Annotated in this window: 52 protein-coding genes and 1 pseudogene (2 of these 53 cut by a window edge); 9 read left to right on the top strand and 44 right to left on the bottom strand. The window is 47.9% G+C overall.

The window, feature by feature from the left end; genetic code table 11:
- The 15 genes and pseudogenes from LOR49_RS09000 to prfA all read right to left on the bottom strand — a co-directional run.
- On the bottom strand, nucleotides 1-207 hold the beginning of the coding sequence (locus LOR49_RS09000; RefSeq protein ID WP_275899592.1) for a S8 family serine peptidase. It extends 2,079 nt beyond the left edge of the window; 207 of the gene's 2,286 nt are visible here — the first part of the coding sequence; its start codon is at nucleotides 205-207; the stop codon falls past the left edge of the window.
- A 142-nt stretch (nucleotides 208-349) separates the two neighbouring features.
- Entirely contained in the window at nucleotides 350-979 is a 630-nt protein-coding gene (gene upp, locus LOR49_RS09005) for a uracil phosphoribosyltransferase (RefSeq protein ID WP_240376165.1), read from the bottom strand.
- 1,375 nt (nucleotides 980-2,354) lie between these two features.
- Complete coding sequence (locus LOR49_RS09010) at nucleotides 2,355-3,596, bottom strand: serine hydroxymethyltransferase (protein WP_240376166.1); 1,242 nt, start codon at nucleotides 3,594-3,596, stop codon at nucleotides 2,355-2,357.
- Between the two features lie 261 nt (nucleotides 3,597-3,857).
- A complete protein-coding gene (locus LOR49_RS09015; RefSeq protein ID WP_240376167.1) occupies nucleotides 3,858-4,415 on the bottom strand; it encodes a TIGR01440 family protein in 558 nt (185 codons plus the stop codon).
- A 448-nt stretch (nucleotides 4,416-4,863) separates the two neighbouring features.
- Nucleotides 4,864-5,304: a ribose 5-phosphate isomerase B gene (gene rpiB, locus LOR49_RS09020; protein WP_240376169.1), complete on the bottom strand. Its 441-nt coding sequence runs from the start codon at nucleotides 5,302-5,304 to the stop codon at nucleotides 4,864-4,866.
- A 56-nt stretch (nucleotides 5,305-5,360) separates the two neighbouring features.
- Nucleotides 5,361-6,308, bottom strand: coding sequence for a methyl-accepting chemotaxis protein (locus LOR49_RS09025; protein WP_420830425.1), 948 nt, complete (start codon nucleotides 6,306-6,308; stop codon nucleotides 5,361-5,363).
- Nucleotides 6,300-6,662 (bottom strand): annotated as a pseudogene (locus LOR49_RS17705) (HAMP domain-containing protein); the annotation flags it as partial. The pseudogene LOR49_RS17705 and the gene LOR49_RS09025, both read right to left, overlap by 9 nt.
- A gap of 21 nt (nucleotides 6,663-6,683) precedes the next feature.
- The gene (locus LOR49_RS09030) at nucleotides 6,684-7,133 is read right to left on the bottom strand and encodes a low molecular weight protein arginine phosphatase (protein WP_240376173.1); all 450 of its coding nucleotides are present in this window, start codon (nucleotides 7,131-7,133) and stop codon (nucleotides 6,684-6,686) included.
- 53 nt (nucleotides 7,134-7,186) lie between these two features.
- A complete protein-coding gene (locus LOR49_RS09035) occupies nucleotides 7,187-7,729 on the bottom strand; it encodes a manganese efflux pump MntP (RefSeq protein ID WP_240376174.1) in 543 nt (180 codons plus the stop codon).
- 61 nt (nucleotides 7,730-7,790) lie between these two features.
- Nucleotides 7,791-8,843: an L-threonylcarbamoyladenylate synthase gene (locus tag LOR49_RS09040; RefSeq protein WP_240376175.1), complete on the bottom strand. Its 1,053-nt coding sequence runs from the start codon at nucleotides 8,841-8,843 to the stop codon at nucleotides 7,791-7,793.
- Nucleotides 8,844-9,000: 157 nt separating this feature from the next.
- Entirely contained in the window at nucleotides 9,001-9,624 is a 624-nt protein-coding gene (gene spoIIR / locus LOR49_RS09045) for a stage II sporulation protein R (protein ID WP_240376176.1), read from the bottom strand.
- Between the two features lie 173 nt (nucleotides 9,625-9,797).
- The gene (locus LOR49_RS17480) at nucleotides 9,798-9,944 is read right to left on the bottom strand and encodes a HepT-like ribonuclease domain-containing protein (protein WP_275899593.1); all 147 of its coding nucleotides are present in this window, start codon (nucleotides 9,942-9,944) and stop codon (nucleotides 9,798-9,800) included.
- A 181-nt stretch (nucleotides 9,945-10,125) separates the two neighbouring features.
- Complete coding sequence (locus tag LOR49_RS09050) at nucleotides 10,126-10,521, bottom strand: GyrI-like domain-containing protein (RefSeq protein ID WP_240376181.1); 396 nt, start codon at nucleotides 10,519-10,521, stop codon at nucleotides 10,126-10,128.
- 673 nt (nucleotides 10,522-11,194) lie between these two features.
- Nucleotides 11,195-12,052, bottom strand: coding sequence for a peptide chain release factor N(5)-glutamine methyltransferase (gene prmC, locus LOR49_RS09055; protein WP_240376364.1), 858 nt, complete (start codon nucleotides 12,050-12,052; stop codon nucleotides 11,195-11,197).
- Nucleotides 12,053-12,063: 11 nt separating this feature from the next.
- On the bottom strand, nucleotides 12,064-13,137 hold the full coding sequence (prfA, locus tag LOR49_RS09060; RefSeq protein WP_240376183.1) for a peptide chain release factor 1: 1,074 nt from the start codon (nucleotides 13,135-13,137) through the stop codon (nucleotides 12,064-12,066).
- Nucleotides 13,138-13,333: 196 nt separating this feature from the next.
- Here prfA and LOR49_RS09065 point away from each other — a divergent pair, with 196 nt between their 5' ends.
- Entirely contained in the window at nucleotides 13,334-14,662 is a 1,329-nt protein-coding gene (locus tag LOR49_RS09065) for a CoA-disulfide reductase (protein ID WP_240376185.1), read from the top strand.
- Between the two features lie 55 nt (nucleotides 14,663-14,717).
- Here the strand turns inward: LOR49_RS09065 and LOR49_RS09070 are convergent, their stop codons facing one another.
- From LOR49_RS09070 to LOR49_RS09080, 3 genes are all read right to left on the bottom strand, one after another.
- Nucleotides 14,718-15,989, bottom strand: coding sequence for an RNA polymerase sigma factor (locus LOR49_RS09070; protein WP_240376186.1), 1,272 nt, complete (start codon nucleotides 15,987-15,989; stop codon nucleotides 14,718-14,720).
- 908 nt (nucleotides 15,990-16,897) lie between these two features.
- Nucleotides 16,898-17,428, bottom strand: coding sequence for a chromate transporter (locus LOR49_RS09075; RefSeq protein ID WP_240376187.1), 531 nt, complete (start codon nucleotides 17,426-17,428; stop codon nucleotides 16,898-16,900).
- A complete protein-coding gene (locus tag LOR49_RS09080; RefSeq protein WP_275899594.1) occupies nucleotides 17,428-18,003 on the bottom strand; it encodes a chromate transporter in 576 nt (191 codons plus the stop codon). Before LOR49_RS09080 ends, LOR49_RS09075 begins: the two co-directional genes overlap by 1 nt.
- Before the next feature lie 142 nt (nucleotides 18,004-18,145).
- On the opposite strand from LOR49_RS09080, the gene LOR49_RS09085 reads away from it, so the two are divergent.
- Nucleotides 18,146-18,595 (top strand): Lrp/AsnC family transcriptional regulator, encoded by a 450-nt coding sequence (locus tag LOR49_RS09085; protein WP_240376188.1) that lies wholly within the window; start codon nucleotides 18,146-18,148, stop codon nucleotides 18,593-18,595.
- 119 nt (nucleotides 18,596-18,714) lie between these two features.
- Here LOR49_RS09085 and LOR49_RS09090 read toward each other — a convergent pair whose 3' ends face one another.
- Nucleotides 18,715-20,475, bottom strand: coding sequence for a methyl-accepting chemotaxis protein (locus LOR49_RS09090; protein ID WP_240376189.1), 1,761 nt, complete (start codon nucleotides 20,473-20,475; stop codon nucleotides 18,715-18,717).
- 268 nt (nucleotides 20,476-20,743) lie between these two features.
- Between LOR49_RS09090 and LOR49_RS09095 the strand changes: the two genes are divergently transcribed.
- Nucleotides 20,744-21,958 carry a SulP family inorganic anion transporter gene (locus LOR49_RS09095; protein WP_240376190.1) on the top strand — a complete coding sequence of 405 codons (1,215 nt, stop codon included), beginning with the start codon at nucleotides 20,744-20,746 and terminating at the stop codon, nucleotides 21,956-21,958.
- Between the two features lie 941 nt (nucleotides 21,959-22,899).
- Here the strand turns inward: LOR49_RS09095 and LOR49_RS09100 are convergent.
- The 6 genes from LOR49_RS09100 to LOR49_RS09125 all read right to left on the bottom strand — a co-directional run bounded on the left by LOR49_RS09100 (nucleotide 22,900) and on the right by LOR49_RS09125 (nucleotide 28,778).
- Nucleotides 22,900-23,145 carry a type B 50S ribosomal protein L31 gene (locus LOR49_RS09100; protein ID WP_240376194.1) on the bottom strand — a complete coding sequence of 82 codons (246 nt, stop codon included), beginning with the start codon at nucleotides 23,143-23,145 and terminating at the stop codon, nucleotides 22,900-22,902.
- 205 nt (nucleotides 23,146-23,350) lie between these two features.
- A complete protein-coding gene (rho, locus tag LOR49_RS09105; RefSeq protein ID WP_240376368.1) occupies nucleotides 23,351-24,628 on the bottom strand; it encodes a transcription termination factor Rho in 1,278 nt (425 codons plus the stop codon).
- A 308-nt stretch (nucleotides 24,629-24,936) separates the two neighbouring features.
- On the bottom strand, nucleotides 24,937-25,905 hold the full coding sequence (glpX, locus tag LOR49_RS09110) for a class II fructose-bisphosphatase (RefSeq protein WP_240376370.1): 969 nt from the start codon (nucleotides 25,903-25,905) through the stop codon (nucleotides 24,937-24,939).
- Nucleotides 25,906-25,937: 32 nt separating this feature from the next.
- Complete coding sequence (locus LOR49_RS09115; protein WP_240376195.1) at nucleotides 25,938-27,224, bottom strand: UDP-N-acetylglucosamine 1-carboxyvinyltransferase; 1,287 nt, start codon at nucleotides 27,222-27,224, stop codon at nucleotides 25,938-25,940.
- A 265-nt stretch (nucleotides 27,225-27,489) separates the two neighbouring features.
- The gene (fsa, locus tag LOR49_RS09120) at nucleotides 27,490-28,128 is read right to left on the bottom strand and encodes a fructose-6-phosphate aldolase (protein WP_240376196.1); all 639 of its coding nucleotides are present in this window, start codon (nucleotides 28,126-28,128) and stop codon (nucleotides 27,490-27,492) included.
- Between the two features lie 272 nt (nucleotides 28,129-28,400).
- Nucleotides 28,401-28,778, bottom strand: coding sequence for a response regulator (locus LOR49_RS09125; RefSeq protein ID WP_240376197.1), 378 nt, complete (start codon nucleotides 28,776-28,778; stop codon nucleotides 28,401-28,403).
- Nucleotides 28,779-29,062: 284 nt separating this feature from the next.
- On the opposite strand from LOR49_RS09125, the gene LOR49_RS09130 reads away from it, so the two are divergent.
- Nucleotides 29,063-29,593: a DUF2529 family protein gene (locus LOR49_RS09130; RefSeq protein WP_240376199.1), complete on the top strand. Its 531-nt coding sequence runs from the start codon at nucleotides 29,063-29,065 to the stop codon at nucleotides 29,591-29,593.
- Between the two features lie 263 nt (nucleotides 29,594-29,856).
- Here LOR49_RS09130 and LOR49_RS09135 read toward each other — a convergent pair whose 3' ends face one another.
- The 7 genes from LOR49_RS09135 to LOR49_RS09165 form a co-directional block, all read right to left on the bottom strand.
- Entirely contained in the window at nucleotides 29,857-31,464 is a 1,608-nt protein-coding gene (locus LOR49_RS09135) for a CTP synthase (RefSeq protein ID WP_240376201.1), read from the bottom strand.
- Between the two features lie 235 nt (nucleotides 31,465-31,699).
- Entirely contained in the window at nucleotides 31,700-32,182 is a 483-nt protein-coding gene (rpoE, locus tag LOR49_RS09140) for a DNA-directed RNA polymerase subunit delta (protein WP_240376203.1), read from the bottom strand.
- A 217-nt stretch (nucleotides 32,183-32,399) separates the two neighbouring features.
- Nucleotides 32,400-33,548, bottom strand: a complete 1,149-nt coding sequence (locus LOR49_RS09145) for an acyl-CoA dehydrogenase (protein WP_240376205.1) — start codon at nucleotides 33,546-33,548, stop codon at nucleotides 32,400-32,402.
- 14 nt (nucleotides 33,549-33,562) lie between these two features.
- The gene (locus LOR49_RS09150; protein ID WP_240376207.1) at nucleotides 33,563-34,696 is read right to left on the bottom strand and encodes an acyl-CoA dehydrogenase family protein; all 1,134 of its coding nucleotides are present in this window, start codon (nucleotides 34,694-34,696) and stop codon (nucleotides 33,563-33,565) included.
- 44 nt (nucleotides 34,697-34,740) lie between these two features.
- Nucleotides 34,741-35,595 (bottom strand): 3-hydroxybutyryl-CoA dehydrogenase, encoded by an 855-nt coding sequence (locus tag LOR49_RS09155; RefSeq protein ID WP_240376209.1) that lies wholly within the window; start codon nucleotides 35,593-35,595, stop codon nucleotides 34,741-34,743.
- 35 nt (nucleotides 35,596-35,630) lie between these two features.
- The gene (locus LOR49_RS09160) at nucleotides 35,631-36,812 is read right to left on the bottom strand and encodes an acetyl-CoA C-acetyltransferase (protein WP_240376211.1); all 1,182 of its coding nucleotides are present in this window, start codon (nucleotides 36,810-36,812) and stop codon (nucleotides 35,631-35,633) included.
- Complete coding sequence (locus LOR49_RS09165) at nucleotides 36,809-38,929, bottom strand: (Fe-S)-binding protein (protein WP_240376213.1); 2,121 nt, start codon at nucleotides 38,927-38,929, stop codon at nucleotides 36,809-36,811. The genes LOR49_RS09160 and LOR49_RS09165 overlap by 4 nt, the downstream gene beginning before the upstream one ends.
- Before the next feature lie 215 nt (nucleotides 38,930-39,144).
- Between LOR49_RS09165 and LOR49_RS09170 the strand changes: the two genes are divergently transcribed.
- The gene (locus LOR49_RS09170; RefSeq protein WP_240376214.1) at nucleotides 39,145-40,338 is read left to right on the top strand and encodes a phospholipase D-like domain-containing protein; all 1,194 of its coding nucleotides are present in this window, start codon (nucleotides 39,145-39,147) and stop codon (nucleotides 40,336-40,338) included.
- 529 nt (nucleotides 40,339-40,867) lie between these two features.
- Here LOR49_RS09170 and LOR49_RS09175 read toward each other — a convergent pair.
- The 7 genes from LOR49_RS09175 to LOR49_RS09205 all read right to left on the bottom strand — a co-directional run bounded on the left by LOR49_RS09175 (nucleotide 40,868) and on the right by LOR49_RS09205 (nucleotide 47,499).
- Nucleotides 40,868-41,647 (bottom strand): alpha/beta fold hydrolase, encoded by a 780-nt coding sequence (locus LOR49_RS09175; RefSeq protein WP_240376215.1) that lies wholly within the window; start codon nucleotides 41,645-41,647, stop codon nucleotides 40,868-40,870.
- A gap of 72 nt (nucleotides 41,648-41,719) precedes the next feature.
- A complete protein-coding gene (locus LOR49_RS09180) occupies nucleotides 41,720-41,848 on the bottom strand; it encodes a XapX domain-containing protein (RefSeq protein ID WP_338021134.1) in 129 nt (42 codons plus the stop codon).
- A gap of 255 nt (nucleotides 41,849-42,103) precedes the next feature.
- Complete coding sequence (gene argS, locus LOR49_RS09185) at nucleotides 42,104-43,774, bottom strand: arginine--tRNA ligase (RefSeq protein WP_240376216.1); 1,671 nt, start codon at nucleotides 43,772-43,774, stop codon at nucleotides 42,104-42,106.
- Nucleotides 43,771-44,211, bottom strand: coding sequence for a YwiB family protein (locus LOR49_RS09190; protein WP_240376217.1), 441 nt, complete (start codon nucleotides 44,209-44,211; stop codon nucleotides 43,771-43,773). The genes argS and LOR49_RS09190 overlap by 4 nt, the downstream gene beginning before the upstream one ends.
- Before the next feature lie 68 nt (nucleotides 44,212-44,279).
- Entirely contained in the window at nucleotides 44,280-44,867 is a 588-nt protein-coding gene (locus LOR49_RS09195) for a hypothetical protein (RefSeq protein ID WP_240376218.1), read from the bottom strand.
- 36 nt (nucleotides 44,868-44,903) lie between these two features.
- The gene (locus LOR49_RS09200) at nucleotides 44,904-46,208 is read right to left on the bottom strand and encodes a ParM/StbA family protein (protein ID WP_240376219.1); all 1,305 of its coding nucleotides are present in this window, start codon (nucleotides 46,206-46,208) and stop codon (nucleotides 44,904-44,906) included.
- Nucleotides 46,209-46,509: 301 nt separating this feature from the next.
- On the bottom strand, nucleotides 46,510-47,499 hold the full coding sequence (locus LOR49_RS09205) for a cyclodeaminase (protein WP_240376220.1): 990 nt from the start codon (nucleotides 47,497-47,499) through the stop codon (nucleotides 46,510-46,512).
- Nucleotides 47,500-48,108: 609 nt separating this feature from the next.
- On the opposite strand from LOR49_RS09205, the gene LOR49_RS09210 reads away from it, so the two are divergent.
- Together LOR49_RS09210 and LOR49_RS09215 are read left to right on the top strand one after the other, a co-directional pair.
- Entirely contained in the window at nucleotides 48,109-49,182 is a 1,074-nt protein-coding gene (locus LOR49_RS09210) for a M20/M25/M40 family metallo-hydrolase (RefSeq protein WP_240376224.1), read from the top strand.
- A gap of 122 nt (nucleotides 49,183-49,304) precedes the next feature.
- Complete coding sequence (locus tag LOR49_RS09215) at nucleotides 49,305-50,528, top strand: multidrug effflux MFS transporter (RefSeq protein ID WP_240376225.1); 1,224 nt, start codon at nucleotides 49,305-49,307, stop codon at nucleotides 50,526-50,528.
- Nucleotides 50,529-50,700: 172 nt separating this feature from the next.
- On the opposite strand, the gene LOR49_RS09220 is transcribed toward LOR49_RS09215, so the two are convergent.
- From LOR49_RS09220 to LOR49_RS09230, 3 genes are all read right to left on the bottom strand, one after another.
- A complete protein-coding gene (locus LOR49_RS09220) occupies nucleotides 50,701-53,109 on the bottom strand; it encodes a heavy metal translocating P-type ATPase (RefSeq protein ID WP_240376226.1) in 2,409 nt (802 codons plus the stop codon).
- Nucleotides 53,110-53,204: 95 nt separating this feature from the next.
- Nucleotides 53,205-53,411, bottom strand: a complete 207-nt coding sequence (gene copZ, locus LOR49_RS09225; RefSeq protein WP_240376228.1) for a copper chaperone CopZ — start codon at nucleotides 53,409-53,411, stop codon at nucleotides 53,205-53,207.
- Between the two features lie 84 nt (nucleotides 53,412-53,495).
- Nucleotides 53,496-53,792, bottom strand: a complete 297-nt coding sequence (locus tag LOR49_RS09230) for a metal-sensitive transcriptional regulator (protein WP_240376230.1) — start codon at nucleotides 53,790-53,792, stop codon at nucleotides 53,496-53,498.
- Between the two features lie 180 nt (nucleotides 53,793-53,972).
- On the opposite strand from LOR49_RS09230, the gene LOR49_RS09235 reads away from it, so the two are divergent.
- Both LOR49_RS09235 and LOR49_RS09240 read left to right on the top strand, forming a co-directional pair.
- Nucleotides 53,973-55,136: an FtsW/RodA/SpoVE family cell cycle protein gene (locus LOR49_RS09235; protein WP_240376231.1), complete on the top strand. Its 1,164-nt coding sequence runs from the start codon at nucleotides 53,973-53,975 to the stop codon at nucleotides 55,134-55,136.
- 168 nt (nucleotides 55,137-55,304) lie between these two features.
- Entirely contained in the window at nucleotides 55,305-55,814 is a 510-nt protein-coding gene (locus tag LOR49_RS09240) for a hypothetical protein (protein ID WP_240376232.1), read from the top strand.
- A gap of 80 nt (nucleotides 55,815-55,894) precedes the next feature.
- Here the strand turns inward: LOR49_RS09240 and LOR49_RS09245 are convergent, their stop codons facing one another.
- Both LOR49_RS09245 and LOR49_RS09250 read right to left on the bottom strand, forming a co-directional pair.
- Nucleotides 55,895-57,346 (bottom strand): CoA-acylating methylmalonate-semialdehyde dehydrogenase, encoded by a 1,452-nt coding sequence (locus LOR49_RS09245; protein WP_240376233.1) that lies wholly within the window; start codon nucleotides 57,344-57,346, stop codon nucleotides 55,895-55,897.
- A gap of 33 nt (nucleotides 57,347-57,379) precedes the next feature.
- Nucleotides 57,380-57,671, bottom strand: the final stretch of a protein-coding gene (locus LOR49_RS09250; RefSeq protein ID WP_240376234.1) for an iron-containing alcohol dehydrogenase. It continues 896 nt past the right edge of the window; the window shows 292 of its 1,188 coding nt (coding positions 897-1,188); the start codon falls outside the window, past its right edge; its stop codon occupies nucleotides 57,380-57,382.

A 57,671-nucleotide genomic window follows, 5' to 3' on the forward strand; every position in this document is an offset into this window, starting at 1 on the left:
TATTTCCCGTAAGCGGCTGCGGACGGTATTCAGATCGCTCCCGTCCTCCAACGTGAGAATCGCCGTGTCCCCGGCACCGTCAGCACGCGCCGTTTGTGTAGTCAAACCGGTATAAAGATTAGCCATACATATCACGATACAAAGGAGGATTTGCCAAACTTGTTGTTGTCGCTTCTTATGAGTAGACATGACGCTCGTTCTTTTCATTTATTTTCCTCCTGCTGAAAGTTCTTCGCTTTCATTTAGATTGCAGCAAAAAGGAAAATGTATGAGTGAGAAATGATGGAATGCGGCTTTGCGAACAAAAAAAGCATGGAAAGTGTTTCTCTCCATGCCATGAATGTACTGCTTATTTGGTGCCGAACAACCGGTCTCCGGCATCGCCAAGCCCAGGGATGATATAGCCTTTTTCATTTAACTTCTCATCAAGAGCAGCCAAATAAATATCGACATCCGGGTGAAAGTCTTGCATCATTTTCACGCCTTCGGGAGCGGCAATTAAGCACATTAACTTAATGTTCGAAGCCCCGCGCTTTTTCAAACTGTTGATCGCTTCTACGGCCGATCCTCCTGTCGCAAGCATCGGGTCAACGACGATAAATTCACGTTCTTCGACATCACTCGGGAGTTTTGCGTAGTATTCGACCGGTTTCAGCGTTTCCGGGTCCCGGTATAATCCGATGTGACCGACTTTTGCGGCTGGAATTAAATTTAATACCCCATCTGACATGCCAAGCCCAGCACGCAAAATCGGCACAATCCCTAACTTTTTCCCGGCTAGTGCGTGGGACTTTGACGGTCCGACCGGCGTTTCTACCGTTACTTCTTCGAGAGGTAAATGACGGGTAATTTCAAACGCCATCAGTGTGGCAACTTCATTTACGAGCTCGCGAAACTCCTTCGTACCTGTCGAGATGTCGCGAATAAAGGTAAGTTTATGCTGAATTAATGGATGATCTAACACGTGCACTTTTCCCATAAAAAAAATCGGCTCCTTCGCTCCGCTGTTTTACGTTCATTTTTCACTTCATTGCCTGCAAGTAAGTTTGTCTTTTTGAATTCTATCGAAAAATGGGGGATCCTTCAAGGTGCTTGATGAAAAGGTTTTTCTCATAGGTGCGCAAATAGCTACGTTATCGCCGGTAAACGATGCCTTTTTTAGATATGTGGTAAATAACAGCAGCATAGAGGGTGGATGGCATGGTGAAATAGCGTGGCTTGGAAAATAGTGGCTCCACAGCTGGTGGATGGCGTCATGAAAAGGTGCCTGCTCAATTATAACGGCTTCAAAGCACTTGTTTGATGCTCTCAAAACGTCCATGTTGAAAAATGACGACATCATTGAGGTTCGTTGACGCCCTGAAGTAGCACAAGCAGAAAAATAGCGGCTTCATAGCGCATGGATGATGTCATGAAAAGGTGTCGGCTCGATTATAACGACGTCATAGCGTACCAATGACGTTGTGAAACGGCGCCGGCTCGATAATAGCGACCACATCGCGTGACAGTGACGACGCAAAACTGCGCGAACCTATGAATAACGACCTCATACGGGATGATGACGTCATGAAATAGCACGATTCGAGAAATAGAGACCCCATAGCAGGCGGATGACGTCGCGAAAATGAGGGGGCTTGATAATAATGACTTCATAACATACCAATGAGGTCATGAAAAAGTGCGGGCTCGATTATAACGACGTCATAGCGTACCAATGACGTCGTGAAATGGCGCGAACCCAATAATAGCGACCACATAGCATGCCAATGACGTCGCGAAATGGTGCGAACCCAATAATAACGACCACATAGCATGCCAATGACGTCGTGAAATGGTGCGAACCCAATAATAACGACCACATAGCGTACCAATGACGTCGTGAAATGGCGCGAACCCAATAATAGCGGCCACATCGCGTGCCGATGACGTCGTGAAATGGCGCGAACCCAATAATAGCGACCACATAGCATGCCAATGACGTCGCGAAATGGCGCGAACCCAATAATAGCGACCACATAGCATGCCAATGACGTCGTGAAATGGCGCGAACCCAATAATAGCGACCACATAGCATGCCAATGACGTCGTGAAATGGCGCGAACCCAATAATAGCGACCACATAGCATGCCAATGACGTCGTGAAATGGTGCGAACCCAATAATAGCGACCACATAGCATGCCAATGACGTCGCGAAATGGTGCGAACCCAATAATAACGACTACATAGCATGCCAATGACGTCGTGAAACAGCATGATCCCGAAAATAACAGCATCATCACTCCGGCGACTGGTCTGTTGGGGATAACAAAAAACCTGGTGCACCGTGGGGCGCAGCCAGGTTTTTCGAATCCATTTAGAGTCCGGTGTACATCGGAAACTGCTTCGTGAGGGTGGTCACACGTTCTGCAGCTTCTTTCAGTTTTTCTTCATCTTCGTGGTTTTTTAATACAAGGGCCATGATTGCACCGATTTCATCCATTTCTTTTTCCCCGAATCCTCTAGATGTGACGGCTGCGGTTCCAATGCGGATGCCGCTCGTGACGAATGGTTTCTCTGGATCGAATGGGATCGCGTTTTTGTTCGTAGTCAGACCTGCTTCGTCGAGTGCTTTTTCTGCAACTTTACCGGTAACATTCAAGCTTTGCAGATCCAGAAGCAAGAGATGGTTGTCGGTGCCGCCGGATACGAGGTCAATGCCTTCTTTTTGCAAGGCTTCCCCTAAGCGTTTTGCATTTTTAATGATGTTTTCGGCGTATGTCTTAAAGTCATCTTGAAGGGCTTCTCCGAATGCTACTGCTTTTGCCGCGATGACGTGCATGAGTGGGCCGCCTTGCAAACCTGGGAAGACCGACTTATCGATTTGTTTCGCGAATTCTTCCTTGCAAAAGATCATACCGCCCCGTGGTCCTCGCAATGTTTTGTGCGTGGTGGTCGTTACAAAATGAGCGTGCGGCACTGGGTTCGGGTGAAGGCCTGCCGCGACAAGACCGGCAATATGCGCCATGTCCACCAACAAGTAAGCATCCACTTCATCTGCAATCTCGCGGAATTTTTTAAAATTAATCTCGCGAGGGTACGCGCTTGCACCGGCGATGATCATTTTGGGCTTATGCTCGTGTGCAGCCTGACGGACTTCCTCGTAATCAATCGTCTGGTCCGCTTTTGTCACTCCGTATTCGACAAAATTGTACTGCGCCCCGCTGAAATTCACAGGACTTCCGTGCGTCAAGTGACCGCCGTGTGATAGGTTCATGCCGAGAACCGTATCTCCGTGTTCGAGTACGGTGAAAAATACGGCCATGTTCGCTTGTGCGCCGGAATGCGGCTGAACATTCACGTGCTCCGCATCGAAGATTTTTTTCGCACGGTCCCGAGCTAAATCTTCCGCCACATCGACGTATTCACATCCGCCATAATAACGGCGTCCGGGATATCCCTCTGCGTATTTGTTTGTCAGTACGGATCCTTGGGCTTCCATAACAGCCTCGCTGACGAAGTTTTCAGAGGCGATTAATTCAATTTTGTTTCGTTGGCGTTGCAGCTCATCTTGAATGGCTGCATATACACTTGGATCTTGATTTTTAAGCGTGTCCATTCCGTGTTTGCTCCTTTCGCTTGTCCCTGTTGTTAGTTTCGGGGAATTCCTTTGAACGCCCGCCTGCAGCCGAGAGTCCTTATACTTCCGGCCCCTATTATTCGTGTTTTGCATGTTTTGTTAATGTATGGGGTTATTGTAACATGAATAATTAATGAAAATCCGTATTTTTAATAAAAAAAATAGAAAAATGTTAAGAAAAGATAATCCATTGCGGCAGATTTTTCAACGGCCATAGCGGACAGTACGCCAACGGCCTTATCAGGTGGTTGGATACTTCGCTCGTACGCCGCCGATAAGCTTTGGCCGCGTTCTTGCCATGGAAACGTGGGCGCTGCCGATCGTCTTTTGTTCACTGCGCAGCGGAATAGCTACGTGTTTTAAGTGCATCCCGATCATCGTGTCACCGATATCAATACCGGCATCCGCCCGTACGTGTTCGACTAAAACAGGATCTGTCATATGTTCGTATACGTACTCAGCCATAGCACCGCCTGCTTTCCGATGCGGAATCGCCGTTACTTCTTCCAAACCGAACTGCTGGGCTGTTTTCCGCTCCACCACGAGGGCCCGGTTTAGATGTTCGCAACATTGAAAAGCCATGTGCACTCCAGTTTTTCGTTGAAAGTCGGCAAACTCTTCATATAACGCTGCGGCTGCTTCCTCCGACCCAGCAGAACCGATACGCTCGCCGACCACTTCACTCGTGCTCGTACCGGCGACAAACAGATGCTCAGACGTCAACGCGATCGAGGATGAAATCGTGTCCAGGCAGTTCCTTAAAGAAGTCCGCAACTGTTGTTTATTATCTTCAGCCATCGTGCTCACCTTCTTTTTCTTTTAATGTACCACAAAATGCCGAATTGGGAAAAAAGGAATGTCAAGGAGTATGCGTCAAGTTTTTCTCGACATGGTTATCAGGACAATATTTTCAGCACTCTGCTTTTCACATCTACATCCGGCTTCCAATCGCTCTGGGCGGATGCTTTCCGCGGGCAACGCTTCAGCTTCCTCGTGAGCAAAGAGCGCTCACTGCGGGATCTTCAGCTGTTGCTTTTCCCGCTGGAGTCACCGCCCGACGCTCTTTTCAGTCTGCAAATGTGTCCATTTTCTTTTTTCGTTAACGAGTAAAAATTTACACATACTGTCAAGGAGGGATGGGGGCGTGTGACTCTCTACTGCTAAACGCATAGGTTTGTATGTGAACAACCCCTGCGCCATATGTATGGAAGCAGGGGTCGTGAAAAAAATAACATTCCTTAAGCCTTTATTGCTCTTCGATGGCCATCATTTTCTCTACGCGCCTGGCATGACGGCCGCCTTCGTATTCGGTGCCGAGCCATGCTTTTACAATTTCAGCGGCGAGGCCAGGACCGACGATGCGCTCACCCATTGCCAGAATGTTGCTGTCGTTATGGGCCCGCGTGGCTTTTGCGCTGAATACGTCATGAACGAGGGCACAGCGGATTCCTTTGATTTTGTTTGCCGATATCGACATGCCGATGCCGGTACCGCATATTAAGATGCCTTTATCCGCTTCCCCAGATGCCACTTTATTTGCGACCGGGATCGCGTAGTCAGGATAATCAACGGAATCGTCGCAGTGGCAGCCGACATCATCGATTTCCAGATCCATTTCGTTCAACACCTGAAGGATCTCTTCTTTGAGCCGCAGCCCGGCGTGATCCGATCCTATAGCCAATTTCATCAAGGGTACCCCTTTCCTTTATTTAAGTAGTTTTGTTATATGTTCTCACGTTTTTGCTAGGTTGTAAATTTTTCAATCGTTACTTTTAATCGTTCGGCCTGTTTGGAAAGGTCGTGGGCTGTTTCGGCGCAAGCCTGGATCACGTCGGATTGGGTTTTCGCGGCTGATGTTACCTCCATCGCGCCTGCTGACGTTTCCTGGGCGATGGCTGCGACTTCCTGCGAGTCATTGGACGTTTTCTCAAAAGCTTCCATTTGCCGGTCAATTAACATGCTGATGTCGTTGACCGCGTTCGCTACGGTTTGCACGGATGTTTCCATGGCGGATAGAGCGGAGCTTGTTTCCGTTCCTTTTACAGACTCACGGCTTGCAGCTTCGGCCTGGTTTTCAATTTTTTGCACCGCATTTTGCACTTCGGATTGAATGGTCTGGATGAGTTTGCGGACTTCCTCGACCGCTTTCGAACTTTCATCGGCGAGTTTTCTTACCTCTTGAGCAACGACTTCAAAGCCTCTTCCCTGCTCTCCGGCGCGCGCCGCTTCAATCGAGGCATTCAGTGCAAGCAAGTTCGTCTGCTCGGCAATATCTCCGACCATGCTAATAATCTCGCCGATTTTCTTCGCTTGCATATCGAGTGATTCAATGGCGGACAGGGATTCCTGGTTGTCCCTCTCCATTTGTTTCATCCCGTCAACAAGTGACTGTATGACATTCTTGCTTTCGTCGAGGGTGCTGACCATTTCACCGGCAGAGCTTTTGGAATCGTTCGCTTTTGTCTGAACCTCCGTTGCTATTCGAGTGACATCTTCCATCGACTCGGCCGTATTTTGAATGGCGATCGCGGATTGTTCGGCTCCTGAGGCGATTTCATCCACGGTTGCGGAAATGCTCGCCGCATGATCTGCTGCTTCATCTGAAGAGGTGGTGATCGCCGCTACTTTACTGCTCGTTTCCTGAAAATTGTTTTCGATATCCTTTACCATGGCACGAAGGTTCTCCAGCATACCGTTGTAAGCAAGGCCAAGCCCTCTTAACTCATCATCGGACGCGGTCATTTTCACATCTTCATGAATATCCCCGCCAGCCGCTTGACGGGCCGCCGCCTCTAACCGTCTCAGCGGCTTCGTAATAAGTGGGGCCGACACAAAGGCTAAAATACCACTCCAAATCCAGCCGAGAAGCAACGTCGCAATGATAAAGACATCGCTTGAGATTCCCCAAGATTCTGGAATCATATCTGCCAATACGAAAATGAAAAAGGCACTCGTTCCGTAAGTAATGATCGTAACCGCACTGATTCCAAGCACAAGTTTTTTCCGAATGCTGAATCGATATGTCTGCTTTTCTTTTTCCCGCATTGCCGGCCTCCTGCTATCTGCCTATAAGTAGTGAATCTTTTCGAGTACCGCGTCGATTAACTGTTCCAGCTCATGAGCGGTGGCTCGATACGTATCAACAGTCCCGCCAAACGGGTCCATGACGTCGCCGTCCGGACTGTCTAAGGCAAATTCTTTAATGGTAAACATTTTATCGGCTGCTTCCGGGAATTGTTGAGCCGTCATTTCAAGATGATTTTTTGTCATCGTTAAGACGACGTCTGCCCAATGGACTAACTCTTTTGTCAGGGTGGAAGACGTATGGTTCAATTCTAGCTCTCTCTCACGAAGGACCTCGATTGTCCCTTGAGATGCCGGCATCCCGTCCGTTGTAAACAGCCCAGCCGACTTTGCTTTAATATCCGTTTTCCCTTTTGCTTTCGCCAGCAGCAAAGCCTCCGCCAGCGGGCTTCTGCACGTGTTGCCCGTACAGACAAATAGTATATGAGCCACAGAAATTCACCTTCCTTTTTACATCTTTTGAATCCTTTTACATCTGCTTAGGCTCAAAAAATTAATTTGAGACCGAAGCCGCATAATATGACGCCTCCGATTATTTCTCCGTAGCGGCCGAAGGTGTATTGCAAGTGCCCTCCGAGGGTAAGGCCTCCCCAAGTGAAGAAGGCGCTAAATAAACCGAAAACGAGAAGTACTGATAAAAGCGGGGCGTTCAAGATACCAAGTGAAATGCCGATCGAAAAACTGTCTAAGCTGACTAATAAAGCAAAGGCAAACAGGCCGAAACCATGCGGCACAATAACAGACTGAACATTCTCGTCACTACTCCAGCCCGCCTTAATCATCTGCAGGCCGATAATAGCAAGGAGCGCTCCCGCCGCAATTAATGCAATCTGTTCAAACGTAGACGCGATCCAGCGCCCGCTCGTTAAACCGATATAAGGCATGACCATATGAAACAATCCTACAACCACGGCAACCCGCAGCTTGTTCACATGCTGGTTGTTTTGCATCGCAACCGCCAGTGACATCGAAAAAGCATCCATACTTAAGGCAAACCCCATCGTAAACAAAATGATCCAACCACTCATTCCCCTAACCCTCCCGGACATGCTGTGCTCTTACAACGTATGCATGTCCGGAGGAGTTTATTCAGGTTCTGGCAGCTGCTTTTTCCAGTCTGTTCATAATCGCGAGACCAAGACCTTCGCGCGAAAACGTTTCACAGAAAATAATATCTACGCCGCTTTCATCGGCACGCCGCAACGTATCATAGAGACTGGCACTGACTTCTTCCAGACGGCTTCCGGAACCGAGTGATAAAAAAACGTCAGCACACCGGCTAAATTCGTCGCGGCGCTCTTCGGAAGCAAGAACGGCAATGGTGCTGCCTTGCCGTTTCGCTTCGTTCATCTGCCTCTCGTTCTCCGTGGAATTATCAGTTAGTAAGTACACAGGCGCATCAGGAGCGTAATGGCGGTATTTCATGCCTGGTGCTTTCGGTGTTACTTTGGCATCTGCGGGTGCGCCACCGGGTAGGCGAACCTTTTCTTTTCCTAGTATGTCCTCGATTTCTTCTTTCGTAATACCGCCGGGCCGTAAAATCCAAGCCTCATCCCCCGTACAGTCGACAACCGTAGACTCAAGCCCGTACCCCGAAGCACCTCCGTCCACGATGCCGGCAATTCTGCCATCTAAATCACGTCGGACGTGTTCCGCCTTTGTCGGACTCGGCCGCCCTGATCGATTGGCGCTCGGGGCGGCAACCGGGACACCGGCCGCTGTGATGAGGGCGCGAGCGACGGGGTGGTCGGGCATCCTCACAGCAACGCTATCGAGTCCCGCCGTCACGAGATTCGAAACGGATGGTTTTTTCGGTACGATGAGCGTAAGAGCACCCGGCCAGAATGCATCCGCCAGCTGTCTCGCCATTTCAGGAATGTCCGCGGCTAAATCATGCCACTGCGCCCTTTCCCCAATATGAACAATGAGAGGATTATCCGCCGGCCTTCCTTTCGCTTGAAAAATTTTTTTTACCGCTTCTTCGTTGGTGGCGTCTCCTCCAAGCCCGTAAACTGTTTCAGTTGGAAACGCAATAACCTCTCCTTTTTTTATCCACAGTCCTGCTTGCTGTATGTCCGGGTGTGAGGTCAGTTGGTTATCTTCTTTATCCACACACCATACTTCCGTCTGTTGATAACTCATGTTTGTCTCCTTCCGCTTCCGCGCCTTTCACCCTACCATTATAAGGATGTATGTTAACTTTGCGCAAATGAAAAAAGATACCCACATGTTGTTTTTGATCTGTGGATATCTTACAAAAACCCCATGATTATAGGGTTTGTATGTATAAAAGTATCTATCAACCAAACCAATCCTTCCACTTTTCCACAATGAAGAAAGAGTGCTTAGGAGTATCATCCACAGATGCGGCATTCTTTTCCACATTTTCAGCCTTATCCACTTGGTTATCCACAGCCTGCGCCTCGTTGTCCGCAGGAATGAAACAAAGCGGCGGGAAAAGAACACACCACCAATTCGCTCCCTCTCCTTCTCCAATCGTAATAACGAGTGCTTCATAGGATCCAGCCGGATAAATAAGCGGCCCATAAATTCGCGTCGGAAACTCAACGTCTGTTGCAAGTTTTAGGGAAAAATCATGCCCGCTGTCCAAACGATCGAGCGTCTCCTGGACAATCGTCTCAAGCGTCGGCCCCGCTTCCGAAATAGCTGTCCGTGCTTCTTTTTTATTATCGAGTTCTGCGACGAGACCACGGATTTCCTCGTTCACCGCATCGCGAACTTCCCGCTTCAACAGCTGTTCACCCGGTGAATCATCGTGAGCCAGGATTCGCAGCCTGATTGCTTCATCCGGGATAACGTTATTTTGGGAAATGGATGCGGACGCCTCTTGCTGCTGTTCCATTTGAATAAATACCAAAACCATTAAAAATATAATATAAAAAAGTGCTTTCTTATTACGCATGCCAACGACACCGCCCTTTCTTTTCACCACTCAGTGTGGGCAGTGCCGATGATTCATAAACGGGGGAATCGTTCGACAATTTAAACAGCTTCATTATTTTCCAGTTGCAAGATGATCTTCGCAAAAACCTTAAAATCACCGATATGCTTTTCTAAAATACCGAGGTTCCGCTCCTAATAGTCATGAACAGCAATATTTCGGAATCCGACCATATTTATCAAAGACGTTGCCAGATTCTCTTTAATAATTTCTGCTTCTTGCAAGAATCTGAATGCGTCGCGACTAGCCTTAGGCACACCTAACACAACACTAAGCTTCATTAACAAAACGCTTGTTAAACAAAAATCAAACTTTTTGATTATATATGTAAGTCAAATACAGTTTGTCATTCTTTCATAATGGTATGGCATGTAGATGGAACCCTTTGATCCGCTTCTTAATTCTGAACCTCAAACAGCTCTCCCTTATGCCGTTACAGCGCCCTTTTCTGGAATAACCTTATCACTTAACAGCAATATAAATATCTATACTCCCATTTGGATAATACTTTTCAAAATCATATGTATAAGCGCGTTCCAATTGTCCTTCTTTTTCCTTATTCCAAATTTTATTCCAGGTATTCAAAATTCCTTGCTCTGAATCAGTGTCGACTTTAAATACCTCATATTCTATATCCTCTGGGATTGTTATTGACGATTCACTTTTCCCTTCGATAGCAACACTCAATGTATAATCACCTTTATAATCAGACTCATATTCATGATACAAACCGTATGTATTGCCTTCATGTTGCGATAAGTCAACCGATGCACCTTTCCACATATCCGTAATCTTTTGCATTACCTGTTCATCATTGAAATTATTTGTTCTGATAGTGTTTATAAGCGTTAAATCCATAATTTCCACCCTTTCAATTTATTTTTAATTTAATAAGCATTTTTCAACAATCTGGCCCGATTCAGGCACAATCCTTATTCCAGAATGTGGCCCGTTAATGGAGTAGTTTAAAGCCGCTTGTCACAATGAGATAGCTTGATAATGTACAGCTCAATCACCATATCAAAATCAGCTCTCTTGCCTGCTAGGGTTCTGATGCTGTTATTTCAGTGTTTTGTTGATTTGATATCATCATACGAGCGCTATGACGCCGTTATTATGACGGGTTGCAAAGTTTATGACATCACATAAACTCTATACTGCTTCTATTTTTTCGATTCTCCGATTTCGGGACGTCATTTGTGTGTGTGACGCTGTTATTTTGGCGTTGCGATGATTTCACGACATCATATGGATGCTGTGATGTCTCTATTTTGATGCATCGCTGTTTTCATAGCTTCATACATGCCCTATGGTGTTCCTATTTCGTCCATTCCTTATTTTCATGGCTCCATACGAACGCTATGATGCGCTTATTTCGCCTGTTCTCCGTTTTCATGACTTCATTGGCGACATATGGCGTTGCTATTTCTGCGGTTGTTTCTTTTCATGACACCACACAACCCCTATGACGTTGTTCTTGCAAACCTTCCAACATACCATATTACCCTTCTACCTTAAGGCGGAAGGCAGGCTACCGCCCATGGGGACGCTCGCAAAATACCATTCGGTCTTTCCCGTTTATGTCGTATCGTACATCTACAACTGCGTCCGGAAGAGCCTGTTTCATGATGCGGGCGACTTCATGACCTTGGCCTACCCCCACTTCAAAGGCAGCGAGCCCCGGCTTCGTTAAGAGACCCGGCAGGGATACGGCGATTTTCCGGTAACAAAACAGTCCATCTTCATCACGGCCGACGAGAGCTATTTCCGGCTCATGGTCTCTGACTAACGGGTCGAGTTCCTGCCAGTCAGCCACCGGGATGTAGGGTGGATTGGACGCGATGACGTTCCAGCTTTTTTGCGTCTCAATAAGCGGTGCCGTTAAGTCTCCTCGTTTAAACGTGACCTTCGCCTGGAGAGCCTCTGCATTTTTCCTCGCGACGGCAAGCGCTGCTTCGTTAATATCAACCGCCGTTACGTCACGACCGGGCATCTCAAGCGCGAGGGTGATCGCAATCGCGCCGCTCCCCGTTCCAATATCCGCCACAGCTGTGGCCTCTGGATGCTTTTTCATCCAGGACAGCACTCCAAGAACGAGTTCCTCTGTTTCCGGGCGGGGAATCAACACCTGGTCATTCACCGTGAATCGTCTTCCAAAAAATTCTTCATACCCGGTCAGGTGCTGAATCGGAATCCCTTCGCTGTGAGCAAGCACCCCGGTCTGGAACTTCTGCCAGGCTTCCACAGACAGCGGCTCTCGCCTGGCCAGGTGAAAATCCGTCCAGCTTAAGCCGAGCTGTTCTTTCATCAACACGTCAGCGGCACGCCGTTCCCGTCCCTTTTTTTCCAAAAAAGAAGAAGCCCACTGTAAGGCTTCATACACATACATTTGTTTTGTCACTACTGCTCGCCCGCTTTCTCCATCATTTCCGCTTGTTCCTCGACGATAAGCGAATCAATGATTTCGTCCAGTTCCCCTTGCAAAATGTGATCGAGCTTCTGGATCGTCAGGCCGATGCGATGGTCGGTCACGCGGCTTTGCGGGAAGTTATACGTGCGGATCCGTTCGGAACGGTCCCCCGTACCGACAGCTGATTTGCGGCTTTCGGCGTATTCTGCCTGCGCTTCTTGCTGGTACTTATCATAGATACGTGCTCGCAATACTTTCATCGCTTTGTCTTTGTTTTTGATTTGGGATTTTTCATCCTGGCAGGACACGACAGTTCCGGTCGGTTCATGGGTCAGCCGGACTGCTGACATCGTCGTATTTACGCTTTGCCCGCCTGGCCCGCTTGAAGCAAAGGTGTCCACGCGGATATCTTTTTCGTGAATGTCAATTTCGACTTCTTCCGCTTCCGGTAGTACCGCAACCGTTGCGGTTGACGTATGGATACGGCCGCCTGACTCTGTGCTTGGTACGCGCTGCACCCGGTGAGCGCCGTTTTCATACTTCATTTTCGAGTAGGCACCGCTTCCGTTAATCATGAAGACAATTTCCTTGTACCCGCCAAGCTCCGTCGGATGCGCTTCAATGACTTCCGGTTTCCAGCCATTTTTCTCGGCGAAACGGGAATACATTTTATAAAGGTCACCGGCAAAAAGAGCGGCTTCATCCCCGCCGGCGGCCCCGCGAATTTCGACGATAACGTTTTTGTCGTCATTGGGATCTTTCGGCAGAAGCAGAACTCGTAACTGTTCTTCCAGCTCTTCCTTTTTTTCCGTTAGTTCTTCAATCTCCATTTTGACCATTTCTTCCATCTCGCTGTCCAGCTGATCCTGAAGCATCGATTTGGCATCGTCAAGCTGGGACGTTGTCTCTTTATACGCACGATATGCCTGGACAGTTTCAGATATATCGGACTGTTCTTTCGAATATTCACGAAGCTTTTTCGCGTCGCTAATCACTTCCGGGTCGCTTAACAGCTCATTCAATTCTTCGTAGCGATCCTCGACAGCTTGTAGACGATCTAACACAAGCGTTCACCTCTTTATTTTTGCATAACACTACAATTATAGTATATTCAGGGAAAGCCGTCAAAATTGCTTGACAGATGGTGGGGTATGTTTTTTTATTTTTCGGAGGGGGAATGATATAGGGGAATCTCATAGGTTGTCTGGATGGCAGGGCAGGAATGTTACATAACATGAGACTGAAAGGGGTTTGGTGTTTATGGATTTCGTTATTATTGGTGGAGATGCGGCGGGGATGAGTGCGGCGATGCAGATTGTCCGCAGTGACATTGAGGCGACTGTCACGACGCTTGAGATGGGGAATTTCTATTCGTATGCGCAGTGCGGCCTGCCCTATATTATTGGCGGGGCCGTAAAAAATACCGAGAGCCTGATCGCGCGGGAAGTGAGCACGTTTCGTGAAAAATACGGCATCGACGCCCGTGTTTTTCATCAAGTGACGGCGGTTGATACCGGTGAGAAGAAAGTGATTGGGACGAATCTCGAGCGGGATGAACCATTTGAAATTCATTACGATAAACTCTTGATCGCAACCGGCGGCTCCCCTGTTATTCCAAACTGGCCCGGCCGTAACCGTGAAGGGGTCCATGCGTTAAAGACCATCCCTGATATTGAGAAAATTACTGCTGACTTGAAGCGCGTGAACGATGTCACGATCATCGGCGGCGGTTATATTGGCCTGGAGCTTGCAGAAAATCTTGTCGAATCCGGACGCCATGTTCGGATGATCGAACGTAATAATCGCATTGCCAAGATGTTTGATGAAGATATGACCGACCTGATCCATGAAGAAGCACAGAAAAACGGCGTTGAACTTTGTTTAGAAGAGTCCGTGCAGTCGCTCAATGGCGGGACCCGTGTCGAAACTGTCGTCACGGACAATCATTTTTACGATACAGATATGGTCCTCGTCGCGACCGGCATCAAGCCGAACACCGATTTCCTTGAAAACACCGGGATTATCCGGCAAAACAACGGTGCGATTCAAGTGAACCGCTACATGGAGACAAACGTGCAGGATGTGTATGCAGCCGGCGACTGTGCTACCCAGTACCACCGCATCAAAGAGAAGGATGACTATATTCCGCTCGGCACCCATGCGAACAAACAAGGGCGGGCCGCAGGGCTCAACATGGCGGGCAAGCCGAAAGCGTTTCAAGGTATGGTCGGCACTTCGATTTTACGCTTTTTCGATCTAACGCTTGCGAAAACAGGCTTGTCCGAACAAGAAGCGTCTGCCATGCGATTCCCTTATAAAACAGTTACCCACAACGGTTCGAATATTGCGGGTTATTTTGAAAACAAGAAAAACCTGCGAATGAAAATTGTGTACCGCACGGATACCAACGTGGTGATTGGCGGCCAGGTCATCGGCGAAGAAGGTGCTGATAAGCGAATTGACGTTCTTGCAACCGCGCTTTTTCACCGCATGACAATCGATGACTTCGAAGACTTGGACCTCTCGTACGCACCGCCGTTCAACAGCGTGTGGGATCCACTGCAACAAACAATCCGTCGTGCTAAATAAACGGGAATCACGCCTGTGCGTGCCTAGAAGGTGATGGGGCCGTACAGGCTTTTTGTTAATTCTCCCACTCCCACTCCTCCGCGACAACCTTCTCCCTTGCGGCTAATCCATCCGCCATTTCGACTGGATAGCTTTTCTCCCACTTTACGAGAGTGGAGCTGTTTTCCATTAAGATAATGGTGACTGTTTTGTTGTCCGAATCCTGGAAGGTCACCGCATAATCTCCGTATGCCAGCTCACTTCCCGTTTCTTCTTTTATCTCTTCAAACCCCGCATCTTTGTATTGTTCCTTGGTTTCTTCAATGAGCTTCTCACGTTGATCCCCGTCATTTTCGTACTCTTGGAAAATCCAGACCGGCTCGGTTGTCGGCGAATGGTCTTCGGTGAAGGCAGCGTGCACGTATAACAATCGATCACCGGTCTCGGCTACGTCTACTTGAAAAGGAGCAGGAATATAAGTAGTAAATGAAAACCCTGGCTCATCGAGAAGCTGAAACGTGTCCGTCTCCTCCATCCCCTCGATCTGATAGGAAATTTCTTTTTCCGAAGCACGATCTGTTGTTGAATCGCTATGTTCTGTTGGCGACCCTTCTTCTGCGTCTTCCGGTGGAGGTGACTCCATCTCCTTCTCCTCAGGCAAAAGCACCGATTGACTTAACAGTAAAAACACCCCGAGCGAAAGGGCAGACAACGTTCCACCAATGGCAATCAGCCAGCCGATTCGTTTTTTTCGATCATTTCTCGATTTGTGCAAGTGCTCCCCTATTTCCTCTGCCGAAATCACAACCGGCAGTTTCTCCAAGTTGTTACGCAGATGGGCGAGCTCATCATCGAGTCCTTCCTTGTTGGCGGCTTGCTGTAGCTTGTTTCTTGCTTCCGCCACCGCCTCCTCGGCTGTTTTTTCATCAGTGCCAAGAATTTCTTTCATTTCTACGTACGATTGATGATGGAAAGCATAAAGCAGAAAAGGAACGTGATACTTTTCAGGCAGCTTGTCCACAAACGCCTGCATGCTCTCTGCTTGCTCATCCATATTTTTCTTTAAAAAAGCAGTTGCGGCTTCTTTGTCCGTGCCATTTTTTTTGCAGGCTTGTATGTCATTCCAGGCAAGCCGGTACAGCCAAGCCGCAACAGATTTTCCAGAAAAAGCAGCAATGGAACGGTGGGCCTGTACAAATACCGATGCTGTTGCTTTTTCAGCATCCTCAGGAGATACACCTGCTTGCAGTATAAAGAGCTGGACCGTTCGGTGGTATTTTTCGATCAGCTCTTGAAAAGCCGTGTCATCCCCAAACTGCGTCCGCTCGATTAAATCAAAATCCGCCATTTCCTATCCCCCCTATTGCCTCTCTATCATACCTTAATTTTTATAATCATGCTTTGCGCCTCGCTGAACATTTCGAGAAGAAGCTGTACCTCCGACTTCACTGGGGGCTTATGACACTGTGAAAGTAGAGTGTCTTGAATATAACGACTTCATTGCCAGCCAATGGCGTCGTGTATTCGTCGGGGTATAGGTTTCATGGCGCCATTGAAACGCTATGACGTTGCGAAATGGAAATAAACAGATTTTCACAGCGCCATCGCAGTGCTAGGATGCTGCGAAACCAGAGAGCTGCGAGGATAACGACTCCATTGCGGCTCTACGGTGTCGCGAAAAGGGAGGCTAGCAAAAATAACATCTTCATAGAGGTCGTATGAGACTGTATAAATCTTGGTTGAGCAACATAACGACGTCATAGGGGTGGTATGAAGTTATGAAAAATACTTTTGGATAAAATAGCAACGTCGCACAGTTGTATGAAGCTATGAAAAGGTTCTATTGCGGAAATAACGACACCATAGCAGGTGATTGAAGTCGTGAAAACGGCATGTTATGAAAATAAGGACGCCAAAGGAAGCGGATGAAGTCATGAAAATCATGGACTACCATAATAGCAACGCCATTGGAGGTGGATGCTGCTGCGAAACCCGCAAGCCGCGAAAATAACAGCGTCATAGACAGCGGATGACGTCTCCAAAATCACAACATCCAAAAACGATGACGTCATACGCGCCTTATAAAGGTGTGAAACCCGCCGCAGCGAAAAATAAAGGCTCGAACAGCGCCGAATTAGAATGAGGCATGATATTTGCTCTCGATGGCGTCGTTATTTTTGTCACCCATTCTTTTTACTACTTCATCGTCTTGATAAGGCCATGGTAGATGACACAGCGTTTTTTTTGTGTGACTTGTCAGCCGAGAAAGACGGCCCCGTATCCAATGGCGAGAACGATAACGAGGGCTGGATGAATTTTCCATCTCTCCAGCATGAGAAAACTAACGACGATTAAGAGAACCGTTTGCAGGGTGCCGGCTCCGTCCAGTGAATTTCCGAGAAACTGAAACGTGATGATACCTAGCAAAATAGCAATCACCGGTCTGACATACATCGTGAGCCGCTTAATTTTCGGAGAGTCGCGATATTTGAGAAGAAGACTGACTAAGACAATCATCAAGATCAGGGAAGGTGCCACCGTAGCAAAAACGGCAACCACCGCCCCAAACACCCCGCCGACTTCATAGCCGATGTAGCCGGCCATTTTTGTGGCAATCGGGCCGGGAAGTGCATTTGCGATGGCCACCACTTCACTAAACTCACCCATTGTCATCCAGCCGTATCTATTCACTACTTCATATTGAACGAGCGGAATCGCAGCCGGACCGCCGCCGTACCCCAAGATGCCAGGAAGCAAGAACGCAACAAATATATACAGATATGTCATCACTTACCTTCCTTTCCGGTATCTGATTCGTTTTCCTTCTCTGTCGTCTTATCTTTCTGTAACAGGGCTGCTGCCAGTAACAACACGATGATAATTGCCGGATGGACGTTTAGATAGCCAATAATGACCCCCCCGGCCACAAGGGCTGGCAACACAATTTTCCAGCCAAAATCGCTTTTCGATTTTTTGATAAAGCTCCACGTCAGGACTGCCATCATCACGGTTACGACCGGCAGCACCCCATTCGTAATTCCATTGACCCACGGTGTATCACGGAAAGCCGATAATACCGCAAACAAGCTGATCATTAACAGAATAGTCGGCATCATGACGGCGAATACTCCATTAATGGCCCCGAGAATCCCGCCTTTCGCGTACCCGATATAGCCTGCCAACTTTGTCACAATCGGTCCCGGCAGTGTGTTGCCGAGCGCCAGAATATCCCCGAACTCTTCAGCCGACACCCATTTATAATGTTCGACCGCTTCTCTATGTACGAGCGGAATCGAGGCAGGACCGCCCCCATAGCCGAGCATACCGACCCGGAAAAAAGCAAGAAATATCTTCAGCTGCAAGGTCACTCAGCTCCTTTTCAGGTGTTTGTTTTATCATTTTGTATATAATATAGCACATATGGTTTCATTATGATATTATTAAAGAAAAATAACTTTCTTTTAGTTGAAAAAGTTGCTACTGAGGGCGAAAGGATGTAAAACGATGAAAGTAGATGATACAGACCGGCAGATTTTGAATTTGTTAACGGAAAATGGACGTATGTCTTACGTGGACATTGGAAAAGAGCTGGGGATATCCCGTGTCGCGGTGCGTGATCGGGTGCAGCAGATGATGAATGAAGGGGTCATTGAGCGCTTCAGCGTTGTCATTAACTCGGAGCTTGTCGGCAAAGGGGTCTCCGCTTTTTTTGAAGTCGACTGTGAGCCTAATCACCTTGTCGACGTAGCGGAAAAACTAAGCAACAATCCAAATGTTGCCAGTTGTTATCAAATGACAGGGCCGAGTACCTTACATATGCACGTGCTCGTGGAGGATTTTAAGAGTTTGGAGCATTTTATTAATGAAGAACTGTACGCCTTCGAGGGGATTTCCCGAGTCGAAAGCCATATTTTACTAAGACGGTTCAAAAGCCGCTCCGGTTTAAAATTGTAAACGCCGCAACTCTTTCTTTTTCGGTGTGAAAAAAACAAAAGGATGGCACCCTGCCCGATGCAGAGGCCATCCTCTTTGTCATTGCCTTTTTATCTTTTCATCTAGTTGAAATCGCTGGTTTAGAGCTTAAAACGCTGAGTCTGGTCTTGCAGGTCTTGTGCTGCAGTACTTAAGCTTTCGGAGGATCCGGTGATCTCTTCCATCGCAGCGAGCTGTTCTTTCGTAACCGAGGCGACGTTTTCCGAATTGGCTGCCGCTTGCTGGGCAATACCTGTCGCTTCTCCGATTAACGTCTTCACCTGCTCCGATCCGGCTGCCATTTCCTCCGAGAGAGCCGATACTTCCTGCACTTTTTCCGTCACGTTTGCGATGTTATCTAAGATGCGCGCAAAGGCTTGTCCCGCATCCTTCACAACAGCTGATCCTGCCTTTACTTCTGCTTGGCCGGTTTCCATCGCCTGCAGAGCCTCGGTCATATCTTCCTGGATATTCGTAACGATTTTCGTAATCTGTTCGACAGACTGCCTCGATTCATCTGCCAATTGCCGAACTTCATTGGACACGACCGTAAAACTTTTCCCGTGTTCTCCCGCACGAGCTGCCTCGATGGCTGCGTTTAAAGCCAATAAGTTGGTTTGGTCGGCAATATCCCGAATGACGTCTAATATTTTCACGATGGCATTCGAATGATTGTCCAGTCGTTGAATGACCGTAGCGTTATCATCGGAGGATTGAATGATATTGTTCATTTGCTTCTGTGCTTCTTCAATTGTTTCTTGACCGCGCTGGGCTTCTTCCAGGGTATAAAGGGCATTCTCAGAGACAGAGGTGGCCGATTCCGCAATCTGCTGGACGCCGGTTGACATTTCGTCCATCGCGCGGGCGCTGTCCTCTGATCCCTCCAGCTGTGTGCGCGAGCCGGCTGCCACTTCTTGAATGGCCTCTTCAATTTGGCGATTTGTCGCCGCTGACTGTTCGGCGCTCGCATATAGCTGTTCGGAAGAGGCGGCGACGTGTTCTGTGGTTGTTGCCACCCGCTCGATAAGCTCCGTCAGCTGGGTAACCATGTGTTGGAAAGAGACACTCAGTTGGCCGACCTCATCGTTGCGGTTTTCCGGCAGATGTTCGATACTCTTGCTCGCTTTCCCGAGTTCGCCGTCCGCCAGCTGTTCGGCTGTTTCACGAATACGCTGAAGCGGCTTCAACGTTTTTGTTATGTATACCCACAGCACAACCGCTATGATGACCAGTAATACGCCCATCGTCACGAGGAAAATCGGCAGCGTGGAGGAAAGGACATTACTCGTAATCACACCGACGCGTTCAGCACTAATGTCGACACCCATCACACCCAATACCTCTCCCGTTTCATCTTTTATCGGCACAAAGGCGGACAGATAATTGCCGTATTCCGGATCTTCGACAATCTCGCTAGTAGACTCTTCTCCCTTTACAGCTGGTTGAATGTCTTCGTAAGCCGTAGCCTCGATCACTTCTCCAATCGCGGAGGCATATTCCGACCCTTTTGGCTGACCATCTACGAGCAGGGTCACACCGCCCCCCTCTGGTTTAGCGGTATCAATGGTATAGACATAGAGAGCACCCGTATTTTCGCGCAGGTCATCGAGCTGGCTGCGTAGTTCCCAATAGGTATCGTTCTCTTGCGGATTTTTCAAAAACTCCTTGTATTCCTCAACAGGGACACTTCCGGCAATATTCTCGGCGGTATCGATACTGAAATTCGCAACAGAGAGTTCTGTCGTATCCTTCACCGTTTTGTACAAAAGCAGCGAGCTGAGTACGGTTATTACGATAATACTGACAATGGCGATGCTGGAAATCTTGAAACTGAGGCTACGTCTGGATGTTTTAGATTTCATTATCTTTGCTCCTCCCATTAAAAAATAAAATACACGGACAGGGACGTAGGAAAAATGAATTATTCTTTTTTTAAACTACTTATTTATGCAACTTTCGTGCCGTTATCTTTTTTTCTGGAATTATGATGGCGGAGTTATAACCACGCACATTTAGAAATATGTTGATAAAATGACAAGGTTTTGGAATATCCTTCCACCATGCAAAATTGCATACCCTTATGCATATTGTCAACTTTGTTTCAGCCATTACACAGAAAGGGGAATAAATGTGCTAGCGTATCATACCTTCCGTCAGGACAGCTATGCAGGATTCATGGTGGCCCTTTTGCTCATTCCCCAAGCGATCGCCTATGCCATGGCGGCTGGTGTTCCGCCTGCTTACGGATTGTATGCGTCTATTTTTCCGCTGATCGTGTATAGCTTAGCCGGTTCTTCCCCGTTGCTTTCCGTCGGTCCCGTCGCTGTTATTTCGATTATGGTATTTACCGGGCTGTCCCCAATCGCGGCACCGGGTTCCGCCCTTTTTCTCTCACTAGTAGCGATGTTGACCTTAATGACCGGGCTTTTACAGATGGCGTTTGCCGTAATGAGATTAGGCCGTCTCTTTCAATCTATACCACCCTCGGTCCTGCGCGGTTTTATGAACGCCCTTGCCTTAACGATCATTCTCAACCAAATAGGACCGTTTCTCGGCATTTCTTTTCAAAAAGAACTGCCATTCGTGCCGGCGTTAGGAGATTTAGTACATAAGCTTCCTCACGCCGAATGGCCTGTACTCTTATTCAGTTTTGTACTGTTAGGACTTTATTATTTTCTGCGCGCTGTCCGTGTGCCATCCCCCTCGCTTGTTGTCGTACTTGTCAGTGGACTTGCTGTTTACTTTTTTCATTTGGAAAACGTCGGTGTTCAACTAGCCGGTCCCGTTACATCTGGACTGCCAACGTGGGAGATTCCGACTCTTCTTCTTCCTTATGTACCTACCTTGCTGCCACTCGCTTTTTTTATTGCGGTGATCGGCTTTTTAGAATCGTTTACGATGGCAACACACCTACCGCAACAGCAAGAAAAAAAAGTGGACCCCAATCAGGAACTGTTTGCTCTTGGGCTTGCTAATTGCACAGGAAGCTTTGTTAACGCGATCCCCGTTGCCGGCGCCTTTTCCCGATCTGCTGTGAATAAAGATGCCGGTGCGAAAACGAGAGTGTCCTCCTTGTTTTCGGCCAGTTGCGTTCTCTTCTTAAGTATGTTTTTTGCCGAACCGCTTGCCTATTTACCGCGTGCGGTGTTGGCGATTATCATTATGGTCGCTGCCGCTAAGCTGATAGACTGGCCATCCATCGGAAAAAAACCACTCGTTTTCATTACGACCGCCGCTTCCTTGCTTCTTGGGCTGCAATCTGGATTTATAATCGGCCTCGGAGCCGCTTTACTCAGCTATATTCTCGTTATGCTAGGAAACAGCAAGCCGACCTTTCGCCGCTAGATAAGCAGACTTTGAGCTATTTTCGGATATAGAGCGCTGCTATGCCGTCGCTGTTGTCACTGGGGACGGTTTTCGCGACTCCATACACTCCCTTTGACGTTGTTATTTTCGTTAGTACTAATTTTCACGTCACCATATGCTCTCTTTGATGTCATTATTTGGACGGATCCTGAATTTCACAACTTCATACAACCTCTTGGACGTCGTTATTTTCATTGATGCCAGTTTTCGCAACCTCATGCACGCCCTGCGACGTCGCTATTTACGCTGATAACAAATTTCATGACCCCATGCACGATCGCTGATGTCGGTATTTTCGCTGGCACCAGTTTTCACGACACCATACGCGCTCGCTGACGTCGGTATTTTCGTTAGTACTAATTTTCACGACACCATACGCGCTCTTGGACGTCATTATTTGCACGGATTCCAAATTTCACGACCTCATACACGTTCTTGGACGTCGCTATTTTCACGGATCCTGTATTTCACAACATCATACAACCTCTTGGACGTCGTTATTTTCATTGATGCCAGTTTTCGCAACCTCATGCACGCCCTGCGACGTCGGTATTTTCGGGGATCCTGTATTTCACAACATCATACAACCTCTTGGACGTCGTTATTTTCATTGATGCCAGTTTTCGCAACCTCATGCACGCCCTGCGACGTCGGTATTTTCGGGGATCCTGTATTTCACAACTCCATACAGCTTCTTTGACGTCGTTATTTTCACTAGTACCAGTTTTTACAACCTTATACATCCTCTCTGACGTCGCTATTTGCGCCGGCACTAGTTTTCATGACCCCATGTGTTCTTTCATTTTTGCGTGCTTCTCTGTTCTTGGTACGTTTCGTGCTTCCTCGACTGGGGGCTTAGAAAGCAAAAAAAAACAGGCAGGAGACTCGGGTCTCGCTTGCCTGTTGACATTGGTGCGTTTTTATTTGAGGTTGTATTTCTTTTTGAAACGGTCGATACGGCCGCCTGCATCTGCAAGCTTTTGCTTACCAGTGTAAAACGGATGAGAATCAGAGCTGATCTCTACCTTGATAAGCGGATATGTGTTGCCGTCTTCCCATTCTGTTGTTTCAGCAGAAGATTGGGTAGAACCGGTCAAGAATTTAAAACCAGTGCTTGTGTCCAAAAACACTACTTTTTGATAATCCGGGTGGATTTCTTGTTTCATCGTTTTCACTCCTTCCGACTTGATCTTCTATGGTTGGTGCATCGAAAATCGAAGTCTGTTTCATAATCGAGCGCAAACACCTCTTCCACGAAGAAGGTGCCTCTGCTTTTTACACACTTAGAAATTATATCAAGGGGCGGCCATTTTTTCAACATTCTTCTTCAGAATGAAAGGGTAAACCCATTTCGCTAAATGAGTAAGTGCGTTAGCGACGGGCGGCTGCGCCTTTTACTTTATCCTTTGCCATCTCTTCAAAAAACTCTTCGTTCGTTTTCGTCTGTTTCAGGCGGCGGATGAAATGATCGACAAAATCGGGGGAGTCATTCATCGTTTTCCGGATCGCCCACAGATTTTCCAGGTGCTCTTTCGGAACGAGCAATTCTTCTTTTCGAGTGCTGGAGCGGCGGATGTCGATCGCTGGGAAGATACGGCGTTCTGCTAAGCGGCGGTCCAGGTGAAGTTCCATGTTTCCGGTTCCTTTAAATTCTTCATAGATGACATCGTCCATGCGGGAGCCGGTATCAACGAGTGCGGTAGCTAAAATCGTTAGACTGCCGCCTTCTTCGATGTTACGGGCTGCTCCGAAAAATCGTTTCGGACGGTGGAAAGCAGCTGGGTCAATACCACCGGATAGCGTGCGCCCACTCGGCGGAATGACGAGGTTGTAAGCTCGTGCCAGTCTCGTAATGCTGTCCATCAAGATGACGACGTCTTTTTTATGCTCCACGAGCCTCATCGCCCGTTCCAACACGAGCTCGGTCACTTTTACGTGATTTTCCGGCAGTTCATCAAAGGTAGAGCTGACGATATCTCCGTTAACGGATCGTTCAATATCGGTCACTTCTTCCGGACGTTCATCGACGAGTAGAACGATTAATTCAGCCTCCGGGTGGTTTTCCGTAATGCTGTTGGCCACTTCTTTCAAAAGGGAGGTCTTCCCTGCTTTAGGAGGGGCAACGATGAGGCCACGCTGACCAAAACCGACTGGGGTAATCAAATCGATAAGACGGGCGCTTATCCTTCCCGGTTTATTTTCCAAATTCATGCGTCTGTCGGGATATAGAGGAGTAAGTGCAGGAAAGTGAGGTCGTTCTTTTGACGTATCCGGATCCTCTCCATTCACAGCCTCCACCATCAGCAGGCCGTGGTAGCGTTCTGTTTCTTTCGGCGGGCGGACCTTTCCAGAAACTTTATCTCCATTTCGCAAACCGAACCGGCGGATTTGCGAGGCTGAGATATAAATGTCTTCCGAACTCGGTAAATAGTTGATCGGTCGTAAAAAGCCATATCCCTCGGTTTGGATAATTTCGAGGACGCCTTCCATGAACATCAGCCCGTCTTTTTCGGCTTGTCCTTTTAAAATCGCAAATATTAATTCACGCTTATTCAGCTTGCTGTAGTAGGAGACGTTGTACTCCTTTGCAAGGCTGTACAGCTCCTTCAGCGTTTTATTCTCTAATTCTGATATGTTTACACTCAAAATCGTCACCACTTTTCTTATTTTCCTGTTTTTTTATGATAAAGGTGTTTTCCAAGAGATAGTCTAAAGGTATGGGGTTCTCACACGAAAGAAATGATGGAGAGAAGGGGTTAGCAAAATATGCGGATTACTAGTCTTTATGTTTGCCAGACACCGTGCGTAAAACATACTTTCATTGTAACCATGTTTTTTTCAAGTTAGCAATAGCAACATGGCTCGAATATTATCATTTTTTACCAAACCATACAAATGAGAGGGGAAAAGCTGCCTGCACTGGTGCAGGGGTGGCTTTTCCCTCGGAATAAGACATCTTAAGGTTTCATGACAAAATTAGGCTTCTTTTTCACGTTGTGAGTGCCGTCTACGAATCGTACCGTACCTGACTTTGCACGCATGACAAGTGACTGGGTGCGGGCATTTTCACCGTGGTAGTGAACCCCTTTCAGAAGCTCACCATCCGTAACCCCTGTCGCTGCGAAAATCGCATCATCTCCGGCTACGAGATCTTCCATGTGAAGAACGCGGGAGATGTCGTCAATGCCCATTTTCTTGCAGCGGGCCAGCTGTTCATCGTTTTGCGGAGCGAGCTTCGCCTGTTGTTCACCGCCCAAACATTTCAAGGCGACAGCAGAGATAACCCCTTCCGGCGCACCGCCAGTTCCGATATAAAGATCGACTCCCGTTTCCTCAAAGGCCGTATTAATGATACCAGCTACGTCACCATCCTGGATAAACTTAATCCGGGCTCCAGCGTCACGGATGTCACGAATCACTTGGGCGTGCCGTTCCCGGTCTAGAACCGTTACAACAACATCCTCTACGTCCTTCCCTTTTGCCTGGGCAACCGCTTTGATATTATCCGCGATAGATGCGTTAATATCAATTTTTCCTGCTGCCTGCGGACCGACTGCAATCTTCTGCATGTACATATCCGGCGCATGCAGGAGATTCCCGGCATCCGCAATGGCGATGACAGCAAGAGCATTTCCCCCGCCACTTGCGACGATATTCGTTCCTTCTAAAGGATCTACCGCTACGTCAACACTTGGGCCTTCGCCTGTGCCGAGCTTTTCGCCAATGTAGAGCATCGGCGCTTCATCCATCTCGCCTTCCCCGATTACCACTGTGCCTTTCATTGGAATGGTATCGAACACATTCCGCATCGCCGTAGTCGCAGCGTCGTCTGCTTCTTCTTTTTTTCCGCGTCCCATCCAACGGGCCGATGACAATGCGGCCGCCTCTGTAACACGTACTAATTCCATCGTTAAGCTTCGTTCCATCATTCTCTGTCTCCTTCTGGTCGTTGTCTTATTTATGAACTTTTTATTTGCGCGATTTCATCTGTACTCAGCTGTTCCCGCCAAATGTTAGCGCCAAGGGCGAGTAGTTTTTCTTCCAGATCTTCATACCCGCGGTCGATGTGTTCGACACCGGTTATTTCCGTAACCCCTTTTGCCATTAAACCAGCAATGACGAGGGCGGCACCGGCACGCAGGTCACTTGCTTTTACACTTGCGCCTTCGAGAGGAGTTCCACCGTTAATGACAGCAGCACGTCCGTCCACCTTTACGTCTGCGCCCATTCTCCGCAGCTCATCAATGTGCTTAAACCTGGCGTTGTAAATCGTATCGGTTACCATGCTTGTTCCGTTTGCTTTCGTTAAAAGAACGGTGGCTGGCTGCTGAAGGTCTGTCGCAAACCCAGGGTAGACAAGGGTCTTAATATCGACGCTGTTTAAGCGGGAGGGAGACTTAATATACATCTGGTCATCTCCGGTTTCAATATGTACGCCCATTTCCCTAAGCTTTGCCGTCAGTGCTTCTAAATGCGCGGGAATGATGTTATCGATAATGACTTCTTCTCCCATCGCTGCAGCTGCGATAATGTAGGTTCCTGCTTCAATACGGTCAGGGATAATAGAATGGCTGCAGCCTGTTAATTCGGATACGCCGTCAATGCGGATAACGTTCGTTCCGACTCCTTTTATTTTCGCACCCATACTCGTGAGTAACGTCGCCACATCAATGATCTCCGGTTCTTTTGCGGCGTTCTCAATGATGGTGCGCCCTTCTGCCTTGACAGCCGCCAGCATAATGTTAATCGTTGCCCCTACGCTGACGACATCTAAATAAATCCGCGCCCCTGTCAGTTTATCCGCCCGCAAAAAAATGGATCCGTGTTCATTGGTTACTTTTGCTCCGAGCGCTTCAAAACCTTTTATGTGCTGGTCAATCGGCCGCGGACCGAGATTACAGCCTCCCGGTAAGCCGATAGCTGCTTTTTTAAATTTCCCAAGCATCGCTCCCATCATGTAATAGGAGGCGCGCAATTTCTTCACCCTGCCATTCGGAAGCGGCATCGGTATGATGTTACGCGGGTCTATCGTCATACATGTCCCGGAATGGGAAACAGACGCGCCAATGTCCTCTAATAGTGACGCCAGCGTTTCGACGTCGGAAATTTTCGGCAGGTTATCAATTGATACTACGGAATCTGCCATAATGGCTGCAGGTATCAAGGCAACCGCGCTGTTTTTCGCTCCGCTGATATGTATTCTCCCCCGTAAAGGGTGTCCACCTTCTACCATCAACTTTTCCATGAGCGGTCACTTCCTCATCCATAATCTCGTGGTGATGATGCCCGTTAATTCTTTCCCTTTTTTCATTATGGACATCCTCCTGAACAGCTAGACACACAAGAAGACATCCATCTTGAAAAAATCGTAAAAATCAACCGCCCGGTTTCACCGTCACACGCACAGTCTCATGCCGGAAACGAAAAAACCAGGAACGGCCGGGCTTCTTACCAAAAGCGGCCTTTCCTTCTTACACGTACGAGCACTTGTCTGTACCAGTACTTAACGTTTATCGATTATTCCAGTCACTTAAAAACTTCTCTATTCCTTGATCTGTTAACGGATGTTTCACTAACTGCCCAATTACACTAAACGGCACCGTCGCAATATGAGCACCGCGGATGGCTGCTTCGGAAACGTGGAGGGGGTGGCGTACAGAGGCGGCGATAATTTCGGTATTAATGTGATGTTCTTTAAAAATCTCCGCTATCTCACTGATCAAGTCCAAGCCGTTATGACCGATGTCATCGAGCCGGCCTAAAAACGGCGACACGTAAGAGGCACCAGCCCGCGCCGCGAGCAGAGCCTGAACAGAAGAAAAGACGAGCGTCACGTTCGTTTTAATGTTCTCTTCGCTGAACGTCTTCACTGCTTTTAAACCTTCAAGCGTCATTGGGACTTTTACGGTGATGTTAGGAGCAATAGCAGCCAGTTCACGGCCTTCCGTAATCATGCCTTCTGCTTCCGTGGAAATGACTTCTGCACTGACGGAGCCGTCCACAAGCGCCGTGATCTCACGGAGACGGCTTTTAAAGTCAGCTCCTTCTTTTGCTACTAAGCTGGGGTTTGTCGTGACACCAGACAAGATCCCAAGATCATGGGCTTCCTGGATATCGTCCATATTGGCACTATCGATAAAAAACTTCATAGTTCCTCCTTCAGTCGAACGCTGCCTGTGCGTAAGGCACGGTCTCACGGTTCGAATTTATATATGATACTGTTCTGCTTTTTTCATGGCGTCGCGAGCCGGTCCAAGTTTCATCCAATACCGGCATTTCTTCCATTACTTTTTATTTCGGTTCGGTGAATGATCCTTTTCCCTCATTCTCGATATATTATAGCATAATCTGCCTGTATTTTATGGAACTGCTACGAGAAAAGTTTGATACAATTTTTACGTACCGCTCTTCGTTCAGAATCTCATGGAAGCCTGCACCCTGGCAAGTGCGCCTCCACTTCCTTTTTCACGGCATGAATGTCGAATGGTTTCGTGATGTAGGAGGCGGCACCATATCCCTCCGCCTTGTCTACAGACTCTAATTCACCATAAGCGGTCATTAAAATAAACGTTGTACGGGAGGCGCGCTGTTTTCTATTCCATTCTTTTAACACTTCCACACCATCCATTCCCGGCAGTTTAACATCAAGAAGCACGATATCCGGGTTCATTTGCACCAGTGCCTCTATTGCCTCCGTCCCGCTTGCCGCCTCCCAAATCGAAATGCCGTCTCTGCTCAACAGTTCCCTCAGTAAAGCCCTTACCCCGTATTGATCATCCACGATCAGGATTTTACACAACAGCGATGCCTCCTCACCATTTGAGTTATCTCGCTTACGTGGACCTGCTCTAGATACTATTCCATGTTGTCATCTAATTTCCTTCCTCACCTTCCTTCAAACATTTCCTTAAGAACTATTTAAAATATTTTCATACTTAAATCAACTTCGTACGCGAAACGCAAAGAGGTTTTTTATGAAGGAGTTGATTCGCTCGCCAGCATTTTTAAAAAAGCGCCGATCGCGTATAATGACAGGAGCATTTCGATTACGTCAGATAGCTAAACAGGGAGGAAGTCAGGAATATGAAAATGTTCGCCACCCAGCTTCAAGGTTTGTTTCAAAAAATCATTGCGCAAGAAGAGGAACTCGAAGACGGGGCTCGTCTGTTGGCGCAAGGTCCAGCCGGAGCGGGGAAAATTGCCATTTGCGGCACCCCGGCTATGGCAGGGATTACGCACACACTCGCTCATCATGAAGAAGCACCTGAAGCGGTCTGTGCGGTTCCAAACAATGATGTAGCGTCTGCAGATTTCACGTCTAGCGACCGGCTGCTTCTCTGTGCAGATAAGGGGGAGAGCCAAAAGCTTTGTTCCGTCCTTCATGAAGCGCAGAAAAAACAGGTTCCCGTCGTGGTCCTCGCCCCTTTTTCTGAGGAAGAAAGCGGCTGTGAGCTTGAATTAACAGATGTGTGGATTCATACCCAATCAAGCAGCGGGATCATACCAGATGAACACGGTAATCGGATCGGACAGCCAGCAGCTCTTTGTACGCTTTTTACAGGACAAGTCCTCTATCTCTACATCCATGAGATACTCGCCGAATTAATCGACTAACCAGCAGAGGTTCCAGCGTTACCCCCTTCCATGAGACACTTTCCCGCGCGAATATGCGGGTTTCCGGTCTTATGAACGAGCCACGAGACACTTATTTGATAAAAACTGCGAAATTGGTCTTATGACGCTCCTATAAGACCGTTCTTCCCCGAAATTTCCTAATTTATGGTCTTATGGCGCTGGGGTGTGAGTTGCAGCAGCGATCGACACAAAAAAACAGCCGGCTTGAAGGGATTCTTCAGGCCAGGCTGTTTTTCTTTTATTTATTTCTTACCGTATTCAAGAGACGCGCGGATAAATTCGCGGAATAACGGTTGCGGTCTTGTAGGACGGGAGACAAATTCAGGATGAAACTGGGACGCCACAAAATACGGATGGTCGGCCAACTCAATAATCTCGACTAACCGGCCGTCCGGGCTTGTCCCGCTGAACACAAGTCCTGCTTCTTCCAATTGTTCCCGGTAGGCATTGTTAAATTCATAGCGGTGACGATGACGTTCGTACACCACTTCCTGCTCATAAGCCGCCTGTGCTTTAGAGCCGTCCTGCAATTTACAAGGATACAGCCCGAGGCGAAGGGTACCGCCCAAATCTTCTACTTCTTTTTGTTCCGGAAGCAGGTCAATCACTGGATCCTTCGTGTCCGGGTGGAGTTCCGCCGAACCCGCTCCTTTGATGCCAACAACATTGCGGGCAAACTCCACCGAAGCGAGTTGCATGCCCAGGCAGATTCCTAAATAAGGAACTTTATTTTCGCGGGCAAATTGAATGGCTGCTATTTTCCCTTCAATGCCTCTGTCGCCAAAGCCGCCAGGAACAAGGATGCCATCCGCACCCGTCAATTTCTCCCGTACATTTTCGTCCGTTACCTCATCGGAATTGACCCAGCGGATCTCAATGTCGGAGTCAAACGTATAACCGGCATGTTTCAGTGATTCCGCAACAGACAGGTAAGCATCCGGCAGAGAGACGTATTTGCCGACAAGTGCAATCGTAATCTTGCCGGACAGATTGTTCACCTTGTCGACTAACGCTTTCCACTCTTCCATGTCTGCTTCATGCCCTTGCAAATTTAGATAATCGCAGACAAATTGATCTAAGTGCTGCGCCTGCAGATCAAGCGGCACTTGGTAAAGCGTCTCGGCGTCACGCGCTTCGATCACGGCATCTTTATTAATGTCACAGAAGAGAGCGATCTTATCCTTCATCTCCTGAGGAACCGGGCGTTCTGTCCGAACAACAATAGCGTTTGGCTGAATGCCGAGACTGCGAAGTTCTTTCACGCTGTGCTGGGTCGGCTTCGACTTCATTTCACCGGCAGCAGCAAGATAAGGAATCAACGTACAATGGAGATACATGACATTTTCGACGCCGACATCACTTTTGATTTGGCGAATCGCCTCTAGAAACGGCAAGCTTTCGATGTCGCCCACCGTACCGCCGATCTCGGTAATCACGACGTCCGCTCTTGTCTCACTCGCCGCTTGATACACGCGTTCCTTAATTTCATTCGTGACGTGCGGAATTACCTGTACCGTCGCACCAAGGTAATCACCGCGGCGTTCCTTGCGGATAACAGAAGAGTAGACTTTACCGGTCGTGATGTTACTGTTGCGATTCAAGTTGATATCAATAAACCGTTCATAATGACCAAGATCCAAATCTGTTTCTGCGCCGTCATCGGTGACGAACACTTCGCCATGCTGATAAGGACTCATCGTTCCCGGGTCGACATTAATATAAGGGTCGAATTTTTGAATGGTTACGCTAAGCCCCCGGTTTTTCAGCAAGCGGCCGAGAGAAGCAGCTGTAATCCCTTTACCTAAAGAAGAAACAACGCCCCCGGTGACAAAAATATACTTACTAGTCATCTTATCTATCTACTCCTTCTCTTCAGATGAAAAACAGAACAATCGCAAGCATTTGTGACATTGCCTGCGTTAGTATTAAAAAAAACAAAAGCGACACCTCACCCGTTGTATTGGCGGGGCGCACTTTTGTTTTATCGTTAGTATAGGTATCTGTACGCTATCAAAATCGTAGTGGTTAAAGCCCAAAAATGATTTTACCGAGCCTGTTTTTAAAAGTCAAGTACAAAAGCGGCTCCTAATAGTTATCGTCTTCCTCGAACGACTCTTCTTCTTTTCCAAATCCTTCCAGATCGTTTTCGCTCTCCAGTTCGTCCGCATCTTCTTTATGGGAAAGTTCGTCTAATTCATCCTCGAGATCTTCGAAGCCATCGTCCAATTCTTCCTCGAAATCATCATCTACTGATTCCGCACTTTTCGAGCGCTTCGGGGCCTTCACCGTCGTGCTTAGTTCTTCATCCGATTGGTCAAGCGGATACCACTCTCGCAATCCCCAGTGATTCTCACCGAGATGGACAAAGCGACCGTCAAGGTTCATCGTCGTAAACAACTTTGTCATCCGGTTCTTTTTTTCGTCCGGTGACAAATCCTTCATGTCGGCAATTCGGGCAAAGAGTTCTTGATAATCATATGGATTCTTTTCCTCTTCTAGGAGGATAAAAGCAATTTCTACCGCGGACATTTCTTCAATTTGTTCCTCATTAAAATCAGTGATGCTCACGGTTCCCACATCCTTCCCGCAAAATATTCCTTATCGGCAAAGGCCGCTTTCAGTAAAATTCGAAACCTTCAGCCAAGCGGACAGTCGAAATTCATACTTTACATTATAAACATATTTGCGATGTTTATGCCACACCTTTTAAAACAGCTCTGGGCGGACGCTTTTTTCAATCTACAAAGTTCGTTTTCATTTTTAGTTAACTAATAAATATTTACAGTTACAAATCACCTGGGAAGAGCTGTTTGGAGATGACGGAGCGTAGAATTTCATTTGTTCCTTCATAGAGTTGGGTTACTTTTGCGTCTCTCATAAAGCGCTCGACGGGGTATTCTTTCATATATCCGTAGCCGCCGAATACTTGGACCGCTTCGGTTGTGACTTCCATTGCCGTATCGGATGCAAACAGCTTTGACATGGCTGATTCGTTGCCGTAAGAAAGTCCTTCGCTTTCCCGCCAGGCTGCTTGGTAGGTTAAGAGCCGGGCTGCCTCTACTTTCACCGCCATGTCTGCAAGTTTAAAAGAAATGCCTTGCATCTTGGCGATCGGTTTGCCGAATTGCTTTCTTTCTTTTGCGTATTGCACGGCTGCATCAAGGGCACCTTGGGCAATGCCTACCGCCTGAGCGGCTATTCCGTTCCGGCCGCCGTCAAGTGTTTGCATTGCAATCTTAAAGCCGTCTCCCACGTTTCCGAGTACGTTCTCCTCGGGAACGCGGCAGTTGTTCATCCTAATTTCCGTTGTCGGGGAAGAGCGGATGCCGAGTTTCCTCTCTTTTTTTCCAATCGTAAATCCAGGAAAATCCTTCTCAACGATAAAAGCACTCACCCCGCGCTGCTTCTTTTCCAGAGAAGTTGAAGCAAAGATGAGGTAGATGTCCGCTTCACCGCCGTTCGTGATAAATACTTTTGATCCGTTCAACACAAAATGCCTGCCGTCTTTTACAGCTGTCGTTTTCATTGCCGCCGCATCCGAACCCGAGCCCGGTTCCGTTAGTCCGTACGCACCGAGCTTCGTTCCTTCAGCCAATCCTGTTAAATAGGTCTCTTTCTGGTATTCCGTCCCAAACGCAAAAATCGGCCCGCTGGCGAGGGAGAGATGGGCGGAGAGGGTAACGCCGGTAGCTGCACAGACTCGCGACAATTCTTCCACAGCAATCGCGTAGCTGAGATAATCACTGCCGATTCCCCCGTATGTTTCCGGCCAAGGAATACCGGTAAGACCCAGTTCTGCCATTTTAGTAAACAAATGACGGTCAAAGCGCTCTTCCTCATCCCGTTCCGCGGCAGAGGGGGCTACTTCCTTCTGGGCGAAATCGCGCACTGTCTTTTGTATCACCCTTTGTTCCTCACTTAATAAAAAATCCATCTGCATCCTCCCCCCTATGCATTCTCCTTTTTCTCCCGGCTGTCGCCGATAAGATGCTTGCCAATGACGACTCGTTGAATTTCACTGGTACCTTCATAGATTTCACACACTTTCGCATCGCGGAAAAAGCGTTCGGCGGGATAGCGAGTCGTCGTTCCTGCTTCCCCGATCACTTGGACGGCTTCTGTGGCCACGTTCATGGCTGTCCGTGACGCGAAGAGTTTTGCCATCGATGCTTGTTTCGTGCAGGGGAGATTCTGTTGATGAAGACAAGCTGCTTGATAGGTTAAGAGCTGTGCGGCTTCGATTTGTACGGCCATGTCAGCGAGTTTACCCGAATCTCCTTCCTTCTGTTGTGCTTGCCATGCCGCCGCAAGCGCCCCCTTTGCAATGCCAAGTGCCTGCGCGGCTATTCCGATTCTGCCAGCGCCTAAATTGGCTAAGGCAATTTTGAAGCCCTCCCCTTCCTTCCCGAGACGATTTTCGACCGGAACTACACAATCTTCTAAAATAATCGACGTCGTGTTGGAACCGCGCAGCCCCATTTTCTGTTCTTTCTTGCCAACCTGTAAGCCTGGTAAGCCTTTCTCCACAATAAACGCCGTGATGCCCCGTGACCCTTTAGACGGATCGGTGCTGGCAAATAAAATGTACGTATCAGCGGCACCGCCATTCGTAATAAACATTTTTGTTCCATGCAGCCGGTAATGGTCGTTTTCTTTTACGGCTGTTGTTTGCAACGCCCCGGCGTCACTCCCGGCATTTGCTTCCGTCAAGGCAAATGCACCGAGGTATTCGCCGGATGCGAGTTTCGTTGCATACTTTTCCTTTTGCTCATCCGTCCCAAATGCGAGGATCGGATTCGTTCCGACCGATGTGTGCACCGCCAGAATCACACCGAGAGCGGGGCTCACTTTTGAGATTTCTTCAATGGCCAGCACATACGACAGAAAATCCATACCCGAGCCGCCGTACTGGGAGGGTACCGGAATGCCCATCCATTTTGATTCAGCCATTTTAAGGACGACCTCTTGCGGAAAGCGGTCTTCGGCTTCCATCCGTTTCACGGCAGGCCTGATATGTTTCTCAGCAAATTGACGGACTTTTTCTCGCAGCTGTTCCTGTTCGTCGGTTAACCTGAATTCCATGGCGTCCTCCTTTCTGCGACCGGACATCGCCAGAGATCGTCCGTTTAAGAAGAATAGAAATAAAAGCCACGTCCTGTTTTTTTCCCGAGCCAGCCTGCTTTTACATAGTTACGTAGAAGCGGGCACGGCCGGTACTTATCATCACCGAAGCCGTCATGCAAGGTTTCCATAATGAAAAGACACGTATCCAGGCCGATCAAATCAGCAAGTGCCAGCGGCCCAAGCGGATGGTTCATACCGAGCGTCATCACGTTATCGACTGCCTCCGGAGACGCCACCCCTTCATACACGGCGTAAACAGCCTCGTTAATCATCGGCATCAACACACGATTTGAGACAAAACCCGGATAGTCATTCACTTCTATCGCTGTTTTCCCAAGCGACTCACACACCGCTCTTCCTGTTTCAGCTGTTTCTTCTGCTGTAGACAGGCCCCGAATGATCTCGACCAGTTTCATTACCGGAACTGGGTTCATGAAGTGCATGCCGATCACTTGTGCCGGCCTGTTCGTCACGGAAGCTAATTCTGTGATGGAAAGAGAAGAGGTGTTAGACGCGAGGATGGCATGAGGTGGTGCGAGTGGGTCAACTTCATGAAAAATACGTTTCTTCACGTCTTTATTTTCCGTTACCGCTTCAACGATTAAATCGGCCTCTCCGGCCCGTCGAAGGTGAGAAGTAGAATGGATACGCTTGATCATCTCCTTCCCCTCTCCCTCGGAGAGCCGGTTTTTTTCCCGCTGTCGTTCCACGTTTCTTTCGATTCGTTCCATTCCTTTTTCGAGCTGCTTTTTCTCCATATCGTACCAGATGACGTGATAGCCTGCCTGGGCATGTACCTGAGCGATCCCAGTTCCCATCTGCCCTGCCCCGATAACCATGACGGTATGAATATTCATCTGCTTTCCTCCCCGGTTTTTTGCTTGATTGTCTGTTACGGCACGTCAATCATGACCGCATCTCCTTGCCCGCCGCCACTGCAAATGGCAGCAATTCCTCTTCCGCCGCCGCGCCTTCTCAATTCATGAGCAAGTGTTAAAATAATTCTCGTACCACTTGCTCCAATAGGATGTCCGAGTGCAACAGCCCCGCCGTTCACATTCACTTTTTCTGGCGCTATTCCGGTTGATTTACCGTTTAATAGCGCAACTGCGGCAAACGCTTCATTTATTTCGAATACATCTATATCGGCGAGTGTCCGACCTGTTTTCTTTAACAGCTTTTGAATAACGAGCCCTGGTGTTTTGGGAAAATCCTCTGCTTTTACCGCAAGTGCAGCATGGCCGGTTATCGTCGCAAGTGGCTGTATTCCTTCACGCGCTGCCCGCTTGTCACTCATGAGCAGGAGAGCGCAGGCACCATCATTTACTCCCGGCGCATTTCCGGCTGTAATGGTGCTATTCTCTTTAAAAGCAGGACGCAGCTTCCGCAGGGCCTCCAATGTCGTGTCACTCCGTACCGCTTCATCTTCCGTAACTAGGACGGGAGAGGACCTCCTTTTCGGCACTTCTACCGGGACAATTTCTTCCGCAAAAAATCCTTGTTGCCCTGCTTTCCCTGCTCGTTCGTGACTGCGGAGCGCCCATCTGTCCTGCATTTCCCGGGAAATACCGTAATAGTCTGCAGCCTCGTTACCGTACACGCCCATGTGAACACCATGAAACGAGCAGGTGAGCCCGTCATGAATCATCATATCTTGCAGGACAGCATCGCCCATCCGGCTTCCCCACCGTGCTTTCGGTACGACGTAGGGAGCATTGCTCATCGACTCCATCCCTCCTGCGATCACGACCTCTCCGTCCCCCGCTCTGATGATTTGGTCCGCCATCGTCACGGTCCGCATACCTGACGCACATACTTTATTGATGGTCTCGGTTGTCACTTCCCACGGAAGCCCGGCATTCCGTGCTGCCTGCCGTGACGGAAGCTGGCCTTGCCCGCCTTGCAGCACGTTCCCCATTAACACCTCTTCTACCGCCGCAGGGTCGGTGCCGGTCTTCGAGAGTACCCCTTTTATAGCAGCGCCGCCCAACTCTCCTGCCGTTAACGGAGCCAGGGAACCGCCGAATGTTCCAAAGGGTGTCCGCGCACCGGCTGCAATGACCGTCCTCGTCATAGTCCCGCTCCTTCCTTCGCGTCCTCGCCCCTGCCAAAGACAGCGAGTGCCAGAATTTCTGCTATATCCATTGTTTTCACGTCCTCTTCCACTTCCTTTTCCTTCGTCCCGTCCGCTAACATCGTCAAACAGTACGGGCAGCCACTCCCAATGAGGGACGGACTTACCGCCAAAGCTTGTTCCGTGCGGGCTGTGTTCACACGCTGGCCGACTTCTTCTTCCATCCACATCATGCCGCCCCCTGCTCCGCAGCACATCGCGTTTTCGCGGCTTCGTTCCATCTCGACAATCGTTAAACCCGGGATCGCCTGCAGAACCGCGCGCGGGGAATCGTAGACATCGTTATAGCGGCCGAGGTAACAAGAATCGTGATACGTAATCGTTTCTCTCACTTCATGCGTTGGCGTCAGCTTTCCTGTGCGAATGAGTTCTGCAAGCAACTCCGTATGATGAAAGATTTCCGTATCTTCAAGACCAAATTCCGGGTATTCGTTTTTAAAGGAATTATAGGCATGAGGATCAATCGTGACGACTTTCTTTACATCATGTTGTTGAAATTCAGCTATATTCGCAGCGGCCAGCTCCTGAAACAAAAATTCATTGCCGATACGCCGCGGGGTATCACCGGAATTTTTCTCTTTATTTCCGAGAATCGCAAACGTCACCCCGGCCTCATTCAACAATTTCGCAAAAGACTGGGCAATCTTTTGGCTTCGCTTATCATAAGAACCCATTGACCCGACAAAAAACAAATATTCCGGAGGCGCTGCTTCTCCTTGTTCCTGCCATTCTTTTACAGTTGGGGCCTTCATATCGGTGCGCCCCTCTCGCCATTTTTCCCGGTCTTTGCGGCTGATCCCCCACGGGTTCCCCTGCCTTTCAATGTTCATAAGGGCGCGCTGGGCCTCACTGTCCATCTTTCCTTCTGTCAACACGAGGTAACGGCGCAGGTCGATAATTTTATCGACATGTTCGTTCATGACCGGACATGCGTCTTCACAATTGCGGCACGTCGTACACGCCCAGATCTCTTCCTCGGTAATAACATCCCCGATCAAACGCGCGTCGTATCCAGCCGCCGATTCTTTTGCCCCCGCTCCGCTTGCGGCCAGTTGATTGCCGCTCGTATGGCGAAAAGCAAATGCCGGCAGCCACGGGGATTGGGACGTGATAGCTGCCCCTTTTTCTGTTAAATGATCACGCATTTTGATCAGCAGATCCATCGGGGAAAGCATCTTCCCGGTACCGGCTGCAGGACACACATTCGTACAGCGCCCGCACTCTACACATGCATACAAATCGAGCAGCTGCTTCTGGTTAAAATCCTCGATCTTGTCGATGCCGAATTCTTCCTGCGTCTCATCTTCAAAATCGATCGAGGCCAGCTGCCCAACCGGGTGGGTCCGTCCGAGCCACACATTAACAGGGCCGGCAATGATGTGCGCATGCTTGGACTGGGGAACATACACTAAAAAACTTAATAAAAACAATACATGCAGCCACCAGAAAATGAAAAACAAAACACCAGCTCCCTCTGTTCCAAGCGGAGAGGCAGCCGCCGCTATGAGAGAGGCGAGCGGTTCAAAAGCAAAAAGCCCTTTATCCAGCCAGATAATCTCCATCCCTTTTGCCAGCAGTTTCGACGTCATCAACCCGCCGATGAACAGAAGAACGATACCCGCTTTCCAGCCGCGTTTTAAACGGACGAGCTTCTCAACGTAACGGCGGTGAAAAGCCCAAACGACCGCTGCTAGGATAAGAAAAACGACAATCTCTTGAAAAAGAGTAAAGTACGGGTATAGCGGTCCAAGCGGCAAGTGGGAACCAATCGCAAGCCCCTTCCAGATCGTATCGATCGCACTGAATTGGACGAGCAGGAACCCGTAAAAAAACACAACATGAATCGTACCGCTCTTTTTGTCTTTTAGAAGCTTTTTTTGCCCCAATACATTGGTCTTTACCGCTTCCCACCGCTCCTTCACGGTGTGGGTAAACGCTGCCTTTCTTCCGAGCTTTATATAAGAGGTGCGGGTCTGTACAACTTTCACAAAAAGAAACAGCGCATAGGCAGTGACGAAGAGAAATCCTACCCAGTTTACTAGCAGGAGCATACTCATGAAGCATTTCCCCTTTCCCTCATGCTGGCTTTTCATTCGCTCACTTTATTTACATTTTTTCTTAAAAAAAAAATATTGTGAAATGAATACACCATAACAACTACACTTTCAATCAGCTCTGGGCGGCGGACGATAGTACCCACGAGGCATAGGTGCGATAAAACGTATCTTTTTGGGTACTCTATATAATATCTATGTATGGGGAGGTTTACTCCATGATCATTTTCTATGTGATCATAGGACTCATCCTATTAGTATGCGTGTGGGGATGGCTCGATGTGTCATTCGGAAAAAGACAGCACAAAAAACAACAGAATACGGTTTGTTATCCTTCGCGGCAAAGCAATGTCGACTGGTTTGATGATGGCAAACGTTTTTTTGACTCTTTGTTTCGTGATATTTCCGAGGCTTCCAACCATGTGTATATGCTTTTTTTTGTTTTTCGGGATGACAGTCTTGGCAGCCAGCTAATCGATCTACTCTCCGAAAAAGCTGCCGCAGGAGTGGAGGTCATCGTGCTGGTTGATCGTCTTGGAGCCGGTCTTAAGCGCAGTGGCCGGAAAAGGCTTGAGAAGAACGGCGTCCAGTTTGCGTATTCCCAAAAACCAACCTTCCCTTTTTTTCTTTATTCCCTTAACCGGCGGAATCATCGAAAAATAACCGTGATAGACGGCAAAACCGGCTATCTCGGCGGCTTCAATGTGGGAGATGAGTATTTGGGACGCGATCCTAAGCTAGCGTATTGGCGTGACTTTCATTGCCGTTTTCACGGAACGGGCGTCCAGGATCTTACAACTCACTTTCTGAAAGACTGGAACGAAGCTGGACAAACCGCTCCTCGATCTGCCGAGTTTAACCCACACCTCCCCGAAGGAAGGCAGCAGACTACATTCATCTCGACGGATGGCCATGGGTTAGTCGCTCTGTATGAAAAAGCGATTCGGGAAGCCGACCGTTCTATCTATATTGCCAGTCCTTATTTCATCCCGCCCCGCCCGTTACAACAGGCATTAACGGAGGCGCTTAAACGCGGAGTGAAAGTCCACATCATACTACCTGAAAAGAAAGACCATCCCTTTGTGAAAGAAGCCTCCTTCTACTATTTACGGCCGCTTCTTCATGCAGGCGCTTCTGTCTATCACTACCAGCTTGGATTTTACCACGCTAAAGCATTTCTAACCGACGATCACGTTAGTATCGCCGGCACAGCTAACTTTGACCGCCGTAGTTTTTGTTTAAACAACGAAATGAACACTATTTTTTCAGACGACCAGGTCATCCGGGCTGTCAAACATTCGCTGTTAACAGATATGAAGCAATCTACGAAAGTAACCTTGGCCGACTTGGAGAAAACCGGCACCGGAAAAGCTTATGAAAAAATTGCCTTATGTTTAAGAGGGGCCTTGTAGATGCAAACAGGCTTAGTGTTGCTGGGATGACGTCGTTATTTCTTCGTAAGCACTTTTTAGCGACATCATATGCTTCCTATGATGTCGTTATCTTCGTGCTTGCTTCTTTTCATGGCGCCATTCGCACGCTTAGACGTCGTTATTCTCCCCTTCCCCGCTTTTCACAACGTCATTCACTCCCTGCGACGTCGTTATTCTACTCCCGCCTGTTTTTCACGACTTCATTCACACGCTACGACGTCGCTATTCCGTCCCTCTCTGCTTTTCGCGACTCCATTCACTCCCTGCGACGTCGCTATTCCGTCCCTCCCTGCTTTTCACAACGCCATTCACTCCCTGCGACGTCGCTATTCCACCCCCGCCTGTTTTTCACGACGCTATTCTCTTCCTATGATGCTTCTATTTCTTTCCCACCACTTTTCTACGACGTCATCCAAGGGAGTGGAAAGTCTTTAGGAGGTTTGCGTATGATGGAAAATATGAAAGCAAAAAGCAGCTCCATTCGTTGATTGGAATGGGGCTGCGGCTGTTAAGAGGGCAGCTTGGCGTTGGCAAACCTTTCGACGACTGCGTTAAATGCGTGGGCTTCCAGTGTGGGGATTTGATGCCCGACGCTGTTGATACACACGACATCAAGTTCTGCTTGTTGGGCATGTTTGAAGAAAAGATACTGGTAATAGTGAACATACCAATCGCGAATACCATAAAGAAGCAAAACCGGCACCCTTAAATTCGGAAGACGGGAGGTACATGTATATTCTAGGCCTGATTCATACATGGAGGCAACGAGATGTGGATCTACGTGTCGTACCGTCTCTGCGATCGCTCTCCGGTGTTCTTTATTTGTGGAGTTAGAAAAAGAAAGAATCTGGGCAAGTAATCCCATCAATTCATTTTCCGCGATCCAAATTCCTGTTTCGAATTCTTTTCGAAGCAAGGTTGAGCTCACTTCCGGAAAGCCGCCGGCCAGTACAATTCCGGCTGTGCGCTCCGGCCAGTTTAAGGCAAACTCCAGTGCCACTGATCCTCCGCATGAATAACCCGCGATTATTACTTTTTCCAATTGCAGTTCCTTGACTAAGTTATACGTATCACGCGCCCATTCTTCAATGGTCAACGTGCCCTTTCCATTGCTGCTCTGCCCGTGGCCGCGCGCATTCATACATATGACCTGATAAGACTTTGTCAGTTCGTGCTGGCCCATGAATGTTGCCGCCCCCATTGACGGGGGATGTACGAATAGAAGCGGCGGCCCTTCTCCCCGCACTTCGTAATGAATCGTCGCTCCTTGGGATGAAAAAAACGGCATCCTGCCTCACTCCTCATTCCTCAGCCTCCCCCTCCCTGCAACCAGAGAAGGAGCCAACCATGTATTTTGTAGTCAATAAATATACCGATTATCCCCAGCACACCGGACAAGACAAGGCGGTGCCGGGATAGGGAGACGCAGCCAGGCAAAGATCAGCCCTACTGCCATTCCGGTCGCCAGGGACACCAACATTTCTGGCATTTTGCGTCACTTCCTCGTTTGTAGTATGGTGTGTTACCTGTGTATTATTCTCTCGTCCAGATGTTTCATCCAACCGAAAAAAGAGCTGCTCCAATTGGAACAGCTCCTTATTTCTTGTCTGCATGATCAAATCCCTGTTGGAAACAGTATTCCAGTTCTGTTATAGACAAAACAGACAATTCATCAAGATTCAACGTTTTTTCTATACAATTACAAAAAAACCGCTCTCTTCAAAGAAGAGCGGTTTTTTGTTCTTTACATTTTTTCCGGTGCGGAGACTCCTAACATTTTCATTCCGTTTCGCAATGTTATTTGCACTGCTTTCACAAGGGCGAGCCTTGCTTTTGTTTTCTTTTCATCTTCCGGATCGACGACACGTTCCGCGTTGTAAAAGCTGTGGAACACTGACGCTAATTCGTGCAAATACGTCGTCATTCGGTGCGGGGCATATTTATCAGCTGCGAGCGCAACGGCCTCTGGAAATTCGCCGATCTTCTTTAGCAGATCATATTCCTTTTCGGAAGCAATCGGGGTAAGGTCCGCATTCGGATCAAACGAAAAACCCTTTTCGCTTGCCTGCCTGAAAATACTAGAGAGCCGGGCGTGCGCGTACTGAACGTAATAGACAGGATTCTCATTCGACTGTGACTTTGCCAGACTCAGGTCGAAGTCCAGATGCGTATCGGCACTTCTCATCGCAAAGAAATACCGGGTCGCATCAATGCCGACTTCCTCCATGAGATCGCGGAGCGTCACAGCCTTTCCCGTCCGCTTGCTCATCTTCACGCGCTCCCCGTTTTCATACAAGTTCACCATCTGGATAATCTGCGTCTCTAGCTGGTTTTTCTGATACCCGAGGGCTTGTACAGCTGCCTGCATTCGCGGTATGTATCCGTGGTGGTCGGCACCCCAAATATTAATAACTTTGGCAAACCCGCGCTCAAATTTATTCTTATGGTAGGCGATATCCGGCATTAGGTACGTGTAAGAACCGTCGCTTTTCACGAGTACCCGGTCTTTGTCATCTCCATACGTTGTGGACCGGAACCAGACAGCCCCGTCTTGATCATACACTTCTTCTTTTTCACGCAGGAGTTGCAAGGTCTCTTCGACTTTTCCTTCCTCATACAGGGAAGTCTCGGAGAACCAAACGTCAAAATCAACGTGAAAATCATGTAAGTCTTGTTTCAGTTTTTCCATTTCTCGCTTGAGACCGTATTCACGGAAGAACGCCAGCCGTTCTTCTTCCGGCGTATCAATGAAGCGGTCTCCATATGTATCGGCCAGCTCTTTACCAAATTGGCGGACATCCTCCCCGTGGTAACCGTCTTCCGGCATGGAAGCCTCTTTGCCCAGCGCCTCGAAGTAGCGTGCTTCCACGGAATAGGCGAGGTTGTTGATTTGATTGCCGGCATCATTAATGTAATATTCCCGTGTTACGTCATAACCCGCCTTCTCCAAAATATTACAAAGAGAATCACCAACTGCCGCACCACGGGCGTGCCCGAGGTGCAGGTTTCCTGTTGGATTCGCCGACACAAATTCAACCTGCACCTTTTGGTTGTTGCCAAATTCTGAGCACCCGTACGACTGATCCGCCTCCATAACCGCTGGAATCAATTCACGGAGGTAGCCGTTATCGAGGAAAAAATTAATAAACCCAGGTCCGGCAATCTCCATCTTTTCAATAGATGCTTTTGATTTATCGAGATGCTCGGTGATTTCTTCCGCGATCGCCCGCGGCGCTTTTTTCGCGATCCGTGCGAGTTGCATTGCAATATTAGCTGCGAAATCACCGTGTTCTTTTTCTTTCGGAGTTTCAAGAATGATAGCAGGGATCTCTCCCGCAGCAGCCAGCCCGGCTTTTTCGATGGCTTGGGCAATTTCTGCTTTTAATTGTTCTTTCACTTGTTCTACGATGTTCACGCTTCTGTTTCCTCCTCTATCGAAATAGTTACATCATAACGCCCGGCTACCGTTCCTTGCAACGTTAAATCATAGCCGAACTGGATTCTTCCGGTTTTGCCGCTCGCTGACCACATGACCGCGACTTGATCCGTATCTGCTTCTGTTTTAAATGTCCCGTACGGAGTCTGATAACTTCCTTCAGTGATGTTCCCGTACTGATACAGCTGGCGCATCTCGACGGCGCCGGAGCGAAGGACCGTCACTTCCTGCTCGCCTATTTTTAATAACGTTGACACCTTTCCGATGTCTTCTAGGTTTTCAGTGAAAGCGACATACGTAAGGTCGTTTTTTTGATAGAGTTCCCCTTTTGCCTGGAGTTTAACCTGATCACGCGCTTCCTGCTGCTGAATATCAGTCGTCATTTTTACCGCAACCGGCGTTTTTACTACTGACATTTCTGCCACGCCCCTTCTTCTCATTATGGTACAGTAGCCAATCTATGCTTGTTTGACTGTTTCTATTCTTACGTAAGGTTCTGGCGTTTTAATTTGTTGCGTGCCTGTGCGAGTGGCGAAAGCTTTTTAGGCCGTGCCGGACTCTCAGTCTGAGCGGGCGCGGCGGCCTGTTCCACAGGAGCCGCTGCCACTTTGTCCCCTGCTTCTTCTGCTATCGCCGTTTTTTCCAAACGAGAAGGGGGAGGCGGAGAAGCCTCTTCCTCAAAGGACGACGCCGTCTCCTTGTGAGAGGACAGTGGGTTTACAGCCTGCTTGTCCGGCAGTACTCCCAGATCCGGACCTGCGAGCAACATGCGCACCGCGTTAGCTGCTATTGTCTTCCCCTGTTCACTCTCTAAGAACGCCTGTTGTTCTTCGGTGAGACCGTTCCGAGGCACAGCAATCTGAATATGCGTATCGTCACTGGACGTCTCCACAGCCTGTCCGGCTGCCAAACCTTTCTCGATCAAGTATTCTGTCAGCCGGTTCCTACTCCAGCCTGGTTCGTCTCCTAAGATGCGGTTAAACTCTTCCACCCACTCTGCTTTCGCCGAAGGAACAAAAGTGCGGCCAAGACCTCTTACATATCCTGCTTTTTGTTGGGAAGGCTGGACCACTCAATCACCTCCTCTTGTCGTCGGGGCTCCCCGTTCTTAGGACTCCACCGATTCCAGTCCCTCTTCCTCTTTCTCTGTAATGTGAATAAAGTTGGCAATCAAATAGCCCTTCGATGTAAAATATGGCGACTCTTCCACTTTGTCAGGCATGACCACCCATTCCTGCCCCTGAAGCTCTTGAAATTTTTCTTGCACTTCTTTGAATACCGGATAGCCAAACAGCAGGCCCCCGCCTACAAGAACGAGATCGTCCACACCCGCACTGTTCCATGCCGACGTCAACACTTTCTTGTGGTCATTTGCATACTTGCGAATTTCTTCCATCACGATCTCTGTCACATCGGTCTTCTTTTTCGCCTTTAAAAAACGAACTTCAAACACCGGTGACGCTGTTTCTCCTCTAATTACCTCAAGGATCGCCGGTTCAATGACTTCGCTCATAAATTCTTCGCGTGATTGATAAGCGCGCTCTGACTCATCCAAGTCAAACAGTTCCTTTAATGTTTGAAACTCTTCCATATTATCCACTTTCTCACGAATACGATCGATGTATGGATTTGTCCCTTCCACCTGCAAGCTTTGTGACAGATTGCCGTCAATCCCTTCTTCCGTAAAAATAATCATTTCAGACGTGCCGGCACCTAAATCACCTAACGCATACGTATTGGAGAGCCGATCTTGAAGGGTTGTCTCTACCAAATCACCCGCTTGCACGTCAAAGTTAAGCGACAAATCCGTGATCGCCCCTTCTCCGTACATTTTGCCGCTATCAATTATGAGCGTGACCACTTTTTTCTCTAAAGGCCCGTCCATAAATTCGATCGTATGGGTTCCTTTCACACTTTCTAACGCTTTTTCCGAGCCGAGTTCTTTCATCTCACTGACGGGAAGACCGCCGGCATACGGAATATATACTTCCTCTTTCGATTCACGTGCCGCCATAACAGCAAGTCCTGCCAGCGTCGTTACAAGGTGCAGGTCACTGGAAAACTTCGAATGGGAGACGCTCTTTGGTGAATCTTGCAGACTATCATAGGCTGGCTCCATTTTCCCATTTTTGTTGCGGGCAAAATGACCAACGTAGACGTAACGCTCTTGATTAACCGTAGACAACGATTTAGAGGTTATCTTTAAATGAAGCTTTTTATCAATGCTATTCGTTTCCGTTGAGCCTTCAACGGCTGACTTTTTATCTTCGGCCGGAGCAACGATCGTCGGTATCGCAAATGACTCGATGTTCCCGTCCCGGTTTAAGTAGCTGAATTTCGCACTTTTATTCCCTTGGTCGACTCCTGAAATTAACACATTTTCATCGTACAGCTTTTGAATGATATGTAACATGTTCTCGATTCCCCCATTCTATTTTCCAACACTTATTCTCAAAGTATAACGCATAGGCAACATGTTCACCAACATGTTTGTCATTTTTCCCTAACATGTTCTTCTGTTTAATTGAAACTGATAGAACCATAATTTTTATGGCGCTAGAAAGTCTCATGGCCTAGCCAGTGCTTGTTATTGGCAGTTTTGTATCCATAACATGTTTCCTAACATGTTACCGTCAACATGTTAGGAAACATAACAACATAACATGATTACACAACATGTTATAACTATTAGGCTAACATGTTGTGTTTAACAGCTAGTTCTTAACAGGAAACAGCAGGCCTTTGTCGGCTTCTCGCAGTTTGTCATACGAGTAGGCAGCAATGACCGTGTCCTGTACGCCTGTGCCGGTTAAGTCACAAAACGTCACTTGTTTTTCATCGGTTCGCCCTTTTTCCTTCCCGAGCGACAGATTACCCAATTCTACAATGGGGCTGTCTTCTTTGATTACCTTTGCATCCAATGCGTGATGGTGTTCTCCCAGCCGGAAAACCTGGCTTTTGGAATCACAAGCGAGAACATCGGCGGCACCAAGGACGTACGGATGAATTTCGTTTTTCTCTTCTGCGTCTGATCCCATTGCCGTAATGTGCAGCCCGGGATGCAGCCATTCTTTTTGGATTAAAGGCTCTTTAGCAGGTGTTGTGGTAATGACCGTATCACTTTTACGCACGACTTCTTCCGGACTTTCCGCAGCTTTCACCGTCACACCGAGTACCTCCTGCATCTCCTCTTGGTACTGTTCTACTCGCTCTTTTTTCCTTCCGTACACGAGCACTTCATCAAACTCACGAACGAGTTGAAGGGCCCGCAGCTGATACCGCGCCTGCGTACCCGTTCCAATTATGCCGGCTGTCTTGATTGTCGGATTAGCTAAATATTTAGCCGCCACCGCACCGGCTACTGCGGTTCGTACATCAGTTAAATATCCATTATCCTGCAGAACGGCCTCTGTCATGCCCGTCTCCGTATGAAACAAAAGCATCATGCCGCTCAAGCTTGGGAGCCCTTTTTTCGGATTATCAAAAAAGCCCGAAGAAATTTTCAAAGCAAACGTCTTCATCCCTTTAATATAGGCAGTTTTCACATCAACTTCCCCGTTGTTCTCGGGAAGATCCACCCGTAAAATCGGCGGCATCGTCACTTCTTGTTTCGCTAATTTTCGGAATCCTTCTTCAATTAACTCCAGTGCTTTCTTATTCACATCCGTGACTTGGCGAATGTCCTCTTCAGAAAAAATGTACATACGTAGCACTCCTTTCTGTGTCGCCGCAAGCGACGAGAGTTCCCCCCTATTCTCTTTATTCCTTCTCTCTTTGACAGAAAAAACCTTTTTATTTCGTTCTCTAAACCAATTATATAATCCACCTAACTATTTCATTCCGAACAACTTGCATAAGGGATCGGACGGTGATTTCCACAGCAGGCAGACGGGTTTAGCAGAAAATTCCGCTATCTGAGCAGTTATTCCTGCAGATGACGCCTCCAAATAGAGCGAATAACAAAATAACAGCTGCATTCGGCGTGTATGATGCTGTCAAATTATTCGAATTGGAAAATAACGACGGCATTGCGGGTGTATGAAGCCGTCAAAAACCCCGGGATCAAAAATAACGACATCATACAGGGTATATGACGTCTTTATTTCACGCTTTTAGCATAATAACAACCCCATGCGAAGCGTATACTGATTCTATTTTATGGTGTTTGCCATATAGCGGCACCATTCGATGCGTGTGACGCTCTACACAATCTCGAAAGCAACAGAACAACAGCATCAGCCCCGCATTATGATACGATTAAGTTGGGAATAGTGGTAAAAGAGATTAATGGATCACAGAAAGGAAGAGTGTGTATGAACGCCTCATCGGAAAAGTTTTTGTTTGACCTACTACAAACCCCATCTCCGTCTGGAATGGAAGAAGAGATTCAGAAGAAGTGGCTTCGCTATATGAAGCCGTTTGCGGATAAGCTGGAGACAGATGATGCCGGAAATGCAATAGCCTCACTGAACCCTGACGCCTCGTTTCAAGTTGTACTGGCGGGACATTGTGATGAAATTGGTTTTTTAGTTAAGTCCATTGATGAAAACGGCTACGTGTTCGTCGAAAAGTTGGGAGGGATCAGCCATAAACCGGCTTTAGGCATGAAAGTCGAGATACTCGGCAAACACGAACGTATTACCGGCGTGATCGGCATCAAAGCAGAACATCACGGCGGGGCAGATGATAAATTCGAGTTCTCCGACTTATTTATTGACTGCGGAGCGAAGAATAAAAAAGAGATGGAGCAGTATATTTCAGTAGGGGACACCGCTGTTTATAAACGTGAACCCGAGTCTCTTTTAAATAACCGGATCAGCGGACGCGGACTTGATAACCGCACCGGAGCGTTTATTGTCGCCGAGACACTTCGACAACTTCGTAAAGTGAACCCGCGTATTGGCGTTTCAGCGGTAAGTACGGTGAATGAAGAGACTAATCTGGGGGGTGCCTATTTTGCAGGTGCTGGTCTCAAGCCTGACCTGGCCATCGCTGTTGATGTCACGTTTGCTACCGACTATCCTGGTGCCAACTCAGACCAGCAGGCTCCGGTGACGCTTGGCGGCGGACCCGTCCTTGCGAAAGGGGCGCCGATCAATCGAAAAGCAAATGAACTACTGGAAGGGGCGGCACAGGGCAAAAGTATTCCGCTTCAATATGAACTAACTCCGCGCAGCACTGGTACAGACGCCGACCAACTGCGAAAAACAGGCAAAGGGGTGCCCGTTGCGCTCGTCTCACTGCCACTCCGTTATATGCATGCACCCGTAGAAACAGCAAGCCTTGATGACATTCAACAGTCGGTTGACCTGTTAGTCGCGATGTTATCCAAAATGGATGGAGCCGAAAACTTAAAACCAGTCTCCCTCGATGTAGATAAGCTATAATTCACCAGCCTCACTGATGATTTTTGACAGAAAGGTGAGCATCTTCCCCCTGTTTTCTATTGTTTTACGTTACAATGTAAAACATATCTAGAAAACGTGAAGAAAGGTCGCTTGATACACGTATGGAACCTTCAACTGCCTCTCAACAGAAGCTAAGTGTCGGGCGGCGTTTGTGGATGGCTGTGCTTCTTGGATCTCTCGCTGCTTTCGGTCCTTTAACTGTCGACATGTATTTACCGAGTTTTCCAGCGATCGCCGATGATTTAGAGACAAGTGCTCCTCTCGTCCAATTAAGTTTAACAGCCTGCCTGCTGGGACTTGCCGGCGGCCAGCTCATTATTGGTCCTGTCAGCGATATGAAAGGGAGGAGAAAACCGCTCCTTCTATCGCTGCTTCTTTACTTAACCGCTTCGATTATTTGCCTGATAGCACCGTCCATTTGGGTTCTCATCTTTGGCCGGTTCTTGCAAGGCTTTTCTGCCTCCGCCGGGATCGTCATATCGCGTGCTGTCGTGCGCGACTTATATTCAGGTAATGAATTAACGAAGTTTTTTGCCCTACTTATGCTCGTCAATGGGCTTGCCCCGATACTCGCGCCTGCTTCGGGCGGCCTTGTGCTTAACTTCACGAGCTGGCACGGGGTATTTGCCGTTTTGAGTGCGATCGGTCTCATTATGTTTGTAACCGTCATGTTCGCCCTCCCAGAGACCTTACACGAAGAGAACCGTTCGGAAACAAGCATTAAGAAAACGATCGTCACTTTTGGCGATTTGATTAAGGATAAACCATTTCTTGGCTATGCACTCGCTCAAGGTTTAATCATGGGAGGGATTTTTGCCTATGTATCAGGAAGCCCGTTTGTTTTCCAAGGCATTTACGGTGTATCTCCGCAGACATTTGGTTTTCTGATGGCCGTCAACGGGCTGGGAATCATTATTGGCAGCCAAACAACTGGCAGGTTAGCGGGGATTATCCCGGAAAGAAGGCTGTTATTTTTTGGGCTGCTTCTCACCTCTGTCTCGAGTACTTTTTTAATGATCATGATACTGCTTCAGGCCCCGCTCGTTTTTATTGTCATCCCGCTATTTCTAATTGTGACATCAGTTGGATTCATTAACACAAACAGTTTTTCACTGGCGATGCAGTCACAGGGCCACCGCGCAGGAAGCGCCTCTGCACTCTTAGGCTTAACGCCGTTTGTAATGGGCTCCATCACAGCACCGCTCGTTGGAATCGCTGGGGAATCAACGGCCGTTCCAATGGGAATCATTATCATGACTGCCGATCTCGGAGCCCTTATCATCTGTTGGCTGCTCGTTCGTCAAAAAAACAAAACAGCCTCCTAGCATAGAGACCGGAACAAACGTATAGAACCACCAAATAATCCGAACGATTGCATCCAATCCGTTCGGATTATTTAGTTAAAGCTTGGACATAGTTGAACAGGAAGAGGGTGAAAAAGATTCACCTGTTTTTGATTTTTCTCAGCTCATCCTTTTTATTTCGTCCTCTCTTTCCCTAAGAAAGCTTCACTTTTTGCAGGCGCAAGGCGTTTAACACGACGGATACGGAGCTGAAGGCCATGGCCGCTCCTGCCACCCACGGGGCCAGGAGACCAACGGCTGCGATCGGGATGCCGATGGAATTGTAAACAAAGGCGAAAAAAAGATTTTGTTTAATGTTGCGCATCGTTTTATGACTCATCAGAATCGCATCGGCGGCACTGTTTAAATCACCGCGCATCAGGGTGATATCGGCTGCCTCGATTGCCACGTCCGTTCCGGTGCCGATCGCCATGCCGATGTCCGCCGCAGCAAGTGCCGGCGCGTCATTAATACCGTCGCCGACCATCGCTACTTTTTTTCCGGCCTGCTGTAGTTTCTTAATTTGATCACTCTTCTGGCCGGGCAGCACTTCAGCCATCACGTCATCGACTCCAACCTGCTTGGCAATGGCGATAGCTGTTTTCTCATTATCTCCGGTCAGCATCATCACTTCAAGACCAGCGTCCTTCAATCGCTGAATGGCTTCTTTCGATGTTTCCTTTACCGTATCGGCCACAGCGACGAGACCAATGAAACTGTTCTCGTCAGCAGCAAGCATCACCGTTTTCCCTTCGGCTTCTAGTGCTGCAATCTGTTCTTCTTTGTCTTCCACTCGTATCTCTTTTTTCTTCATCAGTCGCCGTGTTCCGACAAAAACAGACCGGCCGTCCACCACTGCTTCTACTCCGTGACCGGGTATCGCCGCAAAAGAATCCGCCTGCACCAGGACGGCGCCTTCTGCCTGTGCACCTTTCACTAAAGCAGTAGCTAATGGGTGTTCGGAGTTTTTTTCAACAGAGCCGATAAGGTGCAGCAGCTTCTCCCGGCTCCAGCCATCAGCAGGAATAACGTCGGTAAGCTCTGGCTCTCCCTTTGTTACCGTTCCTGTTTTGTCGAGAACAATGGTGTCTACCGTCTGGGCGCTTTCCAGATGCTCGCCGCCTTTAAATAACACGCCAATCTCAGCCGCACGTCCGGAACCTGCCATAATGGAGGTTGGCGTTGCAAGGCCGAGGGCACACGGACAGGCAATGACAAGAATAGAGACAGTTGGAATCAGTGCGCTCCCAAGCTCCCCTGGTGTGACCACAAAGAACCAGATAAGAAACGTGACAAGCGCAATTCCAATGACAACCGGAACAAATACTCCGGAAATTCGATCAGCCAGTCGTTGAATGCTCGCTTTCGATGACTGGGCTTCTTCCACCACTTGAACAATCTGGGCGATCGCGGTGTCTTTTCCGACCTTTGCTGCTTTAAAACGGAGTACGCCGTTCTTGTTGACAGTCGCGCCGATGACACTGTCCCCTGCTTTTTTATCAACGGGTATACTCTCCCCTGTCAACATGGATTCATCGACAGCTGATTCTCCTTCTATGACTTCACCGTCGACCGGTATTTTTTCACCCGGCTTCACGATCACGATGTCACCCACGATTACCTCTTCCATCGGAATGACTACCTCTTCCCCGTTGCGCACAACGGTAGCCGTCTTCGCACGTAAGCCTAACAATTTCTTAATCGCCTGGGAGGTTCTTCCTTTGGCACGTGCTTCAAATAGTTTTCCGAGCAAAATTAGCGTAATGATGATAGCGGATGCTTCAAAATACAAGTCAGGCATGCCGGCTTGCCCTGTCTGGCCCCACTGCCAAACGAGGAACACGCTGTAAAAATAGGCAGCCGACGTCCCCATCGCAACGAGTACATCCATATTCGCGCTTTTATTTTTCAAGGCTTTATAGGCCCCTTCATAAAACTGCCAGCCGATGATAAATTGGACAGGCGTCGCAAAGGCAAATTGCACCCACGGGTTCATAAGGAAGTCAGGAATCCATATAAAGGACGTCCATTCAAAGTGCGTCACCATCGTCCACAAAAGCGGGAGCGACAAAACGGCAGACACTATTAATTTAGTCGTTTTTCGTTGTATTTCTTTTTCCTTATTGTCCGTCTCTTCCGTTTTTTCCTCAAGCGAATACCCAATCTTATTAATAGCTTCTTTCATCTTTACAGGAGTTGTTTCTTCCTTGTTATATTCCACTGTTGCTGTCTCTAAGGCAAAATTGACCGTGGCCTCGATGACGCCTGGCACTTTGTTTAACGTCTTTTCCACTCGGTTGGCGCATGCCGCGCACGTCATCCCGCTGACGGCAAACTCGACCTTATCATGAACAACACTGTACCCCAGAGAACTTATTTTTTCTTCCATGTCGCCAGTACTTAATTTCTCGGGATCATACGACACACTGGACCGTTCCAATGCTAAATTCACATTCGCTTCCGTGACCCCATCCATTTTATTTAACGCTTTTTCTATCCGGTTTGCGCATGCAGCGCACGTCATACCGGAAATGTGCAAAGTGGTTTGTTTTTCGCCGCTCATTGATAAGCACCTCTTCAACTAAATGTATCTATCATTCCTACCTCATACCCCTATGGTGTATATAATAATCAGAAAAGAAGATGTAGTGCTGATCACTACATCACATCATACCCTTGATCATCGATTGTCTCGGTGATCTCCGCGTGGTTCGTTACATTCTCATCGTATTCAACATCAACTGTTCCTTCTTCAAGGTGAACTTTTACTTTTGAGACACCGGCTAATTTTCCGACACTGCCCTCGACAGCCTCTACACAGTGTCCGCAAGACATGCCGTCTACTTTTAATGTTTCTGTTGTCATCCTTTATGTCCTCCCTTGGTTGTCTTCCAACATAGTATTCTACGTCTGCGGGTTCGTTATCCGGGTAAATCCACGAAGAACTTTCTATTTAATTAATCGCTTCATGACTTCCATCAATTCGTCAACGGCCTCTTCACCTTCCCCGTTTTTGATGGCATTTGCGACACAATGGTGGGTGTGATCTTCCACCAGCGCTACCGATACTTTGCTGATCGCAGCTTGAACGGCGGCAATCTGGTTTAAAACGTCTACACAATAACGATCATTGTCAATCATGTTATGAATGCCTTTCACTTGGCCTTCAATACGGCGCAACCGGTTTAGAAGATTCTCCTTATTCGGCTGAACTCTACTCCGGGTAGGCCTTGTATTATTCTCCACCTTCCCACCTCCCGTTACGTAACATGTTTTTTACAGGTACCCTCTATATGTATATTATAGACTGTGTCCATTACCATTGCAACTAGTAGACCTTTTTCGAAATATCCGATATAGTTCGAGCTAATGGGATAACAGAAATCCTACAGAAACTATTTAAAGAGGAATATGGAGAGGACAAGAATGAAGGAAAATAAACAGCAACTTTATGATATCAATATACTATTTATCTTGTTTTTATTCGGAGTTCTCAGTTGCTTGTATATCTATCACGCTCAGCAGTTGCCGCAATACGAGACAAACTTCGCTGTCAGACAGCTGACTTTTTTTATTATTGCCTTTTTGATCATGCTGGCACTTCTTCATTTTGATTTCGAGTATTATTTGCAAATGTCATGGATGTTGTACGGCTTTGGACTTTTGCTTCTCCTTACGCTTGCGATTGCTCCTGAGTCGATAGCGCCCCCAAACAACGGGGCGGTACGCTGGTTCAAACTCCCGGTCATCGGGTCTTTCCAGCCATCTGAATTGATGAAGATTTTTATTATTCTTTTACTCAGCAGCATCATTTACAAACATAATCACACGTTTCATACACGTACGTTTGCCACAGACATTCGATTAATTTTGAAGATGACAGCTGCCACGGCTCCTCCTGTTCTCTTGTTTGTGTTGCAGCCTGATATGGGAATGGTGATGATGACAGCTGCCATCTTTTTCTCCTTACTGCTCGTATCCGGGATTTCTTATAAAATAGTATCCGTCTTATTTGGCCTGCCGCTTACTGCGTTTGCCTCCTTTTTAACCGCTTTCTGGCGTTTTCCGGAAATCGTAGAACAGCTTCTTTTTAGTCGGCTTTCTGACTATCAAGTACGGCGTTTTTATGGGTGGCTGAAGCCGCTTGATTACCTGGATGAAGGATACCAGACAGCTAAATCTTTACTGCTCATCGGTTCTGGAAGCCTCCTAGGAAGCGAGGTGAAAGGGTATCTCCCTGAAGCACATACGGACTTTATTTTTGCTATTATTGGAAATACGCATGGCTTTGCAGGAGCTAGTTTTTTGATTTCCTTATATTTTATCTTTCTTTATCTTATTATGTTGATTGCGCTTCGCTGTCATCATTCGTTTGGTACGCTTCTTTGTGCAGGCGTAATTGGTATGTTCTCGTTCCAAATATTTCAAAACATCGGCATGACGATCGGCTTGCTTCCTGTTACTGGTTTTACCTTGCCGTTCATTAGCTACGGCGGCAGCTCCTTGTTTGCTTCCATGGCAGCCGTCGGCATTATCTTAAGTGTCAAGTATCACAGTCGCAATTTCATGTTTGCTTCGAAGGCATTGTAGCCCAAGAACTACCGCTCTTGCTATATTTTTAAACAGTAGCTGAAGCCACGGCTTTGTAACAGACATATTAAAAAGAAGTAACGGTTTCGTTGTAGGGGTTATTATCAGCAGCACATCCACTATAATAATGAGTAAATATTGTCATTATTTGCGGGAAGAGGGATAGTAATGCTGGGAAAGAAGTGGTTAAAAGGGGCGGCGCTTTGTTTTCTTAGCTTGGTCGCCATTGTTTTCATTGTTTTTATAACCTCTAAGCCTACTTTCAGCTATAATTATCACAAATTGACGGAACGTGTCAAAATAGGACTGGAATATACAGACCCTGCAAAACAGACTATTTACTTACAACCCTATATTGAAAATCCAAATGCAGCGAGCAATATGACATTGAAAACAAATGAGAACTTTATTACAGTTTGTGTTCTCAATGAATCACGGAAGGTGTTAACGCATGCCGTGAAGGTGGAACAGCAAGCGGGAAAGCCAACCAATGGCTTGATTAATACGACACTCGGGCCAGGGGAAAAAGAGAAAAACCAGAGCTACTATGCGATCGAACTTCCCGACGACGCGAAATATATTCAGCTTGAATTTTCCGGAAAAATTGAAGATGAATTTGGCACTGCTTCCATTGATAAGATGATCGAAGTGAATGTGAACCATCTAACTGCCATCTAACAAGACAAATTTGCCGCAAAAAAGGGCTGTTTCTACGTGTGTTCCACGTGAAACAGCCCTGTTTGTTTCCAGCTTCCGGCTTACCAGCGAGAAGTGATCATTTTTCTTCTAGTGTAGAACTCGACACCGTCTTTTCCGTTTACATGGAGGTCTCCGTAGAAAGAGTTTTTCCACCCAGAGAACGGGAAGAAAGCCATTGGCGCTGGCACGTTAACGTTAACACCCAGCATACCGACTTCGATGTCTTCTCTGAATTCGCGAACGGCATGGCCGCTCGAAGTATAAAGAACGGCGCCGTTACCGAAGTCGGATTTGTTCGCTACTTCGATCGCTTCTGTTAAGTCTTTTACGCGAACAATAGAGAGAACCGGGGCAAAGATCTCGTTGCACCATAAGTCCATTTCCGGCGTCACACCGTCGAATATCGTAGCACCGAGGAAATAGCCCTGCTTCATGTTTTCGACGTCTTTACGGCCGTCGCGCACAAGCTTGGCACCCGACTTCTCTCCTTCTTCGATCGCTTTATATACTTTGTCCAGGTGAGACTGGCGGATAACCGGACCGAGTTGAATACTCTTGTCGATACCGTTCCCAATGGTCAGTTCATCGGCAGCCTCTTTCAAACGGTTAATGACTTCGTCTGCGATATCTTCGGTCACGACAACAACAGATGTCGCCATGCAGCGTTGTCCGGCACTGCCAAAGGCGCCGCCGATAATTCCCTTGATCGTTTTATCCATGTCGGCATCACCGAGAACGATGGAGTGGTTTTTCGCACCGGCGAGAGCCTGGACACGCTTCCCATTGTTCGCCGCTGTTTTGTAAATGTATTCGGCCACCGGCTGGGAACCGACAAACGAAATCGCATCGACTTCATCATGCTCGAGAAGGCCGTTTACGACGTCATGTGCGCCGTGCACGATGTTCAATACACCTTCTGGCAGGCCGGCTTCTACGATCAACTCAGCAAGTCTTTCTGCGAGCAGCGGCGTCCGCTCGGAAGGCTTTAATACGAATGTATTTCCGCAGGCAATGGCGAGCGGGAACATCCAGCACGGTACCATCATCGGAAAGTTAAACGGTGTGATGCCGCCGACAACACCAACAGGATAGCGGTACATGCTTGATTCAATGTCTGTTGCAATCGAAGACAAGGAATCGCCCATCATTAACGTCGGCGCACCGGCTGCGAATTCCACGCATTCCATACCACGGAGCACTTCTCCGTACGCATCATCGTATGTCTTCCCGTTTTCCCGGGTAATAATCTCAGCCAATTCATCATAATTGTCCATGATTAATTGCTGATATTTAAACATAATACGAGCCCGCTTTGGTACTGGAGTCTTTCTCCACGTTTTATACGCTTCTCGAGCCGCCCGTGCTGCTTGATCGACATCTTCTTTTGTAGAAAGAGGAACTTGTGCTATTTCTTCACCAGTTGCCGGATTTGGCACGCTTTCATACTGTGAAGTCCCCGCGTCTACCCATTTTCCGTTGATAAAGTTTTTTAATTTTCTTCCTGCTGCCATTTTAAAAACCTCCTTTTGTGTAATACGCTCTTTTTAGTTAGTTAGTTGTGGATACGTGTATATATAAGCCTTTCGATATAACTCGATAATCTCCTCTTTTTTCGGAACCTTTGGGTTGTTGGCTGGGCTGCCGCTATCTAATGCGTCCTCCGCCATTTTAGAGAGGTTGTCATGAAACTTTTCTTCATCGACCCCCCACTCCCTCATGTTCGGGATGTCCAGACGCTGGCAAAGCCCTAAGACTTTTTCTACAAAATAATCAGCGGCCTCCTCTTTTGTTGCGAAGGTTTGGTGAGGGAAGACAAAAGACGCCAAGTCCGCCAGC

The organism is Bacillus piscicola (assembly GCF_022458745.1).
GTDB lineage: Bacteria > Bacillota > Bacilli > Bacillales > Marinococcaceae > Alteribacillus_A > Alteribacillus_A piscicola.

Bases quoted from the DNA above. Each gene is read 5' to 3' on its own strand.
- upp (WP_240376165.1), bottom strand. From the start codon at position 979: ATGGGAAAAGTGCACGTGTTAGATCATCCATTAATTCAGCATAAACTT.
- LOR49_RS09010 (WP_240376166.1), bottom strand. From the start codon at position 3,596: ATGGACACGCTTAAAAATCAAGATCCAAGTGTATATGCAGCCATTCAA.
- LOR49_RS09015 (WP_240376167.1), bottom strand. From the start codon at position 4,415: ATGGCTGAAGATAATAAACAACAGTTGCGGACTTCTTTAAGGAACTGC.
- rpiB (WP_240376169.1), bottom strand. From the start codon at position 5,304: ATGAAATTGGCTATAGGATCGGATCACGCCGGGCTGCGGCTCAAAGAA.
- LOR49_RS09025 (WP_420830425.1), bottom strand. From the start codon at position 6,308: ATGCTGGAGAACCTTCGTGCCATGGTAAAGGATATCGAAAACAATTTT.
- LOR49_RS09035 (WP_240376174.1), bottom strand. From the start codon at position 7,729: ATGAGTGGTTGGATCATTTTGTTTACGATGGGGTTTGCCTTAAGTATG.
- LOR49_RS09040 (WP_240376175.1), bottom strand. From the start codon at position 8,843: ATGAGTTATCAACAGACGGAAGTATGGTGTGTGGATAAAGAAGATAAC.
- spoIIR (WP_240376176.1), bottom strand. From the start codon at position 9,624: ATGCGTAATAAGAAAGCACTTTTTTATATTATATTTTTAATGGTTTTG.
- LOR49_RS17480 (WP_275899593.1), bottom strand. From the start codon at position 9,944: ATGAAGCTTAGTGTTGTGTTAGGTGTGCCTAAGGCTAGTCGCGACGCA.
- LOR49_RS09050 (WP_240376181.1), bottom strand. From the start codon at position 10,521: ATGGATTTAACGCTTATAAACACTATCAGAACAAATAATTTCAATGAT.
- prmC (WP_240376364.1), bottom strand. From the start codon at position 12,052: ATGTATGTGTATGAAGCCTTACAGTGGGCTTCTTCTTTTTTGGAAAAA.
- LOR49_RS09065 (WP_240376185.1), top strand. From the start codon at position 13,334: ATGGATTTCGTTATTATTGGTGGAGATGCGGCGGGGATGAGTGCGGCG.
- LOR49_RS09070 (WP_240376186.1), bottom strand. From the start codon at position 15,989: ATGGCGGATTTTGATTTAATCGAGCGGACGCAGTTTGGGGATGACACG.
- LOR49_RS09075 (WP_240376187.1), bottom strand. From the start codon at position 17,428: ATGACATATCTGTATATATTTGTTGCGTTCTTGCTTCCTGGCATCTTG.
- LOR49_RS09085 (WP_240376188.1), top strand. From the start codon at position 18,146: ATGAAAGTAGATGATACAGACCGGCAGATTTTGAATTTGTTAACGGAA.
- LOR49_RS09090 (WP_240376189.1), bottom strand. From the start codon at position 20,475: ATGAAATCTAAAACATCCAGACGTAGCCTCAGTTTCAAGATTTCCAGC.
- LOR49_RS09100 (WP_240376194.1), bottom strand. From the start codon at position 23,145: ATGAAACAAGAAATCCACCCGGATTATCAAAAAGTAGTGTTTTTGGAC.
- glpX (WP_240376370.1), bottom strand. From the start codon at position 25,905: ATGGAACGAAGCTTAACGATGGAATTAGTACGTGTTACAGAGGCGGCC.
- LOR49_RS09115 (WP_240376195.1), bottom strand. From the start codon at position 27,224: ATGGAAAAGTTGATGGTAGAAGGTGGACACCCTTTACGGGGGAGAATA.
- fsa (WP_240376196.1), bottom strand. From the start codon at position 28,128: ATGAAGTTTTTTATCGATAGTGCCAATATGGACGATATCCAGGAAGCC.
- LOR49_RS09130 (WP_240376199.1), top strand. From the start codon at position 29,063: ATGAAAATGTTCGCCACCCAGCTTCAAGGTTTGTTTCAAAAAATCATT.
- LOR49_RS09135 (WP_240376201.1), bottom strand. From the start codon at position 31,464: ATGACTAGTAAGTATATTTTTGTCACCGGGGGCGTTGTTTCTTCTTTA.
- LOR49_RS09145 (WP_240376205.1), bottom strand. From the start codon at position 33,548: ATGGATTTTTTATTAAGTGAGGAACAAAGGGTGATACAAAAGACAGTG.
- LOR49_RS09150 (WP_240376207.1), bottom strand. From the start codon at position 34,696: ATGGAATTCAGGTTAACCGACGAACAGGAACAGCTGCGAGAAAAAGTC.
- LOR49_RS09155 (WP_240376209.1), bottom strand. From the start codon at position 35,595: ATGAATATTCATACCGTCATGGTTATCGGGGCAGGGCAGATGGGAACT.
- LOR49_RS09160 (WP_240376211.1), bottom strand. From the start codon at position 36,812: ATGACGAGGACGGTCATTGCAGCCGGTGCGCGGACACCCTTTGGAACA.
- LOR49_RS09165 (WP_240376213.1), bottom strand. From the start codon at position 38,929: ATGAGTATGCTCCTGCTAGTAAACTGGGTAGGATTTCTCTTCGTCACT.
- LOR49_RS09170 (WP_240376214.1), top strand. From the start codon at position 39,145: ATGATCATTTTCTATGTGATCATAGGACTCATCCTATTAGTATGCGTG.
- LOR49_RS09175 (WP_240376215.1), bottom strand. From the start codon at position 41,647: ATGCCGTTTTTTTCATCCCAAGGAGCGACGATTCATTACGAAGTGCGG.
- LOR49_RS09180 (WP_338021134.1), bottom strand. From the start codon at position 41,848: ATGCCAGAAATGTTGGTGTCCCTGGCGACCGGAATGGCAGTAGGGCTG.
- LOR49_RS09190 (WP_240376217.1), bottom strand. From the start codon at position 44,211: ATGTCAGTAGTAAAAACGCCGGTTGCGGTAAAAATGACGACTGATATT.
- LOR49_RS09200 (WP_240376219.1), bottom strand. From the start codon at position 46,208: ATGTTACATATCATTCAAAAGCTGTACGATGAAAATGTGTTAATTTCA.
- LOR49_RS09205 (WP_240376220.1), bottom strand. From the start codon at position 47,499: ATGTACATTTTTTCTGAAGAGGACATTCGCCAAGTCACGGATGTGAAT.
- LOR49_RS09210 (WP_240376224.1), top strand. From the start codon at position 48,109: ATGAACGCCTCATCGGAAAAGTTTTTGTTTGACCTACTACAAACCCCA.
- LOR49_RS09215 (WP_240376225.1), top strand. From the start codon at position 49,305: ATGGAACCTTCAACTGCCTCTCAACAGAAGCTAAGTGTCGGGCGGCGT.
- LOR49_RS09220 (WP_240376226.1), bottom strand. From the start codon at position 53,109: ATGAGCGGCGAAAAACAAACCACTTTGCACATTTCCGGTATGACGTGC.
- copZ (WP_240376228.1), bottom strand. From the start codon at position 53,411: ATGACAACAGAAACATTAAAAGTAGACGGCATGTCTTGCGGACACTGT.
- LOR49_RS09235 (WP_240376231.1), top strand. From the start codon at position 53,973: ATGAAGGAAAATAAACAGCAACTTTATGATATCAATATACTATTTATC.
- LOR49_RS09240 (WP_240376232.1), top strand. From the start codon at position 55,305: ATGCTGGGAAAGAAGTGGTTAAAAGGGGCGGCGCTTTGTTTTCTTAGC.
- LOR49_RS09245 (WP_240376233.1), bottom strand. From the start codon at position 57,346: ATGGCAGCAGGAAGAAAATTAAAAAACTTTATCAACGGAAAATGGGTA.